Raw genomic sequence first — 56,048 nt, forward strand, 5'->3', positions numbered from 1 at the left:
CCCCCCCCCCCCACCCCCCCCCCCCCCCCCACCCACAGGGTTATTCGTCATTCAAGCTTTCCGGGTACAATTGCGCCCCTTCTTGCACTCCCCCAAGGAACCCCCATGTCCGGGCTTGAACTGTTTGCCGCCGCCCTCGGTGTGATCGCCGTCTGGCTGACGGTCAAACAGAATCCGTGGTGCTGGCCGATCGGCCTGGTCATGGTGCTGCTGTACAGCTGGATCTTCTATGACGTGAAGCTGTACTCGGACATGTTGCTGCAAGTGATCTACGCCGCGCTGCAAGTCTACGGCTGGTGGCAATGGACACGCGCCGGGACGATGCATGACGGGCGCGATGTCACCCGTCTGGACCGGCGCTCGATCCTGCTCGGCCTGAGTGTGGGAGCGCTCGGCAGTCTGCTGCTCGGCGCAGCCATGGCACACTGGACCGATGCGGCGCAGCCGTGGCTCGACGCCGCGCTGACGGCCTTCAGCCTGGTCGCACAACTCTGGATGGCGCAGAAACGCTTGCAATGCTGGGCGCTGTGGTTCGTGCTGGACGTGATTTTCGTCGGTCTGTTTCTTTACAAGGGTCTTTACCTCACTGCGGCGCTCTATGCCCTGTTCACCTTGATTGCCGTGCAAGGTTGGCGTGAGTGGCGCGCCGATCCGGCGTTGCAGCAATGAAAGTCGTTGTACTGACCGGCCCGGAATCCACGGGCAAGAGTTGGCTGGCGGCAGGCCTGCAGGAACACTTCGGTGGCCTGCGGGTGGATGAATACGTGCGCTGGTTCATCGAGCAGAATCCGCGCGACACCTGCCCGAACGACATCCCCGACATCGCCCGAGGGCAGTTGCAATGGGAGGATCATGCACGGGCGCAGCAACCGGAACTGCTGATTCTCGACACCCACCTGCTGAGCAACATCCTCTGGAGCCAGACGCTGTTCGGCGACTGCCCGCAATGGCTCGAGTCCGAGCTGCTGGCGCGGCATTACGACCTGCACCTGCTGTTGTCGCCGGAACAGATCGACTGGACGGATGACGGCCAACGCTGCCAGCCGCAGCTCAGTGAACGCATGGCGTTCTTTCAGGCCACCCGCGACTGGCTGGAACAACACCGGCAACCGCTGCAAATCATTCAGGGCAACTGGGATGAACGTCGGTCTCAGGCCTTCGATGCAGTGAGGCGTTTGTTGGCTGCTTGACCGTCAAAGGGCTCCTTTCGGGGCTCAAGTGTCCATTCCTGAAACACCCATCCCCGCGCAAAGCAGCCATTTCAATGGCCTTCATCGTTCTGTCAGGACATCTGTTACTGCCGTGAAACACCTCAGCGCAAACCCTTGTTCCAGAGCTTTGCACCGCCCCTGACCCCGCACGCGCCTGCACGACTGTTTCAGCGCTGAGACAGATTATGTAACAGCGCTGCACGGCTCGGCACTAACCCATTGAAAGTCAAGGACAACTCAAAAGCGGCACAGCTTTCGCTCTCTCCTTCACAACGCTGACAAGAGCCAGCCCACTGAAGAAGGAATTGCCGCCGTGGGGAATATCAATAAAGGCTTGACCTGCCTCTTGCTGATCGGATCTGCAGCCAGCTCTCTGATCAGTTTCACCGCCCACGCCGATGGCAACGGCGTGATCGTTCTCAATCGGGAAGTTCAACCCATACCGATTGGCCGCAATGGCGGCAAAGACCCCTACCCGACCACAGTCAACGCCAACCCGTCAGTGACCGTCAATGCAGCCACTGCGCATGCCGAACTGAGCGATAACGAATTCGCCGGCATCGCCAGCGGTTCTTCAATTGCCAACTCGGTGAACAACGCGTTCGGCGGCTCCGCCGTCAACACACTCAATGGCATCAACAACGGTATGCCGGGTGCGGGCGGTGGCAGCGGCAACGGCGGAGGCATGGGCTCATCCATTTCCAACACCGTGAACCGCGCCGTCAGTAATGGCCTGGCCCCACTGGGCGCTCTCGGCGGAGCCATGAAATGAACCGCTCCCTGATCTTCCTTGCCCTGCTGGCCAGTACCAGCGCCATGGCCGACTCCAGTGTGCCGGTGCAGAACAGCGCCAACATCCAGGATTCCGGTGCCCAGTACAACGGCAACTTCGGCGTCAACCAGGCGGCTGGCGACCAGTCGCAACAGGCCAACGTCCGGGCGATTGCCAACGGCCCCAGCGCCTCGGCGACGACCACCATCAACCAGAACATCAACACGGCCAGCGATCCGCGGATGAACGCGACAGCCACCATTGGCGGCAACTCTTTCAGTAACGGCAGTGGCGTACTGGGCGTGAACCAGTCGGCCGGCGCCGGCAACCAGATGGCCAACGTGGTGCGGATCAGCACCAGTACCGGGCCGCAAAGTATCGACGATAGCGTGCTTTCCCAACAGAACGTGACGCCGTCAATCAGCTCAGGAGCAACTGACACTTCGAAAGGCAGCCGCCAGGTCATTACCAGCGACCAGGCCTTCACCGGCAGCCGGGGAGTGATTCAGGTGAACCAGAGTGCCGGGGTGGGGAATCAGGTTTCAAACACCCTGAGCATCCGGGTCGCTAACTGACCCAATTGCAGTGCAAGAAAGTACCAACACTTAACCAACACATGAGCAAGGGGAAACAAAATGAAATCTACAATGGCCCTCAAACCACTGGTTTTCGCTCTGGCAGCAGTGATGGCAATGGCAGCACAAGCAGGCGGCGGCAATGAAGGCGGTCACGGCCACAACCCTCCTCCACCAAAAGGCCCGACTCTGGAACAACTGCTGCAGATCGGTGCAGGCGCCAGCGCCGTTTCGGTGGATACCCAAAACAGCGACACCAACGTTGTGAACAACGAAGGCACCCAGAACAATTCGTCGATGTCCAATGCGATGAACAGTTCCAGCGGCAACATCAACGGTAACTCGGCGGCCGGTGATGGCAACCAGCAAGCCAACCTGGCAGCGATCGCTTCGTCTGACGAAAGCTTTATCTTCGGCACCTCGACCGCCGCCGCCAGTGCGACCCAATACAACAACAATAACTATGTAAACAACCAGTCGACCGTCAACTCGTCGACCCTCAACAATGTCGCCAACAGCAGCTCGGGTAACATCAACGCCAACTCCGCTGCCGGCAACTTCAACCAACAGAAAAACGACCTGGCAATCGCTTCGTCGGGTGGCCGTGTAGCCCAGGCTGCCTCTGCAGCTAGCCAGTCCTCCACCAACCTGGTTGTTGAAAACCAAGGCGTGCAGACCTACTCCAAAGACACCCTCAAAGGCACCTTCAGCGCAACCGGTGGCTTCGTGGCAGCCGGCGTGGCAAAAACCGAAGGCGACGATCATGGTGGCCACGGCGGCTGGGGCGACAAAGGCGGCAAAGGTGGCAGCAGCACTTCTGGCTTCGTAGCAGTAGGCGAACTGGCACTGGCCGGCACCACCACCCAACAAGTGCTGGTTCCAACCGGCTGGGCCGCACCGGTGTACAACACCTCCAATGTTGCCAACGTAGCGAACGGCTCGTCCGGCAACGTCGGCTTCAACAGTGCGGCAGGCGTTGGCAACATGCAGGTCAACGCAACTTCCATCTCGTCGGCCGGCCATTAATCGCGACCGTCTGCAAAAGCCCCGGCAACGGGGCTTTTCCACACTCCGACAAGGCGTATCGATCATGCGTATGACTGCCCTCACCGTCCTGCTGTGCCTGTGCGGCGCCACTCAAGCTGCACAGATGCCCGTAGCCGCCCTTCCTGGCGGCATCCTGGTCTACAAGCAGGTACAAAGTATTCGTGAGCGAAAGTTCAGCGACATTGTCGAGCAAAAAACCGATTTCAGTTGCGGCGCCGCCGCACTGGCAACCGTGTTGCGCCAGGCTTATTGGCTCGACGTCGATGAGGATCACATCATAAAAGGCATGCTGGTCAACGCAGACCAGGATCTTGTGCGTACACAGGGTTTCTCCATGCTGGACATGAAACGCTACATAGAAAGCATCGGCATGCGCGCCAGGGGCTACAAGATTCCGCCTGAAAAGCTTGATGCAGTTTCGATACCGGTCGTAGTCCTGATGGACATCCGCGGCTACAAACACTTCGTCGTATTGCAGCGGGCAGACAAGGACTGGGTGTACATCGGCGACCCCGTACTGGGCCACAAACGCTACAGCCACGCTGACTTCGTCAACGGCTGGAACGGCATCGTATTTGCCATCGTAGGCCCCGGTTACGACAAAGCCAACGTATTACGCGACCCTCCGGCACCACTGACAGCAAAGAACAAACTCGATGAGTTCGCCCCTGTCAGAGACGCCGAACTGATGGAATTCGGTTTCATTCAGAGCGACTTCTTTTAGCGTCCAATAATGATAAGAGGGGCAGGATGCTCCGGGAGCAGCAGATGAAAGCCTCATACTGGCTGGCGGCCGCTTGCCTGGCGGCAAGTACGTCAAGCTTTGCCAATGAAGTATTCAAACCGATAGAAGTCAACGACCAGGAACTCAGCCAGCTACGCGGTCGTTTTGTCATGCCGGGGCGCATCATCAGCTTCGGCGTCGTCATGAGCAGTACCTGGCGCAACGCCAGTGGCGACCTGATAGGGGCAACCAGCTCGATGCAGATTCAGGCCTCCACCGTAAAACCCCAATTCTATGTCTCCACCATCAGCCAGCTCGGCAACGGTTCCACAAACAATACCCAAGGCACCGGCAACGTGATTGGCGGCGCAGGACTGAGCAATACGCAAGGCGTGACGCAAAGCGTACGCGCCGCTGGCGACAGCAACAGTGCCAACAACAACGTCGCGATCAACGTGACGCAATCGACTACCGCACCGACCATGGCTCCGGCCTCCGGTCAGGCCCTGATGAGTGGCCAGACCATCGGCGCCAGCAACGCCGCCGGCAGCGTCGCCGTATCGGCCATCAGCGGCGGCGTGCAGATGGCCATCCAGGCCAGCAACAACCAGGGTTCGGCACTGCAACAAGTGGCTCAGGCCGGCTTGCTGCAAAACACCACCCTGCTGGGTAACAGCAATCTGGTCAACAACCAGACCCTGCTCAATGTCGTGATCAACAACAACCTGAATCCGGCCGCGAGCGCCGCGCAGAATCTTAATCAACTCAAGGGACTACGCAATTCAGGATATTGAACTACGCTGATTTTCGATCATTGGGCTTAAAGGGACGGCTTTTTCATGTATCGATCGGCATCACTGCGCGCAGTCGTATGTTTGAGCACACTTTTTCCGGCCGCAGCGTTACAGGCTGCGACGGATCCGGATGTTGAAACACTCAAGCAGGAGCTCCTTGAGCTTAAACAGCGATACGAGACGCAGCAAAAGGCATTGGCGGTACTTGAGCAGCGGGTTCGGCAGGTTGAAGACCAGCCTGCGACCCCGCAGCCCAAGCGTCTGGTCAAATCCCCTGCAGAGCTGAGAAAGAGCAATCAATCGGTCGCTGCGACCGGTACGGGTGCAGCCGCCGCGTCGGGGGGCGCGGCGGGAGGAAGTGGTGCGTCCTACGGACAGTCGCTGGCAGACGATTCGCAACCGGCGCAAAGTGTGACCAACCTGTATGACGAGGCCAGCGGCTTCTTCGGCGGCGGCAAGTTCAGTTTCGAGACCGGTCTGACGTATTCCCACTACGACACTCGCCAACTGACACTCAACGGCTTCCTGGCACTGGACTCGATCTTTCTGGGCAACATCAACCTGGACCGGATCAAGGCTGACACCTACACGCTGGATCTCACTGGCCGCTACAACTACAACAACCGCTGGCAGTTCGACCTGAACGTGCCCGTGGTCTATCGCGCCTCGACTTACCAGTCCGGTGGTGGCAACAACGGCGGTGCGAACGTCACAACCCAGGGCGACGTAGATCAGGATCCGACGATTGGCGACATCAACGCCGGGATTGCCTACAAGTTCCTCGACGAATCGGCCAACCTGCCGGACGCGGTATTTACCTTGCGCGTCAAGGCTCCAACCGGCAAGGATCCGTTTGGCATCAAGCTGATCCAGTCGCAAAGCAACACCAACCTCTATGTACCTGAAAGCCTGCCGACCGGTAACGGCGTCTGGTCGGTTACGCCGGGTATCTCGCTGGTCAAGACCTTCGACCCGGCAGTGCTGTTCGGCACCCTCTCCTACACCCACAACCTGGAGGAGTCGTTCAGCGATATCAGCTCGACGGTCAATCAGAAAACCCCGGGCAAGGTCAGGATCGGCGACAGTTTCCAGGTCGGCATGGGCGTAGCATTTGCCCTGAACGAGAAAATGAGTATGTCGTTCTCGATGTCTGACCTCGTTCAGCGCCGCAGCAGCCTCAAGCCTGATGGCCAGGACTGGCAGTCGGTGATTTCCAGTGATGCCAACGCCGGTTACTTCAACATCGGCATGACCATCGCCGCCACGCCTAACCTGACGATTGTGCCCAACCTGTCACTGGGGATGACTCCGGATGCGCCGGACTTCACCTTCAGCCTGAAATTCCCGTACTACTTCTAAAGCAAAAGATCGCAGCCTGCGGCAGCTCCACGGATTCCAAATCCAGAGCTGGCGCAGGCTGCGATCTTTTGAGCTTTGGTCTCTAGCGAATCTGATGCTTATGCAGCAGGCGATAAAACGTCGGCCGCGACACGCCCAGCACCTTCGCCGCGACACTGAGGTTGTCGCTGTGCCGGTTCAACACATCGCACAGCGCCTGGCGTTCGGCGCGAGTCTTGTAGTCTTCCAGCGTCCCCATCGGCGCCGAAATCGAGTGCTGACTGAGTAATCCCAGATCCCGGGCTTCGATCTGCCTTCCTTCCGCCAGCACCAGACCACGTCGCACGCGGTTGGCCAGTTCCCGCACGTTGCCTGGCCAATCGTGTTTGCCCATGGCGATCAACGCATCCTCACTGAAGCTGCGCGGACGGCGCCCGGTCTCGTGGCTGTAGAAGTGGGAAAAATGGTTGGCCAGCATCGACAGATCACCGTGGCGTTCGCGCAATGGCGCGGTCACCACTTGCAGCACATTGAGGCGGTAATAGAGGTCTTCGCGAAAACGCTTTTTCTCGATGGCCGCTTCCAGGTCGACGTGGGTGGCCGCCAGCACACGAACATCGACCGGGATCGGCTGACTGCCGCCGACGCGCTCGATGTGTTTTTCCTGGAGAAAACGCAACAGGTTAGCCTGCAATTCAAGTGGCAGATCGCCGATTTCATCGAGAAACAGCGTGCCACCATTGGCGGCCTCGATGCGCCCGACCTTGCGCTGATGCGCACCGGTAAAGGCACCTTTCTCGTGGCCAAACAGTTCGGACTGAATCAAATGTTCGGGAATCGCCCCGCAATTGATCGCCACAAACGGCTTGCTGTGGCGTTGGGACTGGCGGTGCAGCGTGCGTGCGACCAGTTCTTTACCGGTGCCGCTTTCGCCTCGGATCAATACCGGGGATTCGGTCGGCGCCAGTTTGCTCAGTAACTTGCGCAGCTCACGGATCGGCTTGCTGTCGCCGAGTAACTCGTGTTCAGGCTGGTCGACGTGAATCGTGCCTTGCCCGCGCAAACGCGCCATGCCGAATGCGCGGCCCAGGGTCACCTGTACGCGTGAGACATCGAACGGCAAGGTATGAAAATCGAAAAACCATTCGCAGACGAAGTCACCGACGTTCTGTAATCGCAGGACTTCCTGATTCAACACCGCGATCCACTCGGTGCCACTGCGACTGATCAGTTCCTTGACCGCTTCGGGGCGTTCGAGGTGAAAAGGTTGCAGTCGCAACAGCCCGACATCACATGTCCGATCGGCGGCATTTTCCAGGGTACAACTGTCAACATCCCAGCCCACCGCGCGCAATCCGGGTAACAGGCGATGGCAGTCGTCACAGGGGTCGACTACCAATAAACGTCGTAACGCTGGCGCTTCGATCATGACTGTTCCTTGGCGCCAAATTTAAGGAAATTATTGTAAAAACAGTCATTTGGCAGACCCGACTGTAACATTAGCAAGAAATTGACAGGGCCTTGTATCGATTGCTTATAGGTATACAAGCTAACGAGTTATAAGAAGCGATTTTATTAGTTAGCTATCGAGTTGCTATCTTTCAGCAAGCTTTCAAAAACGCTCGAAATGTCCGGCCTCAGCAACAAAGTTGAAATTTCTTTAAGTCGTGTGTGACCTGCCACGGGGTTGCGTGCATCAGTACAAGTCACCAGCCGAACGGTAAGCCCAACCGACGGCAGATCATTTGATTGGGCACGACAGAGAGAAGACCCCATGACCGCCCCGCTCCGTATCAACGAAGCTCTTTTGATTGCCAACCACGCGTTCAAACCCTTCCAGTGCGTGGCCTGGGCCCCACAAGACGGCAACGGTGAACTGAACCTGACCGTCATCGATCGCACCAACTCGCATATCGGCCGCCAGCAGATCCCAAGCAGCGCCTACTCCGACCCGGCGCAGCTGGAATTGCTGTTGCAACAGGCCCGTGCTGAATTGAGCAAAGAAGGTTACCTGCTGCAGTCGTGGTCGATGCCGCACTGATCAGAGGGCCATGCGGATGACATTCAGGTCATCCGCTTTGTGTTTCGTTAGTTACAAACTGCTGTTTATCTCCAGTACTTTTGTACAACTTTCCTTCAAGCGTCAGGCGCCACTGCTTGGCAGGCTTTCATTTGGTTCAAAAAGACACTGTTATGGCACAGTGCGACCCTCCACCTGTTAGTTCTGTCAGTTGAACTTGCGTGTATTCAGGGATTGAATGTTCCGCTCATGCAGTTACCCGCCCGATTCGGGCCTGGTCAACTTGCAAGGAGAAGCATGCATGTCCTCCGAGAACGCCTTTGCGCGCCCGGCACTACTCAATACCTGCGGACAACTGGACAAACAATTTGCCAACACTGGCGTTGCTCAAGTCTATTTCGCCGGCAGTGTTTCCAGCATGACCCAGGGTGTTGCGCTGGACCGACAGGGACGCGTGTTGGTCGCCGCCAAGATCGGCACTGCCCAGGGCAGCCGTTTTGGTCTGGCGCGAATACTCGCTGACGGGTCGGCCGACCTCGCGTTTGGACAGCAAGGCAGTGTGATCGGTGAATTTGAACGCGGTTTTGAAGCCACGGGTGGCAAGGTCCAGGTGCTGCCCGACGGGCGAATCCTGCTGGCCGGGCTGCATTATCAAAACACCCATCGCACCCTGCCCGCCCTTGCCTTGTTCAGCGCCGACGGAATTCCCGACCCGGGTTTTGGCGAAAATGGCTGCAAAGTAGTGCGCCTGCCCGGAGACCTGTCCATCGGTTCCCGCGATACCTGGCTACCGCCCGGCGTGCCAGGCGCCGAAGCCTGCGACATCGCCGTGCAAGACGACGGGCACATTCTGCTGATCGCCAATCACCGCTTCGAACTTGCCGACCATGCCGGCATGCTGATCCGCCTGATGCCAGACGGCGAGCTCGATACAAGCTTCAATGGCCGCGGCTTCGTGATGATCCGCCATCTGCTGCTCAACACCTGGCTCAGCAGCCTTGTATTGCAGGAAGATGGGCGGATCCTCGTCGCTGGCTCAATTGACTTTCCCCAAGAGGGGCTGGTCGCGCGCTATTTGCCTGACGGGCGCCTTGATGAACGTTTCGCGGTGGATGGTTTCCTCGCCTTCAAGGCCCACGGCCAAAGCGCGATGGTCAGTCAGGTCATCGAGTCGCAGGAGCATCTGCACTGCTTTGGCAGCAGTCGTGATCCGATCCGCTGCCTGGCGCTGAGCCTGCACGGCAATGGTCGTCCGGAATTGCGCAACAACTCAGGCCTCCCGCATCTGCTGGAAATCGGTCCCAGCGGTTGCCAGTGGAGCGCAGCCCAATGCATGGCCGATGGCCGAATCATCGCGGTGGGTGCAACGATTGGCGGGATCGAAGCGGATTTCATCGTGGCGCGCTATCTGCTCGACGGACGACTCGACGCGCAGTTTGGCAACGGCGGCTGGCTACGCACGCGTCTGGGGCACAGCCTGGACACCGCCAATTCGCTCGCCGTGCAGGTAGACGGACGCATCCTGGTTGGCGGCTATTCACTGGACGGCAACTACCGCGCCATGGTCGCGCGCTATCTGAATCAATAACTCCCGCGGACTTGAACTTGCCAGACACTTGCGGCAACTTGCGCGCTTCTTAATACAAGGAGCAACCGATGTCCGGTTCACTGGCCCAGGCGTTCGCGCACAATTTCCTCGGGCATTCGCCCCGCTGGTACAAGGCGTGCATCGTCGGGTTCCTGATCCTCAACGCCGTGGTGCTGTTCACTGTCGGCCCGGTCGCCGCCGGCTGGCTGCTGGTGATCGAGTTCATTTTCACCCTGGCCATGGCCCTCAAGTGCTATCCGTTGATGCCCGGCGGGTTGTTGCTGATCGAAGCCCTGCTGCTGAAGATGACCACGCCGCAGGCGCTGTACGATGAGTTGGTGCACAACTTTCCGGTGATCCTGCTGCTGATGTTCATGGTCGCAGGTATCTACTTCATGAAAGACCTGCTGCTATTTCTGTTCTCGCGCCTGCTGCTCGGCGTGCGTTCCAAGACGCTGCTGGCGCTGATGTTCTGCTTTCTCTCGGCGTTTCTGTCGGCGTTTCTTGATGCGCTGACCGTGACGGCGGTGATCATCAGCGCGGCGGTCGGTTTCTATTCGGTTTACCACCGCGTAGCCTCGGGCAACGATCCGCGCCAGGACAGCGAATTCAGCGACGACCGGCACCTGCCAGCCCTGCACCATGACGATCTCGAACAGTTTCGCGCATTCCTGCGCAGCCTGCTGATGCACGGCGCGGTGGGCACCGCACTCGGCGGGGTCTGTACGTTGGTGGGCGAGCCGCAGAATCTGCTGATCGGCCATGAGATGGGTTGGCACTTCGCAGAGTTCTTCCAGAAGGTCGCGCCGGTGTCGCTGCCGGTACTGGTGGCGGGCCTGCTGACCTGCATGCTGCTGGAAAAGTTGCGCTGGTTTGGCTACGGCACCCTGCTGCCGGACAACGTGCGTGCCGTGCTAGCCAATTACGCCGCCGAAGACAACGCCGAACGCACACCGCGCCAGCGTGCCGCCCTGCTGGTGCAAGGCACTGCTGCGTTGATCCTGATTGGTTGCCTGGCGTTTCACGTCGCCGAGGTCGGCCTGATCGGTCTGATGGTGATCGTGTTGATCACCGCGTTCACTGGCATCACCGACGAGCATCGCCTGGGCAGCGCCTTCAAAGACGCCATGCCGTTCACTGCATTGCTGGTGGTGTTCTTTGCCGTGGTCGCGGTGATTCACGATCAACAACTATTTGCCCCGTTGATCCAGTGGGTGCTGGCCCTGCCGGCGGAGCAACAACCGGGCATGCTGTTCATTGCCAACGGCCTGCTCTCGGCGATCAGCGACAACGTGTTCGTCGCCACCATCTACATCACCGAAGTGAAACAGGCGTTCCTGTCCGGGCACATGAGCCGCGAGCATTTCGAGACACTGGCGATCGCGATCAACACCGGCACCAACCTGCCGAGCGTGGCAACACCGAATGGTCAGGCGGCGTTCCTGTTCCTGCTGACCTCGGCGATTGCGCCGCTGGTGCGTCTGTCGTACGGGCGGATGGTGTGGATGGCGTTGCCGTACACCGTGGTGATGGGGTTGCTGGGGTGGTATGCGGTGAGTTACTGGCTCTGACAACACGCGATTAAAAATGTGGGAGCGGGCTTGCTCGCGAAGACGGAGTATCAGGCACTTGATGTGTTGACTGACACACCGCATTCGCGAGCAAGCCCGCTCCCACAGTTTGTTTCCGGGTGAATCAGCGACCGAGGATGTACTTCTCGATCGCCTGCGCCACGCCATCGTCGGTGTTTGGCGCGGTCACTGCATCGGCCTGCCGTCGCACTGCTTCTTCCGCCTGCCCCATGGCGATCGAGAACCCGGCACGATGGAACATCGCCGGGTCATTACCGCCATCGCCAATTGCGGCGGTGTGCTCCAGCGGCACGTTCAGGTACTCGGCAATCGTCGACAGCGCGGTGCCCTTGTTTGCCTCCAGCGCCGTGACGTCCAGATACACCGGCTGCGAACGTGAAACCTGCGCCTGTCCCTCAACCTTGGTCAACAAACGGGCTTCCAGTTCAATCAGCAGATCCGTGTTGTTACTGGTGGCGACGATCTTGTCGATCCTTTGCAAGTATGGCTCGAAACTCTCCACCACCACGGGCGGATAGCCAAGACCGTGCTGTTCACGCGGCACCATTGGCCCGTTGGGGTCTTTGAGCAGCCAGTCACCGCCACTGAACACCCAGATTTCCACACCTGGCTGATCGATGAACGTCGCCAAAGCCGTCAGCGCCACCGGTACCGGCAGATAGTGCGCAGCCAGCAGCGTGCCGTCAGGCTTGACGATGGTGCCGCCGTTGAATGCCGCTGTCGGCACGTCGATACCCAAGGCTTCGATCTGCTGCAACATGGCTTTGGGCGGGCGCCCGGTGGCCAGGCTGAAGAACACGCCCGCCTCGCGCAACGAGCGAACCGCGTCGAGGGTGCGCTGGCTCAGGCTGTGATCGGGCAGCAACAGTGTGCCGTCCATGTCACTCAATAAAAAACGGATCGAGTTACTCATCCCAGACCATGCCAGACGCGGCCATCGCGAGTCAGGAGATCATTGGCGGCTTGTGGGCCATCTTCACCGGCAGCGTAGCTCTGCACGCTGGCGTCCTGCTGCCAGGCGTCGAGGAACGGTTGCACCGCACGCCAGCCGTTCTCGATGTTGTCGGCACGCTGGAACAGCGTCTGATCGCCGGTCAGGCAGTCATAGATCAGCGTTTCGTAACCGGTTGACGGCTGCATCTCGAAGAAGTCCTTGTACGCGAACCCCAGCTCGATGTTGGCCATGTTCAACGCCGGCCCCGGCCGTTTGGCCAGCAGGTCGAACCACATGCCCTCATTGGGCTGGATCTGGATACGCAGATAGGTTGGCTGCAGCTCGTCGACCTCGGTGTCACGGAACTGCGCGTACGGCGCCGGTTTGAAGCAGATGACGATCTCGGTGTCGCGTACGCTCATGCGCTTGCCGGTGCGCAAATAGAACGGCACACCGACCCAGCGCCAATTGTCGATCATGACTTTCAGCGCGACGTAGGTTTCGGTGCTGCTGTCGGGCGAAACGTTCGGCTCCTGACGGTAACCGTTCAACGCTTTGCCATCGACTTCACCGGCGCTGTATTGACCGCGTACCGAATTGGCTCGCGCCTCCTCGACCGTCCATGGGCGGATCGCGCCGACCACTTTGGCCTTCTCGCCACGCACCGCGTCAGCGCCGAACGCGGCCGGTGGTTCCATGGCGACCATCGCCAGCAACTGGAACAGGTGATTGGGCACCATGTCCCGCAACGCGCCGGTGTGTTCGTAAAAACTGCCACGGGTTTCAACACCGACAGTTTCCGCGGCAGTGATCTGCACGTGGTCGATGTAATGGTTGTTCCAGAAGGCCTCGAACAGGCTGTTGGAGAACCGGCTGACCAGAATGTTCTGCACGGTTTCCTTGCCCAGATAATGGTCGATCCGATAGATCTGTTTCTCGGACATGACCTTGAGCAGGCAGGCGTTCAAGGCTTCGGCGGTTTGCAGATCGGAGCCGAACGGCTTCTCGATTACCACCCTTCTGAACGCCTCGGGGGTTTCCTCAAGCAGCTTGGCCGCGCCGAGACGGCGCACCACTTCACTGAAGAAACGTGGCGCGGTGGCCAAGTAGAACACCGCATTGCCAGTGCCGCTGTCGGCTATTTTCGCCGCCAGCGCTGAATAGGTGCTGTCGTCCAGAAAGTCGCCCTGGACGTAGCTGATACCTTTGGCGAGCTTGGCCCACAAGGCCGGATCAAGCATCTGATCGCCCTTGCCGACTTTCGCCGCCACTTCGGTACGGATGAAGTCTTCGAGTTTTTGCGCAAAGGCTTCATCGCTAATGGCGTTGTGGTCAACGCCGACGATCCGCAGGCCATCATTCAGCAGGCCGTCGCGACTCAGGTTGTACAGCGCCGGCATCAGCAAGCGCTTGACCAGGTCACCGTGGGCACCGAACAGAAACAGCGTGGTAGGTGGAGCGGGTTCTGCCTTGGATTTCCTGCGGATCGTATGGGTCATTTTTTCGGTGTCTCCACATGGCCGCCGAAGCCGAAGCGCTGGGCCGAAAGGATCTTGTCGCCAAAGGTGCCCTGACCGCGCGAGCGGTAGCGCGAGAACAACGAGTTCGACAGCACCGGCACCGGCACTGCCTGTTCCATGGCCGCCTCGATGGTCCATTGGCCTTCGCCGCTGTCAGCCACCGAACCGGAGAAACCGTCGAGCTTCGGATCGCTGGCCAGCGCGTCGGCGGTCAGATCCAGCAGCCAGGACGAAACCACGCTGCCACGACGCCAGACTTCGGCGATGTCGGCAACGTTCAGGTCGAAACGCTGATCTTCCGGCAGACGCTCGCTGGACTTGGTCTTGAGGATGTCAAAGCCTTCGGCGAAGGCGGCCATCATGCCGTATTCGATGCCGTTGTGAATCATCTTCACGAAGTGCCCGGCACCGGCAGGACCGGCGTGAATGTAGCCGTGCTCGGCGCGGTGATCGTCGGACTTGCGGTCCTTGGTGCGCGGAATCTCGCCCATGCCCGGTGCCAGAGCGGCGAACAGCGGGTCAAGACGGCTGACGGTCTCGGCATCGCCACCGATCATCATGCAATAGCCGCGCTCCAGGCCCCAGACGCCGCCGGAGGTGCCGACGTCGATGTAGTGCAGGCCTTTCTCGGACAGCGTCTTGGCCCGGCGAATGTCATCCTTATAGTTGGTGTTGCCGCCGTCGATGATGGTGTCACCGGCTTCCAGCAAGTCGCTCAGGGTGTTGATGGTGTCTTCGGTCGGTGCGCCGGCCGGCAGCATGACCCACACGGCGCGTGGCTTGGCCAGGCCTGCCACCAGGGCCGGCAGATCGGCAACGCCCGTAGCGCCCTCGGCGGCCAGGGTGTCGACAAAAGCGGTATTGCGGTCGTAAACAACGGTGGTGTGACCGTTGAGCATCAGACGTCGCGCAATATTGCCGCCCATGCGGCCCAGTCCAATAATCCCGAGTTGCATGTGCTGATGCTCCTTACTGCAAATAAATGTGTGTCAAAGGTTATAGCCCAACGTGATCCATGGAGGTTAGTCCAGAGCGTCGGGTGGGAAGTTTCCGGGCATTGTGCCCGATCCAGACTGATAACGTCGGGAAACGTGCCGAAGACACACCGACCATGAAAAATAAAAAAGTTCCCTTCACACGCAAAAGAAACCAAAATTGGCGCCGATAGCAAGTCAGTAGCCCCGACGCGGGGACGATTTGCAGTTGAGACACGCCATTTGCGAGGTGAGCAATGGGCACAGTACATACAGCAATGCCGCCACAAACCCTGTACGTCACGATCCGTCGCGATGAATTGCGCCAGTTGAAAGACGAGCGCGACCAGTTGAAGCAGGAGCTGGCGCAGCTGCGCTCGCTGACTCAGGGCGCCCAGCCCAAACCTCTGCCGGTTGTCCAGCGTAATCCGCACGCCTGACCTGTCTCGCCAGCTTCGGGAACGGCACCTGTCGTTCCCGACATGATGCCCCCCCGCCCCTGATCAGCAACTAACAAAGTTTTCACACTGCCTTGGTGATACTCCGGCCCATTCTGGCCGTGCGTTTGCGCGCGGCTTCCGTTCGTCGGTTTGATGTAGCGCTCCGACGGTGGTTAGTGACGATGAGCTGGAGTGCTGAATGGCATTGTTCAAACGCAGCAAAACGACTGCGACAGGTTTCGACTGGGCCGGTGTTCTCTGGCTGTTCGCGTTCTTCTGGTATTTCTCGGGAATCACCCAACTGCTGATCCAGCTGACCGGCACCTCCGGTTTCAGCGGTTTCCGTCAAGCCTTCGTGATGAGTGCGCTCTGGCTCGCCCCGATGCTGGCGTTCCCCAAGCGCACCAAGCTGCTCGCCGCGTTGATCGGCGTGGTCCTGTGGGCCTGCTCGATGGCCAGCCTGGGTTACTTCTTTATCTATCAGCAGGAATTTTCGCAAAGCGTCATCTTCATCATGTTCGAGTCGAACATCTCTGAAGCCGGCGAGTACATGACTCAATACTTTGCCTGGTGGATGGTTCCGGCGTTCCTCGCCCATACCGCTTTCGCCTACTTCCTGTGGACCCGCCTGCGCCCGGTTTACATGCCCCGTGGCCGCGCTTTCGTCGCCGCGTTGGCGATCCTGATTGCCGTGGTTGGCTACCCGCTGATCAAACAAACCCAGCGCACCGGCAGTTTCGCCGGCGGTTTCGAGAAGTTCGAAGACCGCATCGAGCCAGCCGTACCTTGGCAGATGGCGGTGGCTTACCACCGCTACCTCGATACGCTGGCCGGCATGGAAGAGATGCTGCACAGCACCAGCAAGGTCCCGCCGCTGCATAACCTCAAGGTTGCAGACGCCGATAAACCTTCGACCCTGGTGCTGGTGATCGGCGAATCGACCAACCGTCAGCGCATGAGCCTGTACGGCTATCCGCGCAAGACCACGCCGGAGCTGGACAAGCTCAAGGATCAGCTCGCGGTGTTCGACAACGTCATCACTCCGCGCCCTTACACCATTGAAGCATTGCAACAGGTCCTGACCTTCGCCGACGAAGAGAATCCTGATCTGTATCTGTCGACGCCTTCGCTGGTCAGCATGATGAAACAGGCCGGCTACAAGACGTTCTGGATCACCAACCAGCAGACCATGACCAAGCGCAACACCATGCTCACAACCTTCTCCGAACAGGCCGACGAGCAGGTGTACCTGAACAACAACCGTAATCAGAACGCCGCGCAGTACGATGGTGACGTGATCGAGCCGTTCAACAAGGCGCTGACTGATCCGGCTCAACGCAAGCTGATCGTCGTGCATCTGCTCGGCACTCACATGAGCTACCAGTACCGTTATCCGCCGACCTTCGACAAGTTCCAGGACCGTGCCGGCGTGCCGGCCGGCGTGCGTGATGACCAGGTGCCGACCTACAACAGCTATGACAACGCCGTGCTGTACAACGATTTCGTGGTGTCGAGCCTGATCAAGGACTACGCCAAGTCCGATCCGAACGGGTTCCTGCTGTACCTCTCCGACCACGGTGAAGACGTGTTCGACTCCGCCGGCCACAACACCCTCGGCCGTAACGAGAACAAACCGACCGCGCCGATGTACACCATTCCGTTCATGGCCTGGGCTTCGCCGAAATGGCGCGAGAACCATGACTGGAACTTCGCCGCGGACCTGGGGCGGCCTTACAGCAGCTCGCACCTGATCCACACTTGGGCAGACATGGCCGGCTTGAGTTTCGATGAACTGGACCGCACCAAGAGCCTGATCAGCGACAGCTTCAAGCCGCGTCCGCTGATGATCGGCAACCCGTACGAGCGTGAGCAGCGCGCGCTGATCGACTTCAGCCTGATGAAGCCGAAAAAGGTCGAGCCTGCCGCTGCGAATGTCGTGCAGCAGTAACTGCCTGGAAGGCGCCGGTTTCGAGAGATCGCAATCGGCGCAACGTATAAAGAAAAAGCTCCGTATCGCAAGATACGGAGCTTTTTTTGTTCCAGGCGGACAGGTTGCTCGCTTGTACGGGGCTCTGCTGCGCCGTCTGAAGCGAATCGGCACAGCCAGCATGCTCGAAGGTGCCCTCCCCTTGAAAAAGCACCCAGCGCGCTCAGAGGGCGTGAGTAAATCGCAGCGCCCGGCTCACGGTTTTTTCCAGCACAAAAACAAACGCCCCGAACAAGTCGGGGCGTTTGTGGGTGCGTTCACTTGGGTGCTTTCACACCCTTCGCGATGCAGATCCGGCGCTATCAGTAAGCCTTGCCGGTCTTGTAGAAGTTCTCGAAGCAGAAGTTGGTGGCTTCGATGTAACCTTCGGCGCCACCGCAGTCAAAACGCTTGCCCTTGAACTTGTAAGCCATTACGCAGCCGTTCTGGGCCTGCTTCATCAGGGCGTCGGTGATCTGGATTTCGCCACCCTTGCCTGGCTCGGTCTGCTCGATCAGATCGAAGATGTCCGGGGTCAGGATGTAACGACCGATGATCGCCAGGTTCGACGGAGCGTCTTCCGGCTTTGGCTTCTCGACCATGCTGTGTACGCGGTAGATGTCGTCGCGGATCATCTCGCCGGCGATCACGCCGTATTTGCTGGTTTCCTGTGGATCGACTTCCTGAATGGCGATGATCGAGCAGCGGAACTGCTTGTACAGCTTGACCATCTGGGTCAGTACGCCGTCGCCTTCGAGGTTGACGCACAGGTCGTCCGCCAGTACCACGGCGAACGGCTCGTCACCGATCAGTGGGCGACCGGTCAGAATCGCGTGGCCCAGGCCTTTCATTTCGGTCTGACGGGTGTAGGAGAACGAGCACTCGTCGAGCAGCTTGCGGATGCCGACCAGGTATTTTTCCTTGTCGGTGCCTTTGATCTGGTTTTCCAGCTCATAGCTGATGTCGAAGTGGTCTTCCAGAGCACGCTTGCCACGACCGGTCACGATCGAGATTTCAGTCAGGCCAGCATCCAGAGCTTCTTCAACGCCGTACTGGATCAGTGGCTTGTTTACCACCGGCAGCATTTCTTTGGGCATGGCTTTAGTCGCTGGCAGGAAGCGAGTACCGTAACCGGCTGCTGGGAACAAGCATTTCTTGATCATATAAGTCCTTGAAAGGGCTGTGTGTACGAGTTTCGGCGCAGTCTAATCAGGCGGCGTGCACCTTACAATGCCCCGCACTGGCTAACCGATGCCAACATAGAGAAATATTCTCTCCGATAGTTCCGCTGGCGTCTTCGACCCGCGAAAACAGAGTAGCTCAAACACGCAAATGCGCTGCATCACCATACGCTCATCATCCCCCAATGTGAGGATTTGTCGGTATCATGGCGCCTTTGAAACCAGCGAACGAGACAGATAGATGGCCGCGGTAAAAATCATCAACGGGTATGTGATCGACAAGAAAGACGGCAAGTGGACGCTGACCACTACCAATGGCGAACACATCGCCGGGCCTTTCGACAGCGAGCAGTTGGCGACTGATGTGGCGTCGGTGTTCACCGACACCCCAGCGTCGTCCAAACGCCGTGGCAAAGATCAGGACTGATCGGTTGCGACACGTCCCGAGCCCTGCCCTTGTGCAGGGCTTTTTGTGACTGCCGGGCACACCAGCGCAAACAAGTGGCCAATCGCTATAACCTTTTCACTCCGGCGCTGTCAGAGCGTTTAGCCCCTCCATCGCTGAAGACGACACACCTATGAACATGAACAGATTGCTGCCGCTGATCGCGGTATTGGCCCTGGGTGGCTGTGCCACCTCGCAAACCACTTACCTGAACAACGGCGAACAGGGCCTGACCATCGATTGCTCGGGCGAGGCCAACTCCTGGGCCACCTGCTATGAGAAGGCCGATGCCTCCTGTGCCGGCACCGGTTATCGCATTGTCGGGACCGATGGCACGCCGGCACCCAAAGAAAGCGACAAGACTTTGGGGGTCGATGTCGGCAACTACAAAAACCGTAGCGTGGTGGTGGTCTGCAAATAGACCCTACATGTGAATCTCGGCGAATTTGATCCCGAGCCCACGCACGATCTCGATCAAGTCGTCGAGCCGGGCAAAGGATTCGACTTCGTCGTTATCGTCCACCAGGAAATAGCTGCGACCGGCGCTCTTCTTGAAAAAAACGATCCACTCACCCGGGTTCGCCGGATTTTGAATGACATGCGTGGCAGAGATAAGGCCCTCTGCATGCCGTTCCCGTACTTGCTCTCGCTTCATGCGCGACTCCAGAAATGAAAATGCCGTCACAGCATGACTGTGACGGCATCGGTGCTGATGGCCGCTATTCTATCAGCCGGAAATACAGGCATTGGCGGCGTTTTGCACGTCACGAGGGCGAATCGGCACATTGGACATGCGCTCATGCAGCTTGATGCTGCTGCCGCCGGAGCGGTCGTCGATGTCAAACACCGCTGCCGCGCCAGTGGAAAATTTCCCGGGGACAATCACTCGCACGCCATCCTTGTGCGGCTGCATCTGCAGCGCGCCACGGCTGCTGGCCAGCTTGTCCGCAAGGCACTGAGCATACTCATGGGGTTTCTTGCCGGAAATCACGCTCATGGTCGGCAAGGTTTCATTGATTTCGGAAACACTCGCGCAACCACCCATGACCAACATCAACGGCAGACACACCACACCCCACTTCATACAAATACCTCCCATAAAGACCCTCGGACAGCAGTAATGCCATTTTTCTCCGAGGCTTACTCCATTAAACCCGCATCGAATCGCGAATAACTGTTTTTAATTGTCAAAGCAGCGCTCGACGGCGGGATAATAACCCGTTCGGGCTGATAAACTGCGCCAATCGCACATGCTATCGTTTTGATTTAGTAGAAAAAGCCCTTCTGGAGGCGCCCATGAAATTCATTCACCAGCGCGAGCACCTCAACGAAGACGACATTGTCGTCATCCAATGCTCGCAAACCTGCAACATCCGATTGATGAACGACGCCAACTTCCGCGCGTTCAAGAATGGCGGACGCCACACCTACCACGGCGGCGCTTTCGACAAGTTTCCTGCGCGCATCACCGCGCCGAGCACCGGTTTCTGGAACATCACCATCGACACCGTCAGCCGTCGCGCCATCAGCGTCACGCGCAAACCGAACCTGACCCACTCGATCAAGATCATCCGCCGCTCCAGCACCAAACTCAGCTGAGTCGCCCTAACACAAGGTAAGTACGACCGTGGCCCAAACGACCAAATACGTCATCAAATACAAGCTCAACGGTGATCGCCGCTTCGAGTTCGCGCAACTGGAGCACGGCACCGTGGAAGAAGCCAAGGCTGCACTGGATGCCATCCACGGCCAGACCGATGACGTGATCAGCGATATCGCCGTCAGCAAAGCCCTGTAACGCAGTCCGTCGAATTCAACCGCAAGCGGCGGGGTGTTCTGCCGCAGGGACTTGCCCAGACTGACAGCCTAGACCAAGTGTTCAGGAGTCAGCATGTCAATGTCCCCGTCACGGCTGGATGCGCTCGATTGGCCCAGCCTGGAGCAGCAACTGGATCAATACGGCTACGCCATCATCCGTTCGCTGCTGTCGGCGCCAGCCTGTGAGCGCTTGAGTGCCCTGTATTCACAGACCGAACCGTTTCGCTCGCAGGTCATCATGGCCCGCCACGGTTTCGGTCGCGGGGAGTACAAATACTTTCGATACCCCCTTCCGACCACCCTCGAGCGTCTGCGCAACGCGCTATACCCGCGCCTGATGCCGTTGGCTAATCGCTGGTACGAACGCATGAATTTGCCCGTCCGATTTCCCGCAACCCATGCCGAGCTTTTGCAGCAATGCCACGCCGCCGGCCAGTTGCGACCGACGCCACTGCTGTTGCAATACGGCCCGCAGGACTACAACTGCCTGCATCAGGATCTGTATGGAGAACTGGTTTTCCCTCTGCAGGTGGCGATTCTACTGTCAGCGCCGGGGCAAGACTTTACCGGCGGCGAGTTCGTCATGACCGAGCAACGCCCGCGCATGCAGTCGCGTCCACACGTCGTGGATCTGCACAAGGGTGATGCAGTGCTTTTTGCAGTGAACCAGCGCCCGGTCAGAGGCACACGCGGCGACTACCGGGTGACCATGCGTCACGGCGTCAGTCGCCTGCACAGTGGAAATCGGCATACCCTAGGCATCATCTTCCACGACGCGTCCTGAGCAGCATGCAACCGACCACTTTCGACCTGTTCGCCGACCACGAACCCGAGCAGCAACCCCGTACCGAACAGATCGGCGAGCAATCGTGGGTGTTGCGCGGCTTCGCCCTGCCGGTGCTCGATCAGCTGCTGCCGGCGCTGGATGCCGTTCTCGCCGCAGCGCCGTTGCGTCACATGATGACGCCGGGCGGTTTCAGCATGTCGGTGGGCACCAGCAGTTGCGGCGCACTGGGCTGGATCACCGACCGCAGCGGTTATCGCTACAGCGCAGTGGACCCGTTGACCGGCAAGCCCTGGCCTGCGATGCCTCAAGTGCTGTCCGAGCTGGCACAGACAGCGGCGCAGCGTGCAGGATTTGCCGACTTCCGCGCAGATTCCTGCCTGATCAACCAATATATCCCCGGGGCCAAGATGTCTTTGCATCAGGACAAAGACGAAAATGCCTACGCCGCGCCGATCGTCTCACTGTCCCTGGGCTTGCCGGCCATGTTCCTGTTCGGTGGTTTTGCCCGCAGCGACAAGAGCCAGCGCATTCCTCTGCTGCACGGCGACATGGTGATCTGGGGCGGCGTCGATCGCCTGCGTTTTCACGGGGTGCTGCCGATCAAGCCCGGCCAGCATCCGCGTCTGGGCGAACGGCGGATCAACCTGACCTTCCGTGTTGCCGGATGATCCTGAAAAGTTTGACCGCAAGGCCCGGAGTGTTACGAACATCGCCGCTGGTTAACCTGAATCAAACAGGTCAACGGACTACTCGCCATGAAAAAGCTGTCGCCAATCATCAACGTTGAAACCGATCCACGCTGGGCTGCCGTCGTTGCGCGGGATCCTCGGGCTGACGGGCAGTTTGTCTACGCGGTGAAGACCACCGGCATTTATTGCCGCCCGAGCAGCCTGTCGCGGTTGCCCAAGCCGCAGAATGTCGAATTCTTCGACAACGCCGAAGCCGCCGAGGCGGCGGGTTACCGCCCGAGCAAGCGCACCAGCAAGGATCAGACTGACGTCGCCAGCCAGCACGCCGCGACCGTGGCGATGGCCTGTCGGCAGATCGAGTCGAGTGAAACTGTGCCCGCGCTCAATGAACTCGCCGAAGTCGCCGGCCTCAGCCCGTTCCATTTTCATCGCGTGTTCAAGGCTGCTACCGGCCTGACGCCCAAAGGCTACGCAGCGGCGCATCGTTCGCGCCGGGTGCGTGAACGGCTCGCAGACGGCGGCTCAGTGACGGATGCGCTGTACGACGCTGGTTTCAATTCCAACAGCCGCTTTTATGAGTCTGCCGACAAGGTACTGGGCATGAAGCCCGGAGACTATCGCGCTGCCGGGCGCAACAACGACATTCATTTTGCCGTCGGCCAATGCTCGCTCGGGGCGATTCTGGTGGCGCAAAGCGAACGCGGCGTGTGCGCGATTCTCTTGGGCGATGATCCACATCAACTGGTCTGCGACCTGCAGGATCAGTTTCGTCAGGCCAACCTGATTGGCGCCGATGCCGGGTTCGAACAGTTGATCGCCAAAGTGGTGGGTTTCATCGAAGCGCCAGCGCTGGGCCTCGACTTGCCACTGGACGTACGCGGTACGGCGTTTCAGGAACGGGTGTGGCAGGCACTGCGGGAAATCCCGGCGGGCCGCACCGCCAGTTACGCCGAGATCGCTCAACGCATTGGTGCGCCGACCTCGATGCGCGCCGTGGCGCAGGCGTGTGGCGCCAACCGTCTGGCCGTAGCAATCCCCTGCCATCGCGTGGTGCGCAGCGATGGCAATCTCTCGGGGTATCGCTGGGGCGTAGAGCGCAAGCGCCAACTGCTGGAGCGCGAAACGCAGCCTTAGCGCACGCCGATGCAGACCGACACGGACTCGGGGCCGGTATAGGCCTCGAAGTCGGTAGCGTAACGGCGCTGGATCTGCGGATTCTCCTCAAAGAACTTCCAGATCTTTCCCCAGGTCGAGATGACCGCGTCAGGCAACGGCCCCTGCGCTTCGAATACCAGATACTCGCCCGCCTCGATCAGGACCGACTCGAAGTCTTTGGTCGGGGCATTCACGGCGACGCCGGCAGTGACATCGAACTCGCCCGAGGCATCCGACTCGTAAGCCGAATACACGCCATAAATGGCTGAGTTGGCTGACTTGCCCGGGATGGTTTCGGCCAACTCCTCGCCGAAAAACCGGCCCCACATCGGGCCGATCTTCGCCGTCTCGGGTTGGTGCTCTGTGGCGTTGGTGGTACGCACGCGCAGGCCGGCAACGGTGAAGGCGTCGATTTGCTGTCGTTTCAAATCCATCGAAATTGCCGCTCCCTGAATAGAAATGCGGCCACACGGGCCGCAATGACGCCTACTTTGTCAGCGATTGACGTCGACCACAACCCTGCCGCGCAGCTGTCCGGCGAGCAACTTGGGCGCCGCGTCGATGGCCTCGCTCAGGGCGATTTCGTGACTGATCACTGGCAACAGGGCGAAGTCCAGATCCTTGGCCAGACGCGCCCAGGCCTCGATCCGCCGCGCTTTGGGCTGAGTTACGCTGTTGATCCCCGCCAGCGTCACGCCGCGCAAAATGAACGGCGCCACCGAAGCCGGAAAATCCATGCCTTGAGCCAGACCGCAGGCAGCGACGGTGCCCTCGGCGCGGGTACTGGCGCAAGCATTGGCCAAGGTGTGACTACCGACCGAATCGATCACCCCGGCCCAACGTTCCTTGGCCAGCGGTCTGCCCGGCTCCGACAAGGTTGCGCGGTCGATGATCTCGCTGGCGCCCAGTTGTTTCAGGTACTCATGCTCGGACACCCGGCCCGTGGACGCCACCACGCGATAACCGAGCTTGCTGAGCAAGGCGATGGCGAAACTGCCCACCCCGCCATTGGCGCCGGTCACCAGCACTTCGCCCTGATCCGGGGTCACGCCGTTACGCTCCAGCGCCAGAATGCACAGCATCGCCGTGTAGCCGGCGGTACCGATGGCCATGGCTTGCGCGGCGGTAAAGGCTTTGGGCAACGGAATCAGCCAGTCGCCATTGAGCCGCGCCTTCTGCGCCAGCCCGCCCCAGTGACTTTCGCCCACCCCCCAGCCATTGAGCAGCACCTGATCACCGGCCTGGTAGTCGGGATGCGAACTGACTTCCACCGTGCCCGCCAGATCGATCCCCGGCACCATCGGAAACTTGCGCACCACCGGACTGCTGCCGGTAATCGCCAGACCGTCCTTGAAGTTCAGCGTGCTGTACGCAACCTTCACCGTCACGTCGCCTTCGGGCAACTGTGCTTCGCTGATCTGTTGCAGGCTGGCGCGGTAACCGCTGTCGTCTTTGTCGATCAAAATGCCGTTGAACATGGCTGCCTCTCAATCAATGAATTCAATTCCTCGTGCCCTGAAATAACACAAAGCAACACATTGCCCCACCCGACTTTGCGCCAATTCGCAAATCCGCCAAGTAATTGTGAAGCGGGCGGCTATGCTTTTTCGACGGTCGTGCTTTCGCTGTCATCCCTGCTGAAAGCGGCCCCTGTCGATGGAGCTGACAATGCCTTACCCGCGCTCATTGCTAGCGATGCTGATGCTGTGCCTGCTGATCATTGGCAACACTTGGGCAGCCTCCCCCCCTGCGACGAAAGACACTGCGGGCAGCGCGCCGACATGGCCGCAAGTGATTACCAGCGGCAAAGCCAGACTCACCGTGTATCAGCCGCAACTCGACAGTTGGGATGGCTACACCCTCAATGCCCGCGCTGCCGTCGAAGCCACCGGAGCCGATGGCAAACCCACTTTCGGCATTGTCCAGTTCAGCGCGCACACGCTGGTCGACAAGGCCACGCGCTGGGTCGCGCTGGATCAATACAAGATCATCAAGGCCGACTTCCCCGCCGATGCCAGTCAGGCCGACGTCTGGCTTGGAGCCCTGCAAAAAGATGCCGAAAGCCGCAAGAAAACCATATCCCTCGATCAACTCGAAGCCGCGGTCGGGGTGCTGTCGGCAGAGCAGAAAGCCGACAGCGCGCCACTGGAAAATACCCCGCCCGCGATCATCAGTTCCGACGTCCCTGCCCTGCTCGTCTACATCGATGGCGACGCCGTGTACCGGGCGGTCGAGGGCACCGGGCTGCAACGGGTGATCAACACCCGCCCGCTATTGCTCAAGGACGCCGAGGGCAAACACTACCTGCACGTGTTCGATGGCTGGATGGTCGCTGGCAGCCTGAACGGCGAATACACCCGGCTGGCCACGCCGCCGGCTGATCTGGAGAAAGCCAAACAGGCGGCGATCCAGAGTCGTCAGGTCGATCTGCTGACCGGCCAGAGCGATCCGAAAGACAAGGTTCCGAGTCTGGCCAAATCACCGCAACCGAAAATCTTCATCGCCACCACGCCCACTGAACTGATCGTCACCGACGGCGCGCCGCAGTGGCTGCCGATACAGGGCACCCGTCTGCTGTATGTGAGCAATACCACCGGGCATATCTTCAAGGAAATCGGCGACCAGAACAGTTACGTGCTGATCTCCGGCCGCTGGTTCCGCGCCGCTGACATGCAAGGCCCGTGGACCTTCACCCCGGCTGACAAACTGCCGGCAGACTTCGCCAATATCCCGGATGACAGCCCGAAAGAGAACGTCAAGGCGTCGGTCGCCGGAACGCCACAGGCCAGGGAAGCCGCGATCGCTGCAACCATTCCGCAAACCTCGGCGATCAAGAAAAGCGCAGTGAAAATGACCGCGCCGCAGTTCGATGGCGAGCCGCAGTTGAAGGCGATCAACAGCACGCCGCTGCAATACGTGGTCAACAGCGCGACGCCGATCATTCGGGTCGACAGCGACAGTTGGTATGCGGTGGAAAACGGTATCTGGTTCAGCGCCACCTCGGTTAACGGGCCTTGGGCCGTGGCCAGCTCCGTACCGGCGGTGATCTATTCGATCCCGCCGAGTTCACCGATGCATTACCTCACCTACGTCAAAGTCTATGAATCCAGCGGCGATACCGTGGTGGTGGGCTACACACCCGGCTATCAAGGATCGAATCTGGATCCGGCCACGGGTGTGGTGGTCTACGGCACCGGTTATCCGTACACGCCGTGGGTCGGCAGCGTCTGGTACGGGCCGCCGGTGACCTACGGTTTCGGCGTCGCCATGCGCTACACGCCGTGGACTGGCTGGACCTTCGGTTTCGGCTTCGGCTGGAGCTGGGGCGGCAACACCGTGGCGATGGGTTGGGGCTGGGGCGCTTATCCATGGTGGGGCAATTACGGCTGGGGTTACGCCTGGGGACCGCGCCTGTACCCCGCGCCGCTGGCCTGGGGCGGCGCCGCTTACGGCTATCGCGGGGGCGCCGTGGCCTGGGGGCCCGGTGGCTGGGCCGGCACCACCGGCAATATCTATCGGCAATGGGGCGACCGCGCGACCGTCAGTCGTTATGGCGCCGGGTACAACGCCTGGACCGGCAATCGCTGGGCCGGCCAGGTCGGCTCCTCCTACAACTCGCGCACCGGCATTGCGGCCGCAGGCCAGCGCGGTGCCGTACACAATGTCTACAACGGCAATTACGCGGCCGGGCGCAGTGGTGAGGTGGTCGGGCCGAACGGTGGCGCCATCGCCGGTGGGAAAGTGACCGCAGGCAATGCTCGCAATGGCACCCAGGTCACCGCCAATCGTGGCGCGGTGTACAACCCCAACACCGACAAGACCACACAATATGGCGGCGTGAAAGGACGAAACGGCGGCGCCGCCCGAGTGGGCGACAACGTCTATGCCGGGCACGACGGCAACGTCTACAAGAAAACCGACAACGGTTGGCAATCGATGGTCAAGGGCAGCCCGACTCGCACGGCACCGGTCAACAACAATGCCCAGTTGCAAAACCTCAATCGCGAGTCGGCCGCACGTAACTTCGGCAACCAGCGAACCAACAACTTTCACAATTCCTCGCAAGTCATGAACCGGTCATTTGGAGGCGGCGGTGGCGGTGGCGGTGGCGGTGGTTTTCATCGACGCTGACGGCGCGCGACTGTCCGTGTGCGAAAAAATCGGACTGGCCCTGGGGCCGGCTTAGCTGTTAAAAAACCGGTTCTGCCGTCCCTGCCCCGCTTCATCGTTCGGAGAACCGCTTCCATGAGCCAATGGCCTGACACCCGCATCCTTGACCTGCTCGGCATCGAGCTGCCGATCATCCAGGCCCCGATGGCCGGTGCCACGAACTCGTCCATGGTGATCGCCGTGTGCAACGCCGGCGGCTTGGGTTCGATGCCAGCCGCGATGCTGAGCATCGAGCAGTTGCGCGAAGAGCTGAAGACCATTCGCGAGCACACTCGCAAGCCGTTCAACGTCAATTTCTTCTGCCACCAGCCACCGGCCGCCAATGAACAGCTCGCGCAAGACTGGAAAAATCTGCTGGAGCCGTACTACCGCGAACTGGGTGTCGATTTCGACGCACCGACACCGGTTTCCAACCGGGCGCCATTCGATGCGGCAGCGTGCGAAGTGCTGGACGAGTTTCGCCCGGAAGTGGTGAGTTTTCACTTTGGTCTGCCGGAGAAATCCTTGCTGGATCGGGTCAAGGCCACGGGTGCGAAAATCCTTTCGTCCGCCACCACTGTCGATGAAGCGGTGTGGCTTGAGCAAAACGGTTGCGACGCGATCATCGCCATGGGTTACGAGGCTGGCGGGCATCGCGGGATGTTTCTCAGCGATGACCTGAGCAGCCAGGTCGGCACCTTTGCTCTGGTTCCGCAGATCGTTGATGCGGTGAAGGTGCCGGTGATCGCTGCCGGGGCCATCGCCGATGCGCGCGGTGTGGCCGCGGCGTTGCTGCTCGGCGCGTCAGCGGTACAGGTCGGCACCGCGTATCTGTTCACCCCGGAAGCGAAAGTCAGTGCCTCGCATCACCAGGCGCTGCGTACCGCCAAGGAGAGCGAAACCGCGATGACCAACCTGTTCACCGGCCGTCCGGCTCGCGGCATTCTCAATCGGGTGATGCGCGAAATCGGGCCGATGTCGCCCATCGCCCCGGCGTTCCCGCTGGCTGGCGGGGCGCTGATGCCATTGCGCGCCAAAAGTGAAGCGCAATTCAGTAACCTCTGGGCCGGTCAGGCATTCCCGCTGGGCAAGGAGCTGAGCAGCGCCGAACTGACCCAGGAACTGGCGCAAGGCGCGCTGGAAAAATTGGTCCGTCGCTGATCCGATCCAGGGTGAGGCGCGGCACAGCTTCATCCTGTATACAACAGCACTTCCTGTTTAGCGGCATTTCGCTATATATTTCGCTATATAGCGTTTCACCCCCTCGCATCGGTGCAGTCCACCCACAACAATAACTGCCCTCTGCACTCGCCCATAACGGAGCTGTTACATGACCATTCGTGCCTCACGTTTTGCCCCAACCTGCCTGGCTTCCCTGCTGGCGGTATTCGCTTTCGGCGCCGCTCAGGCTGATGAAGTGCAGGTGGCAGTCGCCGCTAACTTCACCGCACCGATCCAGGCAATTGCTGCCGATTTCGAAAAGGACACCGGGCACAAACTGGTCGCCGCCTACGGTGCCACCGGTCAGTTCTATACCCAGATCAAGAACGGCGCACCGTTCGAAGTGTTCCTCTCGGCTGACGACACCACTCCGGCAAAACTGGAAACCGAAGGCGACACCGTCAAAGGCTCGCGCTTCACCTACGCCATCGGCACCCTGGCACTGTGGTCGGCGAAAGAAGGTTACGTCGATTCGAAGGGTGAAGTCCTGAAGAAAAACGAGTACCAGCACCTGTCCATCGCCAATCCGAAAGCCGCGCCATATGGCCTGGCCGCCACTCAGGTGCTGGAAAAACTCAAGCTGACTGAAGCGACCAAAGCCAAGATCGTCGAAGGCCAGAACATCACTCAGGCCTATCAGTTCGTGTCCACCGGCAACGCTGAACTGGGCTTCGTGGCGCTGTCGCAGATCTACAAGGACGGCAAGGTCACCAGCGGTTCGGCATGGATCGTTCCAGCGAGCATGCACGACCCGATCAAACAGGATGCGGTGATTCTGAACAAAGGCAAGGACAGCGCCGCCGCCAAAGCCTTGGTTGAATACCTCAAAGGCCCGAAAGCCGCTGCGGTGATCAAGTCCTACGGTTACCAGCTCTAAATGTCGCTGACGAGTGCCGACTTCGCGGCGATATGGCTGACCCTGAAACTGGCGGCCCTGACCACCGCTATCCTGCTGGTCGTCGGCACTCCGATTGCCCTGTGGTTGTCGCGCAGCCGTTCCTGGCTGCGCGGCCCCATCGGCGCAATCGTCGCCCTGCCCCTCGTACTGCCGCCGACCGTGATCGGCTTCTATCTGCTGCTGGCGATGGGTCCCAACGGCTTTCTCGGCCATTTCACTCAGTGGCTGGGCCTGGGCACCCTGACTTTCAGCTTCACCGGGCTGGTGATCGGTTCGGTGATCTATTCCATGCCGTTCGTGGTGCAACCGTTGCAAAACGCGTTCTCGGCGATCGGCACCCGCCCACTGGAAGTGGCCGCAACGTTGCGCGCCAATCCATGGGACACTTTTTTCAGCGTGATCCTGCCTCTGGCCCGCCCCGGTTTCGTGACCGCGGCGATCCTCGGCTTCGCGCACACCGTCGGTGAATTCGGCGTCGTGCTGATGATCGGCGGCAACATTCCCGACAAGACCCGAGTGGTCTCGGTGCAAATCTACGACCATGTCGAGGCCATGGAATATGCCCAGGCCCATTGGCTGGCCGGGGCGATGCTGGTGTTTTCGTTTCTGGTGTTGCTGGCGCTCTACTCCAGCCGCAAGACCCGCGCGGGCTGGAGCTGATCAATGATTGATGCACGTCTGAAAATCGCTTATTCGGGTTTCAGCCTGGATGTCGATCTGCATTTGCCGGGACGCGGCGTGACCGCACTCTACGGTCATTCCGGCTCAGGCAAGACCACCTGCCTGCGTTGTATCGCCGGTCTTGAGCGGGCCGAACAGGGTTTTATCAAGGTCAACGACGAAGTCTGGCAGGACAGCGAGCGACGAATTTTTGTCCCGCCGCACAAACGTTCAATCGGTTATGTGTTTCAGGAAGCGAGTCTGTTTCCGCACCTGTCGGTACTGGCCAACCTGCAGTTCGGCCTCAAACGCATCGCCAAGGCCCAGCGTCGGGTCGACATGGCGCAGGCCACCGAACTGCTGGGCATCGGCCATTTGCTGGAGCGCCATCCGCAGCACCTGTCCGGCGGCGAACGCCAGCGTGTCGGCATCGCCCGCGCACTGTTGACCAGCCCGAAACTGTTGCTGATGGATGAGCCGCTGGCCGCCCTCGACAGCCAGCGCAAAAACGAAATCCTGCCGTACCTGCAACGTCTGCACGATGAGCTGGAGATTCCAGTGCTCTACGTCAGCCACGCGCAAGATGAAGTGGCTCGCCTGGCCGATCATCTGGTGTTGCTCAGCGACGGCAAGGCCCTGGCCAGCGGCCCGATTGGCGAAACCCTCGCCCGGCTGGATCTGCCAATGGCGATGGGCGATGACGCCGGGGTGATCATCGAAGGCCAGGTCAGCGCCTACGATGCCGAGTACCAGTTGCTCAGCCTGCAATTGCCGGCCACCGCCATGAACATCCGCGTGACTCACGCGCCAATGGCAGTCGGCCAAGCCCTGCGCTGCAAGGTGCATGCGCGGGACATCAGTCTGGCCCTGCACAACAGCGAGGCCAGCAGCATCCTCAATCGCTTGCCGGTGACCGTGGTCAGCGAGCTGGCGGCGGACAATGCCGCGCATGTGCTGATTCGTCTCGATGCCGGCGGCACACCGCTGCTGGCGCGGATCACGCGGTTTTCCCGGGATCAGCTCGGCATACACCCGGGCCAGCATTTGTGGGCGCAGATCAAGGCCGTCGCCGTACTGGCCTGAATTCGTTGGCACGACGGCCATGGCGCGCGGTCAATCGCTGTAACAGAGCGATTCGCCAAGGACACTGCCATGCCCGACACCGCGCCAGCCGACGTGCTCCCACCCGACCTGCATTACGTCGACGATACCCAACCCGGCCTGACCCGCAAAAAACTGCGCGGCAAGTTCGCCTATTTCGATCCGGCCGGACAGCGCATCAGCGACCCCGACGAGATCAAACGGATCAATTCGCTGGCGGTGCCGCCGGCCTACACCGACGTGTGGATCTGCGCCGATCCGCGTGGCCATTTGCAGGCTACTGGCCGCGATGCCCGTGGCCGCAAGCAGTATCGCTATCACCCACGCTGGCGCGAGGTGCGCGATGCAGACAAGTACTCGCGTTTGCGTGAATTCGGCCTGGCGCTGCCAAAACTGCGCAAACAGCTTGAAACGCTGCTGGATGCTCCCGGCTTCAGTCGCGACAAGGTGATGGCCACTGTCATCACGCTGCTCGACGCCACGCTGATCCGCGTCGGCAACACCCAGTACGCACGGGACAACCGCTCCTATGGCCTGACTACCCTGCGCAGCCGGCATGTCGAGGTCAACGGCAGCGCGATTCTGTTCCAGTTTCGCGGCAAAAGCGGCATCGACCACCAGATCACCGTGAAAGACCGGCGCCTGGCGCGCATCATCAAGCGTTGCCTGGAAATCCCCGGACAGAATCTGTTCCAGTACCTGGACGAAAACGGCGAGCGACACTCCGTCAGCTCGCACGACGTCAACACCTATCTGAAAACCCTCACAGGCGCTGACTTCACTGCCAAGGATTACCGAACCTGGGCCGGCAGTGCGCTGGCCCTGGCGGTATTGCGCGAACTGCAATGGGAGTCCGAAGCCGAGGCGAAACGGCATGTGGTGGAGATGGTGAAGAGCGTCTCCAAACAATTGGGCAATACCCCCGCGGTGTGCCGCAAGTGCTACATCCATCCGGCCGTGGTCGAGCGTTTCCTGCTCGGTGCGCTGGCCGAACTGCCACGCCCGAGGGTGCGCAAGGGCTTGCGCTCCGAGGAAGTGGCGCTGGCGATGTTTCTTGAGCAAATGATGGATGCGCCTTGATCTGCGCTGGATGGGTGGTCTAGGCTAGCCACCTTTCCCCCTTCAGGACGACCGCAGAAAGTGAACAATCAAGCCTTCTGAAAATGTAATCGCGATAAGCGCTGAATAGCGCCTGTCAGTGTTCACGACATTTTTCGGAGGTGCCGATGACTCACGTCTCGCGTACGCCTGCCCTCGTCTCCCTGAATCAAACGACTTTTCAGTTCGCTAATGGCGAGACGATTTTCAACGACCTGAATCTGCAATTCGATCACACCCACACCGCAATCGTCGGGCGCAACGGCGTCGGTAAAAGCGTGCTGGCCAAGCTGATTGCCGGACACTTGCAACCGACTGCCGGCAGCGTGACTTGCTCGGTTCCCCTGACCTATGTGGCGCAAACATTCACCGCCGACGCGGGACAGACCGTGGCCGACGCCACGGGCACCGCTGCCGCCCTTCGTGCATTGCAACGGTTGCAGTGCGGCGAGGCGTCGCCGGAAGATTTCGACATCCTCGGCGAACGCTGGGATCTGCCCGAACGCCTGCGCCAATGGCTGGATGACGCCGGTCTGCCGGACGTCGCCCCCACGGATTTGACCCAACCGCTGAGCGGCGGCCAGCAAGCGCGATTGGCGTTGATCGGGGCATTTCTGAATCCGCCGCGCCTGTTGGTGCTGGATGAGCCGACCAACCATCTCGACGGCCCCGGCCGCGACTGGCTGATGAACAGGCTGGAGCATTGGCGCGGCGGATTGATCGTCATCAGCCACGACCGCCAATTGCTTGAGCGCATGCAGCGTATCGTCGAGCTGACGCCGCGGGGTGCCACGGTGTACGGCGGCAATTTTTCCACTTACCAGCAGCAACGACAGATCCATCAGGCGGCGGCGCAAGCGACGCTGGATCAAAGCAGAACCGAGCGCCGGCGCGAGCAGCAGCGCTTGCAAAACGAACACGACACCATCCAGCGCCATGCTGCCCGCTCACTGCGCAATGCCAGAACCGCCAATGTCTCGGGTTTCGAGCGCGCAGGCCTCAAAGGTGCCGCGAGGCAGATCATGGGCCAGGTGCGACATGGTCATCAGCAGCGCAAATCGGAGCTCGACGCGCAGGTGCGTGATGCCTACGCCAACGTGCTCCCGGACGATGTGGTGCTGATGAACCTGCCCGGCAGTTCAGTGCCTGCCGCGCGTAGGGTCTGTACGCTGATTGATGCGTGTGTGCCATGGCTACCGACGCAACCGTTCAATCTCACGCTGAGTGGTCCTGTGCGCGTCGCCGTCAATGGTCCGAACGGCTGCGGCAAATCGACGTTGCTCAGGTTGCTCGCGGGCCAACTGCATCCCGCCAGCGGCGAATGCATCACCCATGTTCCCGTGGCTTATCTGGACCAGCATCTGAAGTTGCTGGACGACGGTCTCAGCGTCATCGAGCAACTGCTCGCGCTGCAGAGTCCGTTGAGTGAAAGTGCATTGCGCGGGCATTTGGCTCATCTGCAACTGGACGCGCAACGGGTGACCCGACCGAGCGTTTCACTGAGCGGTGGCGAACGCCTGAAAGCCGCACTGGCGGTGGCATTGTGGGGCAAGACGCCCGCGCAACTGTTGTTGCTCGACGAGCCGAGCAATCATCTGGATCTGGCGTCGGTGCAAGCTTTCGAACAGGCATTGCAGACGTTTCCCGGTGCAATTGTCGCGGTTTCCCACGATCCTGACTTTCTGCAAGCCTTGAAACCGACGCATCGCCTGGATGGGAACCGCGAGGGATGGCGGCTGCAACCGACGAACTGACTGTCTATTTTTTGCACGATCAGCCACGGCTTCTATAGTTGATCTGACACCCATTTGCTGTGGTGACGCCATGGAAGACATATTTGTCGTGAAGCGCTGCAACAAGATCATCATTCACGGCCGGCGCGCCGGGGAAAGCCAGCATGAACCCGCCGAGGCCAGCAGCTGGTTTCGGATCAACGATACCCGCACCGGCGGCTTCATCGGTGATGGCTACGACCTTGAGGAAGAGGCCCGACACGAATGCCGACGGCTCAATGCGGCCAGCTCGCCAATGCTGGCACGCCAAACAGCCGGCTGATGCAATTGACAGGCGGGGTCTATACTCAAGGCAGCTGACGGACCAGCGCCCCAACGGCAGACAGCTCGCAACCCGCGAGCTTTTTGCTGCCTCTCAACGGTTTGTCTGAACGGAGGTGTTCCATGTCCGAAAAAGAGTCCATCACCACCCTCCTCACCCTGCTCGACTCCCGTCAGGCGCGCCTTGCCGCGGCCTGCAAGGAAATCGCCGACTGGGTCGATCATCAAGGCGGGCACCCGACCGCCCTGCGCATCCGTGATCGCCTTAACGACATCGAAAAAGACACGCCGCTGATCCGCCGCACTCTGTCTTCGCTAGAACCCGTCGAACGGCCGTTGCCTCGCTTCAGATGATTGCACAGCGATAAACGACAGTCTCCTGGCCTACCGCTTGGCCGATACAGCGAACGCCTGCTGCCGAGAGGGGTCATAACCTGTACACGTCACCCAGGAGACTGTTCATGGTTATCCATTTCAAAACAGACGGACATCTGGCTTGTGGTCACAAGGGCAACAACCTTGCCTCGAGCCTGGAACTCAATCGCGTCAAATGCCGCAGCTGCCGCAACACCGATGCCTACAAGGAAGCGCGCAAAACCCAGCGCAATGCGGCACGGCGCGCAGCGCGCCACACCAAGGCTGACCACGGCGCGTCGAACTGGCGTACGGAGTGGATCGAACGACTGACCGCGCTGGCCGGGCCGCAGCGCCTGCCACGGGGCTTTTTCGGGCAAGCGTTTGTATAACCGCTTGATGTGGTGTTTTCAGTACATCACTCGATGAGAACCGCCCGAATTCAGCTCGAACCCATCAATGCCCTGGCCTTATCGTCAGGGCTTTTTGTTGAAAACACCGGATCAAGCAGCCCGTAACCCTTAATCAGGCTTGCAAATAGCTAACACGCCCGCATAACCAGAACCGTATCTACAGTCACCGAGAGGCAAAAAAGATCATGACCGGACAAACCGAAACCGCGATTCTCGCCGGCGGCTGCTTCTGGGGCATGCAGGACCTGCTGCGGCGTTATCCTGGCGTGCTGAAAACCCGCGTCGGTTACACCGGCGGCGAGGTGCCGAATGCCACCTACCGCAACCACGGCAACCACGCCGAGGCCATCGAAATCATCTTCGACCCGGCCGTGATCAGCTACCGGCAGATCCTCGAGTTCTTCTTCCAGATCCACGACCCCAGCACGCCTAACCGCCAAGGCAACGATCTCGGTCCCAGCTATCGTTCGGCGATTTATTACCTCAGCGACGAGCAACGCGACATCGCCGAGGACACTGCCGCCGACGTCGACGCTTCTGGTCTTTGGCCGGGCCGAGTGGTCACCGAAATCGAACCTGCCGGACCGTTCTGGGAAGCGGAACCGGAGCATCAGGACTACCTTGAGCGGATACCAAATGGCTACACCTGCCACTTCATCCGCCCGAACTGGAAACTGCCCAAGCGCGGCTGACAAGACACCTGCTTAATCATTCCACGCACGGCGTTGGCCTTAACCAAGGCCGGCGCCGAACGTCGCCGGCTTACCGCGTTACGAAACCTTACTGCATTGAAAAAAGATCGATGGATGATTGCGCGACGACTGCTTGCGCACCTCCAGAATCGATCATTTTGGCGAGTCCTTCCTTAGCACAGTTCAAGCGCCCGAGGATGAACATACGTTCATCGCAAGCATGGCTCAATGCGTCTAGCCTGCGGGTTCCAACATAGTGCTTACAGGAGTACCCCACCATGTTCTCGCACGAAAGCCTCCCGCTGATCGCCATTTTCATCATCATGCTGCTGTGCGTGCTTGCAGCGTTTTTACACCCGGTTCACGCTTTCTTCAGCTGGGTTCGCCGGCGTAGGGAAAGAGCGTCTGCCCGGACTCAGGAAGAAGTAAATTCGCGCTGAGTGATTCCTCTGACAGGCCCGGATACGTCCGGGCTTTTTGTTTCCTGCCAATCAGCACAATATTTTTCAAGAGGGTGAAGCGGCCTTGCTCACGTAATCACCTCGACCTGATTAAGTCCCCTCCCATCCACCTGCTGGAGAATCTCTTCAGCAGTCGAGTCCGCAACGGGCATGACCAATGCTGGTCTCGACATCGTCGAAATGTAGCTCCAGCAGACGCATTGCAACATCCTGGACGCGAAGCATCGGGTCACGCTATTGACACCCTGCCAATTGGTTGATGGCTAAAGAGCGACAATAGCTGGCAACCTCTCATTTTTAATGATTGATCGAATAGGCTATGCCCACTGAAGCAATTACCGTCATGGCAATGGCCCGCTCAAACTTCGGGTATCTCAGCGAGGCCCGAGATGAAATTCAGCTTCTTGCGCTGAAGAGCAGTTCGATCAGCTTTAACCAGGCACTACAAATATCCGGAATGATCACTCACGACGAATTGACATGTCTTACAGAAGAACTGGAGACCGTCTGCCTGGCTTGGTACAGCCTGCGCATTTAGTCCCCGGCGCAGTCCGAATCTTCCACCTGCCCCTGTCAGATGAATGAAAACCCCGCTCAGTAGCAGGCATACCGCACTTCACTTAAGGATGAGCATCATGAACGATGATTTGAAGCAGTCAGGCTCGACTACTACCACACAGACCACCACCTCGCTGGAGCAGGTGAAAACCGGAAGAGCCTTGGATTTCACCTGGGCGCCTAACACCAACACAACGACCACCACTGTATCGGCAGACTTTGTCGACTATCGAGTCGATACCACCCAAGGCAGCCCGACTGGAGACAGCCACTCCATTGCACGATTTACCTATGTTCAGGGCAACGGTGGCGGTCAGATCAGTCAACTTTTTCTCGAAGAAATGCGCGCGGGAGTACGCGCCAACACCCAGATCGGGCTGATGGTAGGGCGAAAGTGGGTTCTGGACCCCAACGGCGAAGTCTCGGGCAGCATCGGCACCTATGTGGTCGAGCAATTCGATGACATGCGCGCCAGTGTGAATTATGTCGGCTCCTTCGCACGCGTCTTCGCCGACCCGAGGATGGTCAGTTACCACGCCGGCGGCCACGTTCACACCAATGTCTCGATCACCGGCAGCAGGCCCCTGACCATGGCGGATTCAGGTAAGTCGATCCTGGTCATTAGCGACACAGACGTCACGCTGACGATTGGTGACGATGTGATTGAGGGGTTCAAGGCGACACTAATCCAGGCTGCCGCCGGAAAGATCAACATTGCAGTGTCGAACAGCCACATGATCTACAGCAACGCCGGAACCCGCACCCGTACGCTCGCCCCTCTAGACGAGTTGGAAGTCAGTACCTTCCCATTCGGGCCCGTGTACTTGGCCTTCCGTGTCAAACCCACAGCCTGAAGAACGTCGTGCGCTGGCCGAACCCGCTCTAAATGCCATCTTGATCAAATCATGGCGCGGAAGTCTGCGCAGGAGATTCGACATGGCCTGAGGGCAAATGAGTTGAAGCAGCTGAATCACAAGGGCAAAAAGGTCATGCCCGCAAGGTAAATGGCTGATCAAGTCCAAAATGGCGGACCGGAAACAAACAAGGGTTTGCCTCAGCTTTCGCCCGCAAACCCTTGATTTTAGATGGTGCCCGAAGCCGGAATCGAACCGGCACGCCCTTACGAGCGGGGGATTTTAAGTCCCATGCGTCTACCAGTTTCGCCATTCGGGCGGTAGCGCGGTGTAGTGCTCATGTCAGTCGATCAGCACACCTGACAATATTGAGCCTTGTGAAGCAGAGCGGGAAATATATACATCACGTCCCGGTGAAGCAAGTTCACAGTAGCTGATTTCAAGACTAAATCTTGCAGCGCACTGGAAATAAAAAAGCTCCGTAAATCATGGATCTACGGAGCTTGTTTATAGTGGAGGCCGAGGTCGGAATCGAACCGGCGTAGGCGGATTTGCAATCCGCTGCATAACCATTTTGCTACTCGGCCTCAAACGATCGCTGTCTAGTAGCACAACAACAACCGCGTACAAACTTGGAGCGGGAAACGAGACTCGAACTCGCGACCCCGACCTTGGCAAGGTCGTGCTCTACCAACTGAGCTATTCCCGCTTGGTGTGGCGCATTCTATAGATTTCAGAAGCCCCGTCAACCCTTTGATTCAAAAAAGTTTTATTTCTTTTCAACGTCGGTTTTCAGATGCGGCCAAGCGGCCCGCAGGTATTGAACCATCGACCACAATGTCAGGCCCGCCGAGATCATCAGCAAGGCATAACCCAACAAGACCCAGAAGCTGAAGTCACGCGGATTGGCCAGCAGGATCACCAGCGCCAGCATTTGTGCCGCGGTTTTCCACTTGCCGAGATTGGACACCGCTACATGCGCGCGAGCGCCGAGTTCGGCCATCCATTCGCGCAAGGCCGATACGACGATCTCACGGCCAATGATCACGGCAGCGGGAAGTGTCAGCCACAAGTTGCCGTGTTCCTGCACCAGAAGTACCAGCGCTACCGCCACCATCAACTTGTCGGCAACCGGATCGAGAAACGCACCGAACGGCGTGCTTTGTTCCAGGCGGCGGGCCAGGTAGCCATCCAACCAGTCAGTTGCCGCGGCAAAAGCGAATACCGAGGCGGAGGCCATATAGCTCCACTGGTAAGGCAGGTAAAACAACAAAATGAAGATCGGTATGAGCAGGACGCGGAGAACGGTAATCAGATTAGGGATATTCATCGGCACAACTGGCTACGAGGTGAGTTGGCATTCTACTCGCTATGCAGGTTTGCATAAATCGACTCTGCGAGCTTTTTACTGATCCCCGGTGCTTTGGCGATCTCTTCGATGCTTGCACGAGACAGCTCCTGCAATCCACCAAAATGTTTCAACAAGTCCCGACGGCGAGTTGGCCCGACGCCCGCAACGCCTTCCAGCGTTGACGTGCGGCGGGTCTTGCCCCGCCGCGCACGGTGGCCGGTAATCGCAAAGCGGTGAGCTTCGTCGCGAATCTGCTGTATCAGGTGCAGTGCCGGCGAATCTCCGCGCAAGGTGAACTCATGCGCTGCATCATTAAGATACAAAGTTTCGAAACCCGCCTTGCGTGTTGCGCCCTTGGCCACACCCAGCAGGATCAGATCCGGCACCGCCAATTCATTGAGCACGTCACGCGCCATCGACAACTGACCTTTGCCGCCGTCCACCAGCAGAATGTCCGGCAGCTTGCCCTCCCCGTCCTTCAGTTTGCTGAAGCGGCGAGTCAAGGCCTGATGCATGGCCGCATAGTCATCGCCCGCCGTGACGCCCTCAATGTTGTAACGACGATAGTCGGATTTGATCGCGCCTTCCGGGCCGAACACGACACAGGAAGCGACAGTAGCCTCACCACTGGAGTGACTGATGTCATAGCACTCAAGTCGCTGCGGTGGCTCATCCAGATTCAGCACTTCAGCCAGCGCATCGAAGCGTGCAGCCGTGTGTTGACGATTGGCCAAGCGTGCACCCAGCGCCTGCTCGGCATTGGTGACTGCCAACTGCTGCCAGCGAGCCCGGGTGCCACGCACCCGGTGACTGATGCTCAGTTCACGACCACGTAGCTCATGGATCGCTTCGATCAGGGCGCTGGCGTCTTCAGGAACCACGTTGACGATCAACTCGCTCGGCAGGTCGCGTTCCGGACTGCTGATGAAATATTGACCGAGGAACGCCGCCATGACTTCGGCAACCTCCTCCTCGATACCGACCTGAGGAAAAAAGTTCTTGCTGCCCAGCACTCGTCCGCCGCGCACGCTGATCAGATGAACACAGGCGCCACCTGGATTGACGAAGGCTGCGATGACATCGATGTCGCCCGTGCCACCCTCCATGCTTTGTTGATCCTGGACCCGGCGCAGCAAGGCAATCTGGTCACGCAACTCGGCGGCGCGCTCGAATTCAAGATTGATCGCCGCCTCTTCCATTGCCGTTGACAGTTCATTGGTCAGCGCATGACTGCGCCCCTCGAGAAACATCACCGAATGGCGCACATCCTCGGCGTAGATATCTGGTTCGACAAGGCCGACACAAGGCGCCTTGCAACGCTTGATCTGATATTGAAGGCACGGGCGAGTGCGATTCTTGTAGTAACTGTCTTCGCACTGGCGGACGAAAAAGGTCTTTTGCAGCAGGCTGAGGCTTTCGCGAATGGCCCCGGCGCTCGGGTACGGGCCGAAATACTTGCCCTTGGCCTTCTTCGCACCACGGTGGATGCTCAGGCGTGGGAACTGGCCGTCAGACAGAAACACATAAGGGTAGGACTTATCATCGCGCAACAGAATGTTGTACGGCGGCCGCCATTCCTTGATCAGGGTCTGCTCAAGCAGCAACGCCTCGGTTTCGTTGGCGGTGATGGTGGTTTCGACCTGCGCGATACGCCCGACCAGAGCAGCGGTTTTCGGCGCCAGCCCGGTCTTGCGAAAATAGCTGGCAAGGCGCTTCTTCAGGTTCTTGGCCTTGCCTACGTACAGCAGGCGCGCCTCGCTGTCGAACATGCGATAGACGCCGGGACGCCCACTGACAGTCGCCAGAAAGGCGCCGGGATCAAATGCTTCAGTCATGATCAGGCGCTGGCATCGACCATGCCGTGGCGTACTGCCAACAGCGTCAGCTCAACGTCGCTGCTGATCGACAGCTTTTCGAAGATCCGGTAGCGATAGGTGTTCACCGTTTTCGGCGACAGGCAGAGTTTGTCGGAGATGATCTGCACCTTCTGGCAGCCGACAATCATCAACGCGATCTGGATTTCCCGTTCGGACAAGGCATCAAAAGGTGAATCGTTGGTTGGCTGGAACGACTTGATCGCCAGTTGCTGGGCAATCTGCGGACTGATGTAACGCTGCCCGGCAAACACCAGCCGGATGGCCTGGACCATCTCCGGCAATCCAGCGCCCTTGGTCAGGTAGCCGGCGGCGCCCGCCTGCAGCAGACGCGTAGGAAATGGATCTTCCTCGCACACAGTGACAGCGACGACCTTGATGTCCGGATGACTGCGCAGCAGCTTGCGCGTGGCCTCGAGACCACCAATACCGGGCATCTTGACGTCCATCAGGACTACATCGGGTTTCAATTCACGGGCCTTGATCAGGGATTCTTCCCCGGACTCGGCCTGTCCAACCACCTGCAAGCCATCAATATCGGCCAGCATACGTGTAATGCCTGTACGAACGAGATCATGGTCATCGACCACTAGCACCCTAATCAAGCAGACACCTCGCGATATGGTCTTATTGGGATGCCGGACACCTTAGCAAAAAGTGCCAGACAGACCTAGCGGCAAGCATCATTTAAAAAGTTTCAATTCATCATCGAGGGCTTGCCGGCCGTGGGTTTCAGAGCACAGGTGTACCGAAATCGAGCTGCATCCTCAGGAAACACTCGTCCTCGCCACACCTGATCAAGCCCTTTCTCTTATACAGGCTTTGTGCCGGATTATTTTTGAATACTGTCAGACGCAGCGCCGGAAGTCCTTCGGTGCGGGCCATGGCGATTACCTGATCAATCGCCCAGGATCCTGCGCCCTGCCTGCGAAAAGCCTCGGTTATTTGCAGCTCGCGGATGTACAGCGCCCGACGATCCCGACTGAGGCTGAAAAAGCCCAAGAGAACTTCATCAAGAATGATCAGCCAGTTGTCCCGCCCATCCCAGGCAACATCGAACGCTTCGTCCTGCCACAGCAAATCGTGCTCAATGTAATAGCGCAGCATGTTCCGGCACGTCAGTTCGCGGGCAAATTCCCGATCATCCGGCTCAGCGCGACGCAAATGGTAGGTCATTGCCCCACCGTCACAGGGACTGTCCGCCCGATCCATTCGCCAGCATCACGTCGAGCGATCACCAGGAGTTCACCTGGGCCTGGCGCGGCGATGACCAGCGCCCCGTTTTCAGACCAGACCGCGCTGCGCCCCGCCGACTGCCATCCACCTGTTAGCCCGGCGTGATTGGCCATCAGCACCGCCATTGAGTGGCTTTGGGCATAGCCCTGCAGTATTGCGCTATCCACGCCATAGCCTTTTTCGCCAATCAGCACGCCTGCTGCGTACGGGTCGGCGCCAGCACCGGCGGCCGCTGCCGCGTGGCTGGAGTGGGAAAAATCAGCGCAGACCGCGAGCGCGACGGTGTCGCGACCTATGCGCAAGGTCGAACCACCAGTCCCTGGGGCATAGAAAAGCTCTTCGCCGCTGTGCAAATGCTGTTTGCTGTAAACCTCTAGAGAGCCGTCTCTGCCTATCGTCAGAGCGCCGATCAATACCTGCGGACTGCCCTTCTGGCGAATCGGCATGCCGACGACGGCGCTCAGCCCAAGCTCGCGAGCGCAATCGCGCAAGGGTTGCAGCACCGGATCCTGCGGATCGATTGCCAGGTCTGCAGCCATCTGGCCTTCGTAGCCTGTCAACGACAACTCCGGGAACACCAGCAGCTCGACGCCCTGCTCCGCCGCCGTGGCCATGAAACGCAAATGACGGGTGATGTTTGCCGCCAGATCACCAGCAACGGAAAACGATTGGGCGGCAGCGATGGTGAACGTCGACATTATTCATCCCTAGAGTGATGCAAAACACGCAGTGTGTCACAACGTCCGCGGCACTCAAGCGATAGGTAACGCCTTGAATGAGCAATAGCAATTTCTGATTGCTCAGGCATATGGGCCTCTAGTAAGCTCGGCGCATTCATCGGAGACAGACCATGTTCAACGCCCTCTCACAGCTTCGTTCCGCTAGCGCCCTGCGCTCGGTTGCGGCTGCCCGGGCGAATGACGTTTGCGCTCCAGCGAGCTTTTATTTTGGGTATTGGTTTAGCCACTGGCGCGCCTGATACCCACACGGCGCCCATAAAAACGGGTCGCCTACCAGAGAATTCTCAACCCCCGGTCGGCCTCCCGACCGGGGGTTTTGTTTTTTCAGGCCCATAACTTTTTCAGCAACACACCAGACACTTGAGGAATCACGACATGAACTACGCCACTTATTACCGTTACGACACTTTTACCGCCTGGCGATTTAGCAGCCTCCGCTCGGGACAGCCTGCCGCCTCCGATCGGTCACCCACAGGTGGCAAGCACACACACGCAGCCAATCCGGCCAATTGTCGAACACCCCAGTAGGGCCGAGTGAGCGGGAAGCACCCGCCGCCAGCCCAGGAATTCCGAATATGAACTCGTCTGTTTCTGCTCTGCCACTGACCACCCTGAACTCTGCCAACGAAGCACTGACCCTGCGTCTGCCCAGCTCGTTGCAGCTCAAACAGCAATTGCCCCTGAGCAATGCCCTCGCCCAGCAAGTCGCAGCCCACCGCCAGGCGGTCCGTGCGATTCTCAATGGCGAAGACCATCGCCTGCTGGTCGTCGTCGGCCCTTGCTCGATTCACGATCCACGCTCCGCACTCGAATACGCGGAAAAGCTTTCCCGCCTGGCCCATGAAGTCAGCAACGAAATGCTGCTGGTGATGCGCGCCTACGTCGAAAAACCACGCACCACTGTTGGCTGGAAAGGTCTGGCCTACGACCCACACCTGGACGGCAGCGATGACATGGCCGCCGGCCTGACCCTGTCGCGTGAATTGATGCTTGAAATGATCCGTCTGGGACTGCCTATCGCTACCGAGTTGCTGCAGCCAATGGCTGCCGGCTACTTCGACGACCTGCTTAGTTGGGTTGCCATCGGCGCACGCACCACCGAGTCGCAGATTCACCGGGAAATGGCCAGCGGCCTGAGCATGCCCGTCGGTTTCAAGAACGGTACCGACGGTGGCGTAACCGTAGCCGTCGATGCCATGCGTTCGGCAGCCCATCCACATCGACACTTCGGCGTCGACAGCCAAGGGCACCCGGCGATCATTCAGACACCGGGCAACCCCGACACTCATCTGGTACTGCGCGGTGGTCATCAAGGCCCGAACTACGATCGCGAAAGCGTCGCCCGGGTACATGCCGACCTGAATCGCTTGAAGATTCCGAGCCGAATCATGGTCGATTGCAGCCACGCCAACAGCGGCAAGGATCCACTGCGCCAGCCCGACGTGTTCAACGAGGTACTCGAGCAACGGCTGCAAGGTGATCGCTCCTTGATCGGCATGATGATCGAGTCCCATCTGTTCGAGGGCTGCCAGCCTTTGAGCCCCGCCCTGCGTTATGGCGTATCCGTCACCGATGGTTGCCTGGGGTTCGGCGCGACGGAGCAGTTGCTGTCGAACGCAGCCAAACGACTGAAAGCCTGACGCTCAGAACAGCCTTTGCGGGTTGAATCAGTAACCCGCAAAGGTCGGACCATCGCTCAGCTCAATCCAGAGTTACGCCCGCACTCGGACCCGGGCAACGCCGGAAGCCTGACTGGCATCATCCAGTCGCTCCACCGAATACGACACCTGCACCACGGTTTCCCGATGCTCGCGCCAGAAGCGGTACGGCACGATGAACACCAAAGGTTGCCCAGCGTTCTCCCGAGTGATGTCCCGGTCATCGCGATGACTGAAATACTCGCCATCGCATTTCAGGTACACCAGCTCTCCCTCCTCGGCCTGGGCATCGCCGATCACCACGGTAACGCCGTCTACCGCATCTGCCGCTTCCAGCTCACCGTCTTGCGCTTCCAGCACCTGCGGCGCCGCGAGATCCCCCCGAATCAACGGTGCGATCAGAATTCGCGAGTTCGCAGACTTCCTTACCTGCGCCGCTGCTGATTCGACCCGGTAACTGACGTTCACCTCTTGTGTGGAATGGGCTGCGATGCAATCGGCGTTTATCCAGAAAGACAACGCTTCACCAACGGCAAACGGCTCCACGGTCAACACATCATTGAATGCCGGCGCTCCCTCGACGCCTTGCCAGGACAGGCTGATCCGGTCACCGGCCGCCATCCGGGCATAGGGGCGCACAGTGACACTTGTACCCTGTGGAACACGGGACGGATCGAGCGTCCCGCCCACTGTTTCTTCAATGATCGGTGCAAGCAGCTCAGGCTCTGGATCGCCCACATCCAGTTGCAGGCGACGGGATGACACCGGCTGAGGCAGTGCAACGCTATGCAGCGTCCAGTAAAGCTCCAGCGAACCGCGCTCCAGCGGCGCAATGTGCAGACCTTTTATGACAAAGACGATTTCCTCGCCCACCTGGCCTTCACTGACCGAGCGGGTGGCCTCATGGCTATAAGCCAACCCTTCGTCATCGAGCCCTCGCCAGCTCAGCACCAGCTTGTCGCCGCACATCATGTCCGGGTAAGGCGCAATCCTGACGAATGCATGGCTCAGAGAAGGATCAAGCATCCCACCCTCCAACACCTCGACCGTCGGGGCGGACAGGTCCAAGGCCGGCGATGAAGCGGGTGCAGACGCCGGTCGATAGCTGAATTCGAAATTTTCACCGTCCACCTTCAAGCTCAGATGGCTGCCTCCTTCGGTGGCAACCGACAAGGGGACAATGTTTGCCGGCGGCATTGCACAAGACTCGCTAGTGACTTCGTAGATAGACATTCGCAGCTCCATTCCTTGGATAGAACGCTGCCATCAAGGCAGCGTCGAACGAAATCCATTGAACCTCATCCAGCGAATCGGCGAAGTCAGCCCAAAGCCCCGCACCCCCTAGGCAAACACACCGTCTGACGTAGGCAGACAGCGACGAATCTGTCGATACGCGGCAAAAGATTGCCAAATGTTCCGACTAGCCCCTCAAGCAGAAACGAAAATTCGCACCATTTTTAGTCCAGATTCCCTTTCACTCCGAGGATTTTTCAGACATCGCCAACCCGTAGGCCTGTTTTACAGTGGCACGCACCAACCACTGACAAGCATCTGCAAAAGAGGCAGGAACATGCAACGGAATGCGACAACCCGCTACCCCATCCTTTTGGTCCATGGCCTGTTCGGGTTTGACCGTATCGGCCGTTTCGAGCTTTTTCATGATGTCAAGCAAGCACTGAGGGAGGCAGGTGGACAAGTGTTTGTGCCGCAGCTGTCGGCGGCCCATGACAACGAAGTTCGTGGCCAGCAACTGCTGCTGCAGATTGAACGGGTCCTGCAGGGCACCGGGGCCGCCAGGGTCAACCTGATCGGACATAGCCAAGGTGCGCTGGCCAGCCGTTTCGCCGCAGCAGTGGCACCGCACAAGGTCGCCTCGGTCACGTCGGTCAGTGGGCCCAACCACGGTTCGGAACTGGCGGACACGTTGCGCCAGGCACTGATTCCGGGGAGCCTGCCGGAGCAGGTGGCAGAGCAGTTGGCGACCCGGTTCGCTGATTTCCTCTCGCTACTCAGTGGTCAACCGACCCTGCCGCAGAATGCCGTGGCAGCGCTGAACGCCCTGACCACCCAGGCGGTCAGCCAATTCAACAAGAAGTATCCTCAAGGCCTGCCTTCTACCTGGGGCGGCGAAGGCGCGGAACGGGTCAATGACGTTCACTACTATTCCTGGAGCGGCACGCTGCAGGAAGGATGGCTTGCGCCGCTTGATCCGGTACATGCCGTCTGCCGGGCGTTGTCCGGCCATTTCGTCGCGGAAGCGGGACAGAACGATGGTTTCGTGGGCCGCTACAGCTCGCATTTGGGCTCGGTCATCCGCTCCGACTACCCCTTCAACCACCTCGCCACCCTGCGGCGACCAGACGGTTTACTAAACCCCGCCCCTGATCCCGTCGAACTCTACGTCGAGCACGCTCTGCGCCTGAAAGCCGCACAACTGTAGACATACGCCAATAAGCCGAGTGGAACTTTGCCGAGAAATCGCTTACTGAATCCGGTAGGCTCCACACTTTACTGAAATAGATTGGAGAGTTTCCCCATGGCTAAAGCCACTGCCCGCCACATCCTGGTTTCCAGCGAAGACAAGTGCAACGAACTCAAGGCCCAGATCGAAGGCGGTGCTGATTTCGCCGAAGTCGCCAAGGCCAACTCTACCTGCCCGTCCAGCCGTCAGGGCGGCGACCTGGGTTCGTTCGGTCCTGGCCAGATGGTCAAGGAATTCGACACCGTGGTCTTCAGCGCGCCGATCAACGTCGTGCAAGGCCCGGTGAAGACCCAGTTCGGTTATCACCTGCTCGAAGTCACCAGCCGCCAGGACTGATTTCGCGTCCGGTTTGCTGTGCCACGGCCCGCCTTTTGGTGGGCCGTTGTGTTTTGGTTACAGGATACGGCTGGCGACTGACGCGCCGCTCGCGTACAAATTGCGCTTATCGATCACCCGGCTTTAAGGCTGACAATGCGACTGGCTTTCCCGACTTTGCTGTTCACTGCCGTGGCCCTGTTGTTGGGCTCCACTGGTGTGGACGCCACCCCGCAACACGCTTTGACCGTCTATGGCGAACCCGCCAAATACCCGGCCGGTTTCAGCCATTTCGACTACACCAACCCGCAGGCCCCCAAGGGCGGCACCATGCGCCGCTCGGCGATAGAGATCGGGCATTTCGATCACATCCTGCCTTATATAGACAAAGGCATCGGCGTCACCCAGATCGACGGCATGCTGTACTCGCCTCTGGCCCAGCGCTCGATGGATGAGCCTTACACGGTCTACGGCCTGGTGGCGCAAAAGATGGAGCGCTCGGAGGATGGCCTGTCGCTGCGTTTCTTCATCAATCCCAAGGCACGCTTCGCTGACGGCAAACCGATCACTGCCGAAGACGTGCGTTACACCTATGACCTGTTGATGACCCAGGGCAGCCTGCGTTATCGCACGCAGTTCGCCGACGTCAAAGGCGTGGAAGTGGAAGCGCCGCTGACCGTGCGTTTCGTTTTCAAGAGCAGTGAAAACCGCACCTTGCCGCTGGACATCGCCACCCTGCCGGTATTCCCCGAGCACTGGTGGAAAACCCGCGACTTCGCCGGCGGTGGTGGTTATGAACCGCCACTGGGCAGCGGCCCGTATCGGGTCGGCAAGGTCGACTCCGGGCGCAGCATCACCTTCGAGCGCAACCCTGACTGGTGGGGCAAGGATCTACCGGTCAGTCGCGGCCTGTATAACTTCGATCACTTCAGCATCGAGTATTTCGGCGACACCGATGTCGCCCGTCAGGTTCTGCGCGGTGGCGCCTATGACTACAACCGCGAGTTTTCCGCGACCGGCTATTCGATCGGCTACGACAGCCCCGCGCTGAGTGACGGCCGCTTGCAGAAAGCCCACCTCGCCACCGAAGCCCCGCAATCGGCCCAGGGCTTTGTATTCAACCTGCAGAAACCGATGTTTCAGGATCGTCGGGTACGCCAGGCGCTGGCGATGCTCTGGGATTTCGAGTGGAGCAACCGGCAGATGATGCGCAACATGTACATCCGCCAACAGAGCTATTTCTCCAACTCCGCACTGGCAGCCCGCGAGTTGCCGGATGCCGCCGAGCTGAAAATCCTCGAACCGTTGCGCGGGCAAATTCCCGATGAGGTGTTCACTCAGGTCTTCGAAGCGCCGAAAACCGATGGCAGCGGCCTGATCCGCGACAAGCAACTGCAAGCCCTGCAATTGCTGGAACAAGCCGGCTGGAAACCTGATGGTGACCAATTGGTCAACGCCGAGGGTGAACCGTTGAGTTTCACCTTTCTGGTCAGCCAGAACGGTATGGACCGTCTGCTTCTGCCTTACAAGCGCACGCTGAAACAGATCGGCATCGACCTGAATATCCGCCGCATCGACTCCTCGCAATACGTCAATCGCCTGATGAGCCGCGACTACGACATGATCGTCACCGGCTACCCGGTCACCACGTCTCCGGGTGGCGAGCTGCTCAATTACTTCGGTTCGATTTCGGCCAACGACCCCGGCGCCAACAACTATATGGTGCTGAAGAATCCGGCGGTCGACACCTTGATCAATGGCCTGATCCGCGCCTCGACCCAAAGCGACATGCTGCACTACGCCCACGCCCTGGACCGGGTGTTGCAATGGAATTACTACTGGATTCCCAATTATTACCCGCCGGGCACCTCCACCGTGTGGTGGAACCGTTTCGGCATGCCGGCGATACAGGCCAGCAATGACGAAGCGATCGAGAGCTGGTGGGAAATCAGCAGTACGCCGCTGACCAACCAGCAGATGACCGCCGCAAAAATCGGCCGTGGCAGACCCGGAGGACCGCACTGATGTGGGCATACATTCTGCGGCGCCTGCTGCTGATCATTCCGACGCTGGTGATCATTCTGCTGGTCAATTTCGTGATCATTCAAGCGGCACCCGGCGGCCCGGTCGAACAGGCCATCGCTCATCTGCAAGGGATCGGCGGTGCCAGTGTCGGCGGCAGTTCCAGCGAGACCATGAGCAGCACCTCGCGTGCCAGCCGTGGCCTCGATCCGCAACTGATCAAGGACATCGAAAAACAGTACGGTTTCGACAAACCGGCGCATGAACGCCTGTGGCTGATGCTCAAGAACTACGCGCAGCTGGATTTTGGCAAAAGCTTTTTCCGCGGGGCGACGGTCACCGATCTGATTCTGGAAAAAATGCCAGTGACCATTTCCCTCGGCCTGTGGGCGACGCTGATCACCTATCTGGTGTCGATCCCGCTGGGCATCCGCAAGGCGGTGCATCACGGCAGCCATTTCGATATCTGGAGCAGCACTGCGATCATCATTGGCTACGCGATGCCGGCGTTTCTGTTCGCGATGTTCCTGATCGTGGTGTTTGCCGGTGGCACATCATTGAACTGGTTTCCGGTGCGCGGGCTGGTCTCCGACAACTTCGAATCGCTGTCGACCCTGGGCAAGATCGCCGATTACTTCTGGCATCTGGTGTTGCCGGTGACGGCACTGGTCATCGGTGGTTTCGCCACGCTGACGATCCTCACCAAGAACTCGTTCCTCAATGAAATCACCCGACAATATGTGGTCACCGCACGCGCCAAAGGCTTGAGCGAACGCCGTGTGCTTTACGGCCACGTGTTCCGCAACGCGATGCTGCTGGTGGTTTCGGGAATTCCGCAGGCGTTCATCAGCGTGTTTTTTGCCGGTTCGCTGCTGATCGAAGTGATCTTTTCCCTCGACGGCCTCGGCCGCATGAGCTACGAAGCGGCGGTTTCCCGGGACTATCCGGTGGTGTTCGGCTCGTTGTTCATCTTCACCCTGTTCGGCCTGCTGATAAAACTGATCGGCGACTTGTGCTACACCCTGGTCGACCCCCGTATCGACTTCGCCGCGAGGAACGCCTGATGTTCAAGCTCTCGCCTCTGGGCCGTCGCCGTTTTGCACGATTCAAGAAAAACCGCCGTGGCTGGTGGTCGTTGTGGCTGTTTATCGGCCTGTTCCTGCTCAGCCTTGGTGGTGAACTGATCGCCAACGACAAACCGCTGGCCGTCAGCTATCAAAACCAACTCTACTTCCCGGTATTCAAGCGCTACACCGAGCAGGAGTTTGGCGGGCAACTGCCGTTCCAGGCCGATTACCGCAGTGAGTATGTGCAGAACCTGATCCGCAAGGACGGTGGCTGGCTGCTGTTCCCGCCGATCCCGTTCAGCGAGGACACCCCCAACTACGATCTCAACCAACCCGCGCCGAGCCCGCCCTCCAGGGTCAACTGGCTGGGCACCGACGATCAGGCGCGCGACGTGTTGGCGCGGGTGATTTTCGGCGCCCGGGTGTCGATCCTGTTTGCGCTGATGCTGACCGCTATCAGCGCGCTGATTGGCATCGCCGCCGGCGCTCTGCAAGGTTATTACGGCGGCTGGGTCGATCTGCTCGGGCAACGCGTGCTGGAGGTCTGGAGCGGATTGCCGGTGCTGTATCTGCTGATCATTCTGTCCGGTTTCGTCGAGCCGAATTTCTGGTGGCTGCTGGGGATCATGGCGCTGTTTTCGTGGCTGGCACTGGTGGATGTGGTGCGCGCGGAGTTTCTGCGCGGACGTAACCTGGAATATGTCAAAGCGGCTCGCGCGTTGGGCCTGACTGACCGCAAAGTGATTTTCCGGCACATCCTGCCCAATGCGATGAACGCGACGCTGAGTTACTTGCCGTTCATTCTGACCGGGGCGATTTCCACTCTCACCGCCCTCGACTTCCTTGGTTTCGGCATGCCCGCCGGCAGTGCTTCGCTGGGCGAACTGATCGGTCAGGGCAAACAAAACCTGCAAGCGCCATGGCTCGGGCTGACGGCGTTTTTCACTTTGGCGCTGATTCTTTCTTTACTGGTGTTCATCGGCGAAGCGTTACGTGACGCGTTCGACCCTCGATCCTGAAGTGTGACCATGACTGATAACCTGATCGAAATCCGTGACCTGAATGTCGCCTTCCATGGCCAGCCGGCGGTGCGCAACCTGTGCCTGGACATCCGCCCCGGCGAGTGCCTGGCCCTGGTCGGCGAGTCGGGCTCGGGCAAGTCGGTAACCGCGCATTCGATCCTGCAATTGCTCCCCGAAGGCGATGCGCAAACCAGCGGCAGCATTCGCTATCGCGGTCAGGAACTGCTCGGCGCCGATCCCAAGGTCCTGCGTGAACTGCGTGGCAACCGCATCGCGATGATCTTCCAGGAGCCGATGACCTCGCTCAATCCGCTGCACACCATCGAAAAGCAGATCGGCGAAACCCTGCTGGTGCATCGGGGACTGGGCGGTAAAGCGGCGCAACAGCGCATCCTTGAACTGTTGGAACTGGTGGGTATTCAAAAGCCCGAAGAACGCCTCAAGGCCTATCCGCATCAACTGTCCGGCGGCCAGCGGCAACGGGTAATGATCGCCATGGCCCTGGCTTGCGAGCCGGAACTGCTGATCGCCGATGAACCGACCACGGCGCTGGATGTGACGGTGCAGCGCAAGATCCTGCTGCTGCTCAAGTCCTTGCAACAACGCCTGGGCATGTCGCTGCTGCTGATCAGTCACGACCTCAATCTGGTGCGCAGCATCGCGCAACGGGTGTGCGTGATGAAGGCTGGCGAGATCGTCGAGCAGGCGCCGTGCGAAACCCTGTTTACCGAACCGAAGCACCCTTACAGCTGCGTGCTGCTGAATGCCGAACCGGAGGGCGAAGCCCTGCCCCGGGACGAGCGCGAGAACGTGCTGGAGGTGGATGATCTTCGGGTCGAGTTCGTTGTCGGTGGCGGGCTGTTCCAGCGCAAACAATATTTGCGGGCGGTGGACGGCATCAGCCTGAATATCCAGCGCGGCAAAACCCTGGGCATCGTCGGCGAGTCCGGTTCGGGTAAATCGACCCTGGGCCAGGCGATTCTGCGGCTGCTCGACTCCGAGGGCAGCATCCGCTTTCAGGGCGCGGCCCTCGACGGTCTCGATCAGAAGCAGTTGCGGCCGTGGCGTCGTCAGATGCAGGTGGTGTTTCAGGACCCGTTCGGCAGTCTCAGTCCACGGATGTCCGTGGCGCAAATCATCAGTGAAGGGCTGGAGGTGCATTGCCAGTCCAGCGCCGAAGAGTGCGATGCACAGGTGATCCGCGTGCTCAAGGAGGTTGGCCTGGACCCGGAGAGTCGTCATCGCTACCCGCACGAATTTTCCGGAGGTCAGCGCCAGCGCATCGCCATCGCCCGGGCGCTGGTGCTGAAACCGGCGCTGATCCTGCTCGACGAACCGACTTCGGCCCTTGACCGTACCGTGCAGAAACAAGTGGTCGCCCTGCTCCGCGACCTTCAGGAAAAACACGGCCTGACCTACCTGTTCATCAGCCACGACCTGGCGGTGGTACGGGCGCTGGCGCATGACATGATCGTGATCAAGGACGGCAAAGTGGTTGAACGCGGTGCCAGCCATGAGGTGTTTGACTCGCCGCAGCATCCTTACACCAAGGAGCTGTTGGCGGCGGCACATCCGGGGTAGGCATAATCACTGTTTGACTTGAAACCGAGTCGCGGCCTTCGCGAGCAAGCCCGCTCCCACAGGGATTCGGGTTGTACCCAAATATTGGGTACCCCAGAGAAACCTGTGGGAGCGGGCTTGCTCGCGAAGAGGGCCTTACAGACAACCCAAACTCCGGATCAACCCACGCATGAACACCACCGAAAGCCTCAAGGACTACCAACGCGTTCGCACGCTGGCGATCCGCTCGCTGTTCGAGATTATCGAGCAGTCCAGCGAGGGCACGGTGATTGTCGATCGTGACGCGAACATCGTCTGGATGAACGAGCGCTATGCGCGGCGTTTTGGTCTTGAGTCGGCGAAAAAAGCCATCGGCAAACCCTGCGAAAGCGTGATCCCCGGCAGCCTGCTGCGTGAAGTGGTGCGCACCGGCCGCCCCATTCTGCTGGACATGCAGGACACACCGAAAGAGCCGCTGGTGGTGATGCGTCTGCCGATCCACGACGACGCCGGCGCGGTGATCGGCGCCATCGGGTTTGCCCTGTTCGACGAATTGCGCAGCCTGTCACCGATGCTCAAGCGCTACCTGAGCATGCAGGAAGAACTGGCCTCGACCCGCTCGCTGCTGCGGGCGCGGCAGACCAAATACAACTTCGCCCATTTCATCGGCACCAGCAGCGCCAGCCTCGAAGTCAAACGCCGCGCCCGCCGCAGTGCGAGCACCGATTCACCCGTGTTGCTGCTCGGCGAAACCGGCACCGGCAAGGAATTGCTGGCGCAGGCGATTCACAGCGCTTCGCCCCGCGCGCACAAAGCGTTTGTCAGCATCAACAGCGCGGCAATTCCCGAAGCGCTGCTGGAAGCCGAGTTTTTCGGCACCGCGCCCGGCGCGTTTACCGGCGCTGACCGCAAGGGTCGGACCGGCAAGTTGCAGATCGCGCAGGGCGGCACGCTGTTTCTCGATGAGATCGGTGACATGCCGTTGCCGCTGCAGAGCAAACTGCTGCGGGTGCTGCAGGAAAAGGAATTCGAACCGGTTGGCTCCAACGACGTGATTCAGAGCGATGTGCGAGTGATCGCGGCGACTTCGACCGATCTGCAAGCCGCGATCAAGCGCGGTGAGTTCCGCGCCGACCTGTATTACCGCCTCAATGTGCTGCCGATCCAGGTTCCGCCGCTGCGCGAGCGTCTCGACGATTTGCCGGCGCTCAGCGAGGCGATTCTTGAAGAGTTGCGTAGCCAGCATGAACTGAGCCGCGCGGCGTTGGAACTGCTCGGACAACATGCTTGGCCGGGGAACATTCGTGAATTGCGCAACGTGCTGGAGCGCGCGGCGCTGCTCAGCGATGACCTGATCCTCACCGAAGAGGATATTCGTGCAGCCATCGGCACGTTTACCCCGGTTGAGCGTCCGTCGGTTTCGACGCGGGAACCGTTGGCCGAGGAGACATTCGCCGAGGCACGGCAGCGGTTTGACCGGCAGTTGATCCAGTCTGCCCTCGCGCAATGTGCGGGCAAAGTGCCGGAGGCGGCGGCTCGACTGGGGCTGGGACGCTCGACGCTGTACAAGAAGATGCTGGCCCTGGGTATTGCCGAGTCTCAATAAAGAGACTTAAGTCTCCAAAAAAAGACAACAGCAGGAGCTTCGCGAGCAAGCCCGCTCCCACAGGGGGGTACGCATTCCAAATGTGGGAGCGGGCTTGCTCGCGAAGGCGTCAGCCCTCTCAACAAAAATCTCCAGAAAGAGACAACCCTTCAACTCTCAACACGCTGAAACCTATAAAACCCTTACATTTCAATGATTTGAATATCTGGCACAGATCTCGCTAAAGCCCTCCCCACACCCGCTTCACCCACAAAAATAACAATCCCTGGAGACACACCATGAGTGTGACCATTGCCTTGGCAGCCCTCGCGCTGCTGATGCTCGCCGCCTACCGTGGCTACAGCGTTATCCTCTTCGCCCCGATTGCCGCCCTCGGCGCTGTCCTGCTCACCGACCCGTCCGCCGTCGCCCCTGCCTTCACCGGGGTGTTCATGGAGAAAATGGTCGGCTTCATCAAACTGTATTTTCCGGTATTCCTGCTCGGCGCCGTGTTCGGCAAGTTGATCGAATTGTCGGGGTTCTCCCGTTCGATCGTGGCTGCGGCGATTGGCTTGCTCGGCACCCGACAGGCGATGCTGGTGATCGTGCTGGTTTGCGCCCTGCTCACCTACGGCGGCGTATCGCTGTTCGTGGTGGTGTTTGCGGTGTATCCGTTTGCCGCCGAGATGTTCCGCCAGAGCAACATTCCCAAGCGTCTGATCCCGGCGACCATCGCCCTCGGCGCGTTCTCCTTCACCATGGACGCCCTGCCCGGCACTCCGCAGATCCAGAACATCATCCCCAGCACCTTCTTCAACACCACCGCGTGGGCCGCGCCGTGGCTGGGGGTGATTGGCACGATCTTCGTGTTCTGCGCCGGCATGCTGTTCCTGCAGCGCCAGCGCAACAAGGCGCAGCGCGCGGGTGAAGGCTACGGCACCGAACTGCGTAACGAGCCGGAAACGGCCGAAGATCTGCAGCTGCCGAACCCATGGATCGCCCTGTCGCCCCTGCTGGCGGTGGGCATCATGAACCTGTTGTTCACCCAGTGGA

58 protein-coding genes and 3 tRNA genes (1 of these 61 running past the window's edge) are annotated in these 56,048 nt (G+C 59.6%); 43 read left to right on the forward strand and 18 right to left on the reverse strand.

From position 1 onward, the window contains the following. Window positions 1-105: 105 nt before the first annotated feature. From pnuC to NTD85_RS00040, 8 genes are all read left to right on the forward strand, one after another. Window positions 106-669: a nicotinamide riboside transporter PnuC gene (gene pnuC / locus NTD85_RS00005; protein WP_262141101.1), complete on the forward strand. Its 564-nt coding sequence runs from the start codon at window positions 106-108 to the stop codon at window positions 667-669. Further along, entirely contained in the window at window positions 666-1,190 is a 525-nt protein-coding gene (locus tag NTD85_RS00010; RefSeq protein ID WP_262141102.1) for an AAA family ATPase, read from the forward strand. Before pnuC ends, NTD85_RS00010 begins: the two co-directional genes overlap by 4 nt. 334 nt (window positions 1,191-1,524) lie before the next feature. Continuing rightward, a complete protein-coding gene (locus NTD85_RS00015; RefSeq protein ID WP_003225361.1) occupies window positions 1,525-1,983 on the forward strand; it encodes a hypothetical protein in 459 nt (152 codons plus the stop codon). After that, window positions 1,980-2,558 (forward strand): hypothetical protein, encoded by a 579-nt coding sequence (locus NTD85_RS00020; protein ID WP_003225363.1) that lies wholly within the window; start codon window positions 1,980-1,982, stop codon window positions 2,556-2,558. The genes NTD85_RS00015 and NTD85_RS00020 overlap by 4 nt, the downstream gene beginning before the upstream one ends. Window positions 2,559-2,618: 60 nt before the next feature. Beyond that, window positions 2,619-3,584, forward strand: a complete 966-nt coding sequence (locus tag NTD85_RS00025) for a hypothetical protein (protein ID WP_003225365.1) — start codon at window positions 2,619-2,621, stop codon at window positions 3,582-3,584. A 64-nt stretch (window positions 3,585-3,648) separates the two neighbouring features. Continuing rightward, window positions 3,649-4,329: a C39 family peptidase gene (locus tag NTD85_RS00030; protein WP_003225366.1), complete on the forward strand. Its 681-nt coding sequence runs from the start codon at window positions 3,649-3,651 to the stop codon at window positions 4,327-4,329. Window positions 4,330-4,373: 44 nt separating this feature from the next. Continuing rightward, complete coding sequence (locus NTD85_RS00035; protein WP_045122475.1) at window positions 4,374-5,123, forward strand: hypothetical protein; 750 nt, start codon at window positions 4,374-4,376, stop codon at window positions 5,121-5,123. A 45-nt stretch (window positions 5,124-5,168) separates the two neighbouring features. After that, complete coding sequence (locus NTD85_RS00040) at window positions 5,169-6,482, forward strand: hypothetical protein (RefSeq protein WP_262141103.1); 1,314 nt, start codon at window positions 5,169-5,171, stop codon at window positions 6,480-6,482. A gap of 82 nt (window positions 6,483-6,564) precedes the next feature. Here NTD85_RS00040 and NTD85_RS00045 read toward each other — a convergent pair whose 3' ends face one another. Beyond that, complete coding sequence (locus tag NTD85_RS00045) at window positions 6,565-7,890, reverse strand: sigma-54 dependent transcriptional regulator (RefSeq protein WP_003225372.1); 1,326 nt, start codon at window positions 7,888-7,890, stop codon at window positions 6,565-6,567. Window positions 7,891-8,235: 345 nt separating this feature from the next. Between NTD85_RS00045 and NTD85_RS00050 the strand changes: the two genes are divergently transcribed. The 3 genes from NTD85_RS00050 to nhaB all read left to right on the forward strand — a co-directional run bounded on the left by NTD85_RS00050 (window position 8,236) and on the right by nhaB (window position 11,640). Beyond that, a complete protein-coding gene (locus tag NTD85_RS00050) occupies window positions 8,236-8,502 on the forward strand; it encodes a hypothetical protein (RefSeq protein WP_003225374.1) in 267 nt (88 codons plus the stop codon). A 280-nt stretch (window positions 8,503-8,782) separates the two neighbouring features. Continuing rightward, window positions 8,783-10,069, forward strand: a complete 1,287-nt coding sequence (locus tag NTD85_RS00055; RefSeq protein ID WP_262141104.1) for a hypothetical protein — start codon at window positions 8,783-8,785, stop codon at window positions 10,067-10,069. A gap of 68 nt (window positions 10,070-10,137) precedes the next feature. After that, complete coding sequence (nhaB, locus tag NTD85_RS00060) at window positions 10,138-11,640, forward strand: sodium/proton antiporter NhaB (RefSeq protein WP_226499233.1); 1,503 nt, start codon at window positions 10,138-10,140, stop codon at window positions 11,638-11,640. A gap of 124 nt (window positions 11,641-11,764) precedes the next feature. On the opposite strand, the gene NTD85_RS00065 is transcribed toward nhaB, so the two are convergent. From NTD85_RS00065 to gnd, 3 genes are read right to left on the reverse strand one after another with little or no spacing between them, the layout of a single operon-like run. Further along, window positions 11,765-12,574 carry an HAD family hydrolase gene (locus NTD85_RS00065; protein WP_262141105.1) on the reverse strand — a complete coding sequence of 270 codons (810 nt, stop codon included), beginning with the start codon at window positions 12,572-12,574 and terminating at the stop codon, window positions 11,765-11,767. Then, window positions 12,571-14,094, reverse strand: a complete 1,524-nt coding sequence (gene zwf / locus NTD85_RS00070) for a glucose-6-phosphate dehydrogenase (protein ID WP_226499231.1) — start codon at window positions 14,092-14,094, stop codon at window positions 12,571-12,573. The genes NTD85_RS00065 and zwf overlap by 4 nt, the downstream gene beginning before the upstream one ends. Next, window positions 14,091-15,095, reverse strand: coding sequence for a phosphogluconate dehydrogenase (NAD(+)-dependent, decarboxylating) (gene gnd, locus NTD85_RS00075; RefSeq protein ID WP_315975069.1), 1,005 nt, complete (start codon window positions 15,093-15,095; stop codon window positions 14,091-14,093). Before gnd ends, zwf begins: the two co-directional genes overlap by 4 nt. 251 nt (window positions 15,096-15,346) lie before the next feature. On the opposite strand from gnd, the gene NTD85_RS00080 reads away from it, so the two are divergent. Both NTD85_RS00080 and NTD85_RS00085 read left to right on the forward strand, forming a co-directional pair. Then, entirely contained in the window at window positions 15,347-15,529 is a 183-nt protein-coding gene (locus tag NTD85_RS00080; RefSeq protein ID WP_003225385.1) for a DUF6026 family protein, read from the forward strand. A 199-nt stretch (window positions 15,530-15,728) separates the two neighbouring features. Further along, the gene (locus tag NTD85_RS00085; protein ID WP_262141106.1) at window positions 15,729-17,477 is read left to right on the forward strand and encodes a phosphoethanolamine transferase CptA; all 1,749 of its coding nucleotides are present in this window, start codon (window positions 15,729-15,731) and stop codon (window positions 17,475-17,477) included. A gap of 341 nt (window positions 17,478-17,818) precedes the next feature. Here NTD85_RS00085 and galU read toward each other — a convergent pair whose 3' ends face one another. Further along, window positions 17,819-18,658, reverse strand: coding sequence for a UTP--glucose-1-phosphate uridylyltransferase GalU (galU, locus tag NTD85_RS00090; protein ID WP_007912230.1), 840 nt, complete (start codon window positions 18,656-18,658; stop codon window positions 17,819-17,821). Between the two features lie 259 nt (window positions 18,659-18,917). Here galU and NTD85_RS00095 point away from each other — a divergent pair, with 259 nt between their 5' ends. Further along, window positions 18,918-19,103, forward strand: coding sequence for a hypothetical protein (locus NTD85_RS00095; protein WP_003225388.1), 186 nt, complete (start codon window positions 18,918-18,920; stop codon window positions 19,101-19,103). Window positions 19,104-19,254: 151 nt separating this feature from the next. After that, the gene (locus tag NTD85_RS00100; protein ID WP_003225390.1) at window positions 19,255-19,542 is read left to right on the forward strand and encodes a hypothetical protein; all 288 of its coding nucleotides are present in this window, start codon (window positions 19,255-19,257) and stop codon (window positions 19,540-19,542) included. Between the two features lie 3 nt (window positions 19,543-19,545). Here NTD85_RS00100 and NTD85_RS00105 read toward each other — a convergent pair whose 3' ends face one another. Both NTD85_RS00105 and NTD85_RS00110 read right to left on the reverse strand, forming a co-directional pair. Beyond that, entirely contained in the window at window positions 19,546-19,776 is a 231-nt protein-coding gene (locus NTD85_RS00105) for a hypothetical protein (protein WP_003225391.1), read from the reverse strand. Window positions 19,777-19,848: 72 nt separating this feature from the next. Beyond that, window positions 19,849-20,205: a hypothetical protein gene (locus NTD85_RS00110; RefSeq protein WP_262141107.1), complete on the reverse strand. Its 357-nt coding sequence runs from the start codon at window positions 20,203-20,205 to the stop codon at window positions 19,849-19,851. A gap of 212 nt (window positions 20,206-20,417) precedes the next feature. Here NTD85_RS00110 and NTD85_RS00115 point away from each other — a divergent pair, with 212 nt between their 5' ends. The 5 genes from NTD85_RS00115 (at window position 20,418) to ada (ending at window position 23,549) form a co-directional block, all read left to right on the forward strand. Then, window positions 20,418-20,720, forward strand: coding sequence for a DUF1883 domain-containing protein (locus NTD85_RS00115; RefSeq protein ID WP_003225394.1), 303 nt, complete (start codon window positions 20,418-20,420; stop codon window positions 20,718-20,720). A gap of 28 nt (window positions 20,721-20,748) precedes the next feature. Beyond that, the gene (locus NTD85_RS00120; protein ID WP_003225397.1) at window positions 20,749-20,919 is read left to right on the forward strand and encodes a hypothetical protein; all 171 of its coding nucleotides are present in this window, start codon (window positions 20,749-20,751) and stop codon (window positions 20,917-20,919) included. Window positions 20,920-21,012: 93 nt separating this feature from the next. Beyond that, window positions 21,013-21,723, forward strand: a complete 711-nt coding sequence (locus NTD85_RS00125; protein ID WP_262141108.1) for a 2OG-Fe(II) oxygenase — start codon at window positions 21,013-21,015, stop codon at window positions 21,721-21,723. A 5-nt stretch (window positions 21,724-21,728) separates the two neighbouring features. Next, a complete protein-coding gene (gene alkB, locus NTD85_RS00130; RefSeq protein ID WP_201137489.1) occupies window positions 21,729-22,394 on the forward strand; it encodes a DNA oxidative demethylase AlkB in 666 nt (221 codons plus the stop codon). Window positions 22,395-22,481: 87 nt separating this feature from the next. Continuing rightward, window positions 22,482-23,549 carry a bifunctional DNA-binding transcriptional regulator/O6-methylguanine-DNA methyltransferase Ada gene (gene ada, locus NTD85_RS00135; RefSeq protein ID WP_262141110.1) on the forward strand — a complete coding sequence of 356 codons (1,068 nt, stop codon included), beginning with the start codon at window positions 22,482-22,484 and terminating at the stop codon, window positions 23,547-23,549. Here ada and NTD85_RS00140 read toward each other — a convergent pair. Both NTD85_RS00140 and NTD85_RS00145 read right to left on the reverse strand, forming a co-directional pair. Then, entirely contained in the window at window positions 23,546-24,004 is a 459-nt protein-coding gene (locus NTD85_RS00140) for a GyrI-like domain-containing protein (protein ID WP_226499224.1), read from the reverse strand. The genes ada and NTD85_RS00140 overlap by 4 nt on opposite strands. 60 nt (window positions 24,005-24,064) lie before the next feature. After that, complete coding sequence (locus NTD85_RS00145; RefSeq protein WP_262141111.1) at window positions 24,065-25,048, reverse strand: MDR family oxidoreductase; 984 nt, start codon at window positions 25,046-25,048, stop codon at window positions 24,065-24,067. 190 nt (window positions 25,049-25,238) lie between these two features. Here NTD85_RS00145 and NTD85_RS00150 point away from each other — a divergent pair, with 190 nt between their 5' ends. The 14 genes from NTD85_RS00150 (at window position 25,239) to NTD85_RS00215 (ending at window position 38,083) form a co-directional block, all read left to right on the forward strand. Continuing rightward, on the forward strand, window positions 25,239-27,701 hold the full coding sequence (locus NTD85_RS00150; protein WP_262141112.1) for an autotransporter: 2,463 nt from the start codon (window positions 25,239-25,241) through the stop codon (window positions 27,699-27,701). A gap of 114 nt (window positions 27,702-27,815) precedes the next feature. Beyond that, a complete protein-coding gene (locus tag NTD85_RS00155) occupies window positions 27,816-28,880 on the forward strand; it encodes an NAD(P)H-dependent flavin oxidoreductase (protein ID WP_262141114.1) in 1,065 nt (354 codons plus the stop codon). A 169-nt stretch (window positions 28,881-29,049) separates the two neighbouring features. Then, window positions 29,050-29,817 (forward strand): molybdate ABC transporter substrate-binding protein, encoded by a 768-nt coding sequence (gene modA / locus NTD85_RS00160; protein WP_003225406.1) that lies wholly within the window; start codon window positions 29,050-29,052, stop codon window positions 29,815-29,817. Continuing rightward, the gene (gene modB / locus NTD85_RS00165) at window positions 29,818-30,498 is read left to right on the forward strand and encodes a molybdate ABC transporter permease subunit (RefSeq protein WP_262141115.1); all 681 of its coding nucleotides are present in this window, start codon (window positions 29,818-29,820) and stop codon (window positions 30,496-30,498) included. A gap of 3 nt (window positions 30,499-30,501) precedes the next feature. Continuing rightward, window positions 30,502-31,581 carry a molybdenum ABC transporter ATP-binding protein gene (gene modC / locus NTD85_RS00170; protein WP_003225408.1) on the forward strand — a complete coding sequence of 360 codons (1,080 nt, stop codon included), beginning with the start codon at window positions 30,502-30,504 and terminating at the stop codon, window positions 31,579-31,581. Window positions 31,582-31,650: 69 nt separating this feature from the next. Then, window positions 31,651-32,679, forward strand: a complete 1,029-nt coding sequence (locus NTD85_RS00175; RefSeq protein WP_262141116.1) for a DNA topoisomerase IB — start codon at window positions 31,651-31,653, stop codon at window positions 32,677-32,679. A 146-nt stretch (window positions 32,680-32,825) separates the two neighbouring features. Beyond that, a complete protein-coding gene (locus NTD85_RS00180; protein WP_262141118.1) occupies window positions 32,826-34,451 on the forward strand; it encodes an ABC-F family ATP-binding cassette domain-containing protein in 1,626 nt (541 codons plus the stop codon). Between the two features lie 70 nt (window positions 34,452-34,521). Further along, the gene (locus NTD85_RS00185) at window positions 34,522-34,752 is read left to right on the forward strand and encodes a hypothetical protein (RefSeq protein WP_003225411.1); all 231 of its coding nucleotides are present in this window, start codon (window positions 34,522-34,524) and stop codon (window positions 34,750-34,752) included. 122 nt (window positions 34,753-34,874) lie between these two features. Further along, entirely contained in the window at window positions 34,875-35,105 is a 231-nt protein-coding gene (locus NTD85_RS00190; RefSeq protein WP_003225412.1) for a hypothetical protein, read from the forward strand. A gap of 107 nt (window positions 35,106-35,212) precedes the next feature. Then, window positions 35,213-35,497, forward strand: coding sequence for a hypothetical protein (locus NTD85_RS00195; protein ID WP_003225413.1), 285 nt, complete (start codon window positions 35,213-35,215; stop codon window positions 35,495-35,497). A 206-nt stretch (window positions 35,498-35,703) separates the two neighbouring features. Beyond that, on the forward strand, window positions 35,704-36,210 hold the full coding sequence (gene msrA / locus NTD85_RS00200; protein ID WP_003225414.1) for a peptide-methionine (S)-S-oxide reductase MsrA: 507 nt from the start codon (window positions 35,704-35,706) through the stop codon (window positions 36,208-36,210). 278 nt (window positions 36,211-36,488) lie between these two features. Next, window positions 36,489-36,650, forward strand: coding sequence for a hypothetical protein (locus NTD85_RS00205; protein ID WP_003225415.1), 162 nt, complete (start codon window positions 36,489-36,491; stop codon window positions 36,648-36,650). 340 nt (window positions 36,651-36,990) lie between these two features. Next, window positions 36,991-37,209: a hypothetical protein gene (locus NTD85_RS00210; protein ID WP_045122476.1), complete on the forward strand. Its 219-nt coding sequence runs from the start codon at window positions 36,991-36,993 to the stop codon at window positions 37,207-37,209. 97 nt (window positions 37,210-37,306) lie between these two features. Beyond that, entirely contained in the window at window positions 37,307-38,083 is a 777-nt protein-coding gene (locus NTD85_RS00215) for a hypothetical protein (protein ID WP_242486688.1), read from the forward strand. Window positions 38,084-38,315: 232 nt separating this feature from the next. On the opposite strand, the gene NTD85_RS00220 is transcribed toward NTD85_RS00215, so the two are convergent. The 8 genes from NTD85_RS00220 to NTD85_RS00255 form a co-directional block, all read right to left on the reverse strand. Then, window positions 38,316-38,402, reverse strand: a tRNA-Leu gene (locus NTD85_RS00220). Window positions 38,403-38,596: 194 nt separating this feature from the next. Next, window positions 38,597-38,670: transfer RNA gene (locus tag NTD85_RS00225), tRNA-Cys, on the reverse strand. Window positions 38,671-38,716: 46 nt separating this feature from the next. Then, window positions 38,717-38,792, reverse strand: a tRNA-Gly gene (locus NTD85_RS00230). 60 nt (window positions 38,793-38,852) lie between these two features. Continuing rightward, the gene (gene pgsA / locus NTD85_RS00235; protein WP_003225417.1) at window positions 38,853-39,413 is read right to left on the reverse strand and encodes a CDP-diacylglycerol--glycerol-3-phosphate 3-phosphatidyltransferase; all 561 of its coding nucleotides are present in this window, start codon (window positions 39,411-39,413) and stop codon (window positions 38,853-38,855) included. 32 nt (window positions 39,414-39,445) lie between these two features. Beyond that, window positions 39,446-41,269, reverse strand: coding sequence for an excinuclease ABC subunit UvrC (gene uvrC / locus NTD85_RS00240; RefSeq protein ID WP_262141120.1), 1,824 nt, complete (start codon window positions 41,267-41,269; stop codon window positions 39,446-39,448). 2 nt (window positions 41,270-41,271) lie between these two features. Continuing rightward, window positions 41,272-41,913, reverse strand: coding sequence for a UvrY/SirA/GacA family response regulator transcription factor (uvrY, locus tag NTD85_RS00245; protein ID WP_024012761.1), 642 nt, complete (start codon window positions 41,911-41,913; stop codon window positions 41,272-41,274). A gap of 127 nt (window positions 41,914-42,040) precedes the next feature. Continuing rightward, entirely contained in the window at window positions 42,041-42,484 is a 444-nt protein-coding gene (locus NTD85_RS00250) for a GNAT family N-acetyltransferase (RefSeq protein WP_226499216.1), read from the reverse strand. Then, window positions 42,481-43,242, reverse strand: coding sequence for a carbon-nitrogen hydrolase family protein (locus tag NTD85_RS00255; protein WP_262141122.1), 762 nt, complete (start codon window positions 43,240-43,242; stop codon window positions 42,481-42,483). Before NTD85_RS00255 ends, NTD85_RS00250 begins: the two co-directional genes overlap by 4 nt. Before the next feature lie 617 nt (window positions 43,243-43,859). On the opposite strand from NTD85_RS00255, the gene NTD85_RS00260 reads away from it, so the two are divergent. Continuing rightward, window positions 43,860-44,924, forward strand: a complete 1,065-nt coding sequence (locus NTD85_RS00260) for a 3-deoxy-7-phosphoheptulonate synthase (RefSeq protein ID WP_226499214.1) — start codon at window positions 43,860-43,862, stop codon at window positions 44,922-44,924. 72 nt (window positions 44,925-44,996) lie between these two features. On the opposite strand, the gene NTD85_RS00265 is transcribed toward NTD85_RS00260, so the two are convergent. Then, window positions 44,997-46,175, reverse strand: coding sequence for a hypothetical protein (locus NTD85_RS00265; protein WP_262141125.1), 1,179 nt, complete (start codon window positions 46,173-46,175; stop codon window positions 44,997-44,999). 337 nt (window positions 46,176-46,512) lie between these two features. Here NTD85_RS00265 and NTD85_RS00270 point away from each other — a divergent pair, with 337 nt between their 5' ends. The 8 genes from NTD85_RS00270 to NTD85_RS00305 all read left to right on the forward strand — a co-directional run. Next, window positions 46,513-47,382, forward strand: coding sequence for an esterase/lipase family protein (locus tag NTD85_RS00270; protein ID WP_262141126.1), 870 nt, complete (start codon window positions 46,513-46,515; stop codon window positions 47,380-47,382). 96 nt (window positions 47,383-47,478) lie between these two features. Further along, window positions 47,479-47,760: a peptidylprolyl isomerase gene (locus NTD85_RS00275; protein WP_007912303.1), complete on the forward strand. Its 282-nt coding sequence runs from the start codon at window positions 47,479-47,481 to the stop codon at window positions 47,758-47,760. Between the two features lie 135 nt (window positions 47,761-47,895). Beyond that, window positions 47,896-49,764, forward strand: a complete 1,869-nt coding sequence (locus NTD85_RS00280) for an extracellular solute-binding protein (RefSeq protein ID WP_262141128.1) — start codon at window positions 47,896-47,898, stop codon at window positions 49,762-49,764. Next, a complete protein-coding gene (locus NTD85_RS00285; protein ID WP_003225430.1) occupies window positions 49,764-50,825 on the forward strand; it encodes a microcin C ABC transporter permease YejB in 1,062 nt (353 codons plus the stop codon). The genes NTD85_RS00280 and NTD85_RS00285 overlap by 1 nt, the downstream gene beginning before the upstream one ends. Continuing rightward, window positions 50,825-51,847 (forward strand): ABC transporter permease, encoded by a 1,023-nt coding sequence (locus tag NTD85_RS00290; RefSeq protein WP_262141131.1) that lies wholly within the window; start codon window positions 50,825-50,827, stop codon window positions 51,845-51,847. The genes NTD85_RS00285 and NTD85_RS00290 overlap by 1 nt, the downstream gene beginning before the upstream one ends. A 9-nt stretch (window positions 51,848-51,856) precedes the next feature. Further along, window positions 51,857-53,431 (forward strand): ABC transporter ATP-binding protein, encoded by a 1,575-nt coding sequence (locus tag NTD85_RS00295; protein ID WP_226499208.1) that lies wholly within the window; start codon window positions 51,857-51,859, stop codon window positions 53,429-53,431. A 169-nt stretch (window positions 53,432-53,600) separates the two neighbouring features. Then, complete coding sequence (locus NTD85_RS00300) at window positions 53,601-55,016, forward strand: sigma-54 interaction domain-containing protein (protein ID WP_262141134.1); 1,416 nt, start codon at window positions 53,601-53,603, stop codon at window positions 55,014-55,016. Window positions 55,017-55,294: 278 nt separating this feature from the next. Next, on the forward strand, window positions 55,295-56,048 hold the 5' portion of the coding sequence (locus NTD85_RS00305) for a GntP family permease (protein ID WP_262141136.1). 638 nt of this gene lie beyond the right edge of the window; 754 of the gene's 1,392 nt are visible here — the first part of the coding sequence; the start codon lies at window positions 55,295-55,297; the stop codon falls past the right edge of the window.

Source organism: Pseudomonas sp. 13B_3.2_Bac1 (assembly GCF_025466205.1).
Taxonomy (GTDB): domain Bacteria; phylum Pseudomonadota; class Gammaproteobacteria; order Pseudomonadales; family Pseudomonadaceae; genus Aquipseudomonas; species Aquipseudomonas fluorescens_H.

Bases quoted from the DNA above. Each gene is read 5' to 3' on its own strand.
- NTD85_RS00270 (WP_262141126.1), top strand. From the start codon at position 46,513: ATGCAACGGAATGCGACAACCCGCTACCCCATCCTTTTGGTCCATGGC.
- modC (WP_003225408.1), top strand. From the start codon at position 30,502: ATGATTGATGCACGTCTGAAAATCGCTTATTCGGGTTTCAGCCTGGAT.
- modA (WP_003225406.1), top strand. From the start codon at position 29,050: ATGACCATTCGTGCCTCACGTTTTGCCCCAACCTGCCTGGCTTCCCTG.
- NTD85_RS00215 (WP_242486688.1), top strand. From the start codon at position 37,307: ATGAACGATGATTTGAAGCAGTCAGGCTCGACTACTACCACACAGACC.
- NTD85_RS00025 (WP_003225365.1), top strand. From the start codon at position 2,619: ATGAAATCTACAATGGCCCTCAAACCACTGGTTTTCGCTCTGGCAGCA.
- nhaB (WP_226499233.1), top strand. From the start codon at position 10,138: ATGTCCGGTTCACTGGCCCAGGCGTTCGCGCACAATTTCCTCGGGCAT.
- NTD85_RS00295 (WP_226499208.1), top strand. From the start codon at position 51,857: ATGACTGATAACCTGATCGAAATCCGTGACCTGAATGTCGCCTTCCAT.
- NTD85_RS00065 (WP_262141105.1), bottom strand. From the start codon at position 12,574: ATGAGTAACTCGATCCGTTTTTTATTGAGTGACATGGACGGCACACTG.
- NTD85_RS00115 (WP_003225394.1), top strand. From the start codon at position 20,418: ATGAAATTCATTCACCAGCGCGAGCACCTCAACGAAGACGACATTGTC.
- NTD85_RS00035 (WP_045122475.1), top strand. From the start codon at position 4,374: ATGAAAGCCTCATACTGGCTGGCGGCCGCTTGCCTGGCGGCAAGTACG.
- NTD85_RS00260 (WP_226499214.1), top strand. From the start codon at position 43,860: ATGAACTCGTCTGTTTCTGCTCTGCCACTGACCACCCTGAACTCTGCC.
- msrA (WP_003225414.1), top strand. From the start codon at position 35,704: ATGACCGGACAAACCGAAACCGCGATTCTCGCCGGCGGCTGCTTCTGG.
- NTD85_RS00020 (WP_003225363.1), top strand. From the start codon at position 1,980: ATGAACCGCTCCCTGATCTTCCTTGCCCTGCTGGCCAGTACCAGCGCC.
- pgsA (WP_003225417.1), bottom strand. From the start codon at position 39,413: ATGAATATCCCTAATCTGATTACCGTTCTCCGCGTCCTGCTCATACCG.
- NTD85_RS00195 (WP_003225413.1), top strand. From the start codon at position 35,213: ATGGTTATCCATTTCAAAACAGACGGACATCTGGCTTGTGGTCACAAG.
- pnuC (WP_262141101.1), top strand. From the start codon at position 106: ATGTCCGGGCTTGAACTGTTTGCCGCCGCCCTCGGTGTGATCGCCGTC.
- ada (WP_262141110.1), top strand. From the start codon at position 22,482: ATGAAAAAGCTGTCGCCAATCATCAACGTTGAAACCGATCCACGCTGG.
- NTD85_RS00185 (WP_003225411.1), top strand. From the start codon at position 34,522: ATGGAAGACATATTTGTCGTGAAGCGCTGCAACAAGATCATCATTCAC.
- NTD85_RS00040 (WP_262141103.1), top strand. From the start codon at position 5,169: ATGTATCGATCGGCATCACTGCGCGCAGTCGTATGTTTGAGCACACTT.
- alkB (WP_201137489.1), top strand. From the start codon at position 21,729: ATGCAACCGACCACTTTCGACCTGTTCGCCGACCACGAACCCGAGCAG.
- NTD85_RS00110 (WP_262141107.1), bottom strand. From the start codon at position 20,205: ATGAAGTGGGGTGTGGTGTGTCTGCCGTTGATGTTGGTCATGGGTGGT.
- NTD85_RS00175 (WP_262141116.1), top strand. From the start codon at position 31,651: ATGCCCGACACCGCGCCAGCCGACGTGCTCCCACCCGACCTGCATTAC.
- NTD85_RS00030 (WP_003225366.1), top strand. From the start codon at position 3,649: ATGCGTATGACTGCCCTCACCGTCCTGCTGTGCCTGTGCGGCGCCACT.
- NTD85_RS00105 (WP_003225391.1), bottom strand. From the start codon at position 19,776: ATGAAGCGAGAGCAAGTACGGGAACGGCATGCAGAGGGCCTTATCTCT.
- NTD85_RS00285 (WP_003225430.1), top strand. From the start codon at position 49,764: ATGTGGGCATACATTCTGCGGCGCCTGCTGCTGATCATTCCGACGCTG.
- uvrC (WP_262141120.1), bottom strand. From the start codon at position 41,269: ATGACTGAAGCATTTGATCCCGGCGCCTTTCTGGCGACTGTCAGTGGG.
- NTD85_RS00155 (WP_262141114.1), top strand. From the start codon at position 27,816: ATGAGCCAATGGCCTGACACCCGCATCCTTGACCTGCTCGGCATCGAG.
- NTD85_RS00150 (WP_262141112.1), top strand. From the start codon at position 25,239: ATGCCTTACCCGCGCTCATTGCTAGCGATGCTGATGCTGTGCCTGCTG.
- NTD85_RS00095 (WP_003225388.1), top strand. From the start codon at position 18,918: ATGGCCGCGGTAAAAATCATCAACGGGTATGTGATCGACAAGAAAGAC.
- NTD85_RS00265 (WP_262141125.1), bottom strand. From the start codon at position 46,175: ATGTCTATCTACGAAGTCACTAGCGAGTCTTGTGCAATGCCGCCGGCA.
- NTD85_RS00010 (WP_262141102.1), top strand. From the start codon at position 666: ATGAAAGTCGTTGTACTGACCGGCCCGGAATCCACGGGCAAGAGTTGG.
- NTD85_RS00280 (WP_262141128.1), top strand. From the start codon at position 47,896: ATGCGACTGGCTTTCCCGACTTTGCTGTTCACTGCCGTGGCCCTGTTG.
- NTD85_RS00300 (WP_262141134.1), top strand. From the start codon at position 53,601: ATGAACACCACCGAAAGCCTCAAGGACTACCAACGCGTTCGCACGCTG.
- galU (WP_007912230.1), bottom strand. From the start codon at position 18,658: ATGATCAAGAAATGCTTGTTCCCAGCAGCCGGTTACGGTACTCGCTTC.
- NTD85_RS00055 (WP_262141104.1), top strand. From the start codon at position 8,783: ATGTCCTCCGAGAACGCCTTTGCGCGCCCGGCACTACTCAATACCTGC.
- NTD85_RS00045 (WP_003225372.1), bottom strand. From the start codon at position 7,890: ATGATCGAAGCGCCAGCGTTACGACGTTTATTGGTAGTCGACCCCTGT.
- NTD85_RS00275 (WP_007912303.1), top strand. From the start codon at position 47,479: ATGGCTAAAGCCACTGCCCGCCACATCCTGGTTTCCAGCGAAGACAAG.
- modB (WP_262141115.1), top strand. From the start codon at position 29,818: ATGTCGCTGACGAGTGCCGACTTCGCGGCGATATGGCTGACCCTGAAA.
- NTD85_RS00080 (WP_003225385.1), top strand. From the start codon at position 15,347: ATGGGCACAGTACATACAGCAATGCCGCCACAAACCCTGTACGTCACG.
- NTD85_RS00290 (WP_262141131.1), top strand. From the start codon at position 50,825: ATGTTCAAGCTCTCGCCTCTGGGCCGTCGCCGTTTTGCACGATTCAAG.
- NTD85_RS00210 (WP_045122476.1), top strand. From the start codon at position 36,991: ATGCCCACTGAAGCAATTACCGTCATGGCAATGGCCCGCTCAAACTTC.
- NTD85_RS00085 (WP_262141106.1), top strand. From the start codon at position 15,729: ATGGCATTGTTCAAACGCAGCAAAACGACTGCGACAGGTTTCGACTGG.
- NTD85_RS00255 (WP_262141122.1), bottom strand. From the start codon at position 43,242: ATGTCGACGTTCACCATCGCTGCCGCCCAATCGTTTTCCGTTGCTGGT.
- zwf (WP_226499231.1), bottom strand. From the start codon at position 14,094: ATGACCCATACGATCCGCAGGAAATCCAAGGCAGAACCCGCTCCACCT.
- NTD85_RS00190 (WP_003225412.1), top strand. From the start codon at position 34,875: ATGTCCGAAAAAGAGTCCATCACCACCCTCCTCACCCTGCTCGACTCC.
- NTD85_RS00125 (WP_262141108.1), top strand. From the start codon at position 21,013: ATGTCAATGTCCCCGTCACGGCTGGATGCGCTCGATTGGCCCAGCCTG.
- NTD85_RS00100 (WP_003225390.1), top strand. From the start codon at position 19,255: ATGAACATGAACAGATTGCTGCCGCTGATCGCGGTATTGGCCCTGGGT.
- NTD85_RS00205 (WP_003225415.1), top strand. From the start codon at position 36,489: ATGTTCTCGCACGAAAGCCTCCCGCTGATCGCCATTTTCATCATCATG.
- NTD85_RS00180 (WP_262141118.1), top strand. From the start codon at position 32,826: ATGACTCACGTCTCGCGTACGCCTGCCCTCGTCTCCCTGAATCAAACG.
- NTD85_RS00140 (WP_226499224.1), bottom strand. From the start codon at position 24,004: ATGGATTTGAAACGACAGCAAATCGACGCCTTCACCGTTGCCGGCCTG.
- NTD85_RS00145 (WP_262141111.1), bottom strand. From the start codon at position 25,048: ATGTTCAACGGCATTTTGATCGACAAAGACGACAGCGGTTACCGCGCC.
- NTD85_RS00050 (WP_003225374.1), top strand. From the start codon at position 8,236: ATGACCGCCCCGCTCCGTATCAACGAAGCTCTTTTGATTGCCAACCAC.
- NTD85_RS00250 (WP_226499216.1), bottom strand. From the start codon at position 42,484: ATGACCTACCATTTGCGTCGCGCTGAGCCGGATGATCGGGAATTTGCC.